Genomic DNA, 57,671 nt, shown 5'->3' with positions numbered 1-57,671 from the left:
AGTTAAATACAAACGTTCTGTTTCTGAAAGAATAACCGCTGTAGTTGTAATGAGCATCTCTAGCAAAAGCTGCTCTTGAAGGTACGATAATTACACCTTGTAAATTGTAAGGAGCCCCATTAGCCAAATCAAAAGCCTGAAACTTTCTTACAGCTTCCTGAAAACCTTCTATTTCATAATAATTTCTTTGCTTTGCAGCATCAGTAGTTGCTGCGCTCAAAACAGTTTCTTTTACATAATAATACATAGGATCAGTCAACGGAGAACCAGTTTCTTCAAGAGAATTATATCCCGTCATGTTTGTTCCTGAAATAAATGCAATATTCCCATCTGTATTTGCCGCAAGATATGTTTTAGCTCTTGCTAAAATGGTGATCTTGTCATCATTTCCAATTGTTTTACCCGTAACTGGCGGTGTAGAATCATCTGGTTGCGCGCCTTTTCTTACAATATACACAACACCTGAAGATAATTTTACCGGAGCCGGAACCATCGCACTTAATTTTGTCTGATGATCATCAGCAGTATCTGTTGCACTAAATGCTTTTATATTCCCTTGAGCGTCTAAATAGTTTTCATCTAAAAACTTGGTAATAGACTGATCATCATAATCATTTTGTGTTGCAATATCGCTTGGTTCTACGTATGTAGCCGTATCATCATCATCTTTTTTACAAGCAGTGAAGCACAATGATCCTGCAAGGATATATAAAAATATTTTTTTCATTTCAAAAAACTTTAATTACTTTACAAATAATATAACGGCAAAAGTATAAAAAATTATGAGAATAGATAAATTTTTGTGGAGCATTCGCTTTTATAAAACGCGAACCATCGCTGCAGAGGAGATTAAGAAGAACAGGGTTTCTATTGGAGAATCTGCCGTGAAGTCATCTAAAGAGGTAAAAGAAGGGGATACAATCAAGATTCGTAAAAATCAAATTGATTACAAAATAAAAGTTATTCAGATCCCAAAAAGTAGGATAGGAGCCAAGCTGGTTCCGCTTCATATAAAAGATGTGACGGATAGTGAGCAATACGAACTGCTGAAAATGCGAAAAGCTTCGCAAAATTATTACAGAGCGAAAGGAGAGGGTAGACCAACGAAAAGAGATCGCCGTGAGATGGACGATTATATTGGAAATGATGTAGAGTCTGATTTTACAGACTGGGACGATTTTTTCGGTGAAGCAGACGGTGATTCCGAAAGTGAAGACTAATAAACAAAATGAAAAGCTCTAGAGATAGAGCTTTTCTATTATTTCTGTAACGATATCTTCAGGTGTTCGGTTATCTGTGTTAATATTAAACTGAGATTTTCCGTAGAACTGATTTCTTTCAAACAAATGTTTAGCAATAAACTCAGGAAGATCTTCCTCAGAAATCTTTGCAATTAAAGGTCTTTTTTCCTTTTGTTTTGAAAGTCTGTCGGCCAAAGTCATTACCGATGCTTTTAAAAATACACTTTTTGATCCCGTATTAATAATTTCCATATTATTATAGTAAACAGGAGTTCCTCCGCCAAGGCTCAAAATCAGGTTTTCCTCGGTAGCCAGAATTTCTTCCAGCGTTTCTCTTTCCAGCTTTCTAAAGTAGATTTCACCCTTTTTCTCGAAGATTTCAGGAATGGTTAATTTATTTCTTCTGGAAATCTCTTTATCTAGGTCAATTAATTTAAAATTTATTTTTTCGCTTAATATTTTGGAAATGTGAGTTTTGCCACTCCCCATGTATCCGACCAGTGAAATTATCATGAATTTATTTTAAACAAATTTGCGAAAAAGTTTTGAGATAACGAAAAAACTCCTATCTTTGCACCACTAAAAATGAGAGACATTATCACAGTGTTAATCGTTGATTAAGTGGCCGACTCGGTAGCTCAGCTGGTAGAGCAATACACTTTTAATGTATGGGTCCTGGGTTCGAATCCCAGCCGGGTCACTAAAGATAAAATTACTAGATTTTTGTAATTTGTCGCCTGTGTGGTGAAATTGGTAGACACGCCATCTTGAGGGGGTGGTTTCCTAAGGATGTGCTGGTTCGAGTCCAGTCGCAGGCACACAGCAGAAAAAAATAAAATAATTGAATTGATAATTAAAATTTAATTTTATATTTATCATTACAATTGTGGCCGACTCGGTAGCTCAGCTGGTAGAGCAATACACTTTTAATGTATGGGTCCTGGGTTCGAATCCCAGCCGGGTCACAATTATTGAAAAGTAAGTTTTTATTTTATTTTGAATGTTTCTAAATGAAGCTTTTGTTTAAAATAAGTTTTGAAAGTGCAAATTTATTTGTATCTTTGCAGTCTTAAAAACGGAAACGATAAGTTTTCGTGAGTAAAGTGACCGACTCGGTAGCTCAGCTGGTAGAGCAATACACTTTTAATGTATGGGTCCTGGGTTCGAATCCCAGCCGGGTCACAAGTTTACTGAAAAGTAAATTTTTTTCATATTAATATTTTGTGATTTGGTGTTTCAAAGGCTTCCTCAAGAGGCCTTTGATTTTTTTTTATATACATCCTGTATTTCTCCCTTTGTTAAATCTATTCTAAATTTTTTCGGAGCAGTTACAAAACTTGCGGAGTAAATAAAAAGTTTGTATCCATAATGTTTGTCATCCCCGTAGGGATCTAATTATAGTATTAGAAAAAAAGATTAAAACAATTCTTTATTTTTTTGTTTAACGCTATCGATCGCTAAGGCTTTGTATCTCATTACGCCTATTTTCGTTCGCGATGGCGTTCTACTCAGCAAATGATAGCCGTATTTAATTTGCTTAGCTATGAAAATTCAACGCCTTAAACTTTGAGCACAAAGTCCACAAAGTTTTACGATTATGATAACTTTTAAGTTTCACAAAGCCGTTCCACTTATAAAAGGCAAACAAGTATCTATTTTCTCCTCAAGTTTTGAGACTGAACCGATAGACGCTATAAATTTATTGTTGAAAATACTTTAATGTAGTATAAATAGATCATATTAGAGATGTCATCCTGAGCGAAGTCGTAGGATCTCTGCATCATAAATGTAAAATGCTTTAGGTTTAAATTAAAAACAAAAAAAGCATTACTCAAAAAAGTAACGCTTATTTTTTTATTAATTGTAAAAGAATATTTTCAAATCTCAGTCTTAACCTTAGCCTCAACCTTAATCCAAATGCATATTGTCAATCAATCGTACTCCATCTACAATAACTACTATAAAAGCTCTGTAATTTTTACCTTTATAGAAAAAATCAGTCTCTTTTAAAGTTTCTTCATCGGCGATTAGGAAATATTCCAATTGCATTCCTTTTTGATTGTCGAAAACATCCTGAACTTTTTCTTTAATTTCTGAAACAGGATTGATTTTAAACAATTCGTTTACCTTTTTCAATGTTTTGTAAATAACCTTGGAAGCATCTCTTCTGTCTTCATGCAGTCTTTGGTTTCTTGAACTTAATGCTAAACCACTTTCTGCTCTGTAAATAGGAACTCCAATTATTTTTATGGGAAGTTTTTTCTTTTCAACCATTTTTTTGATGATAGCCAACTGCTGGAAATCTTTTTCGCCAAAATAAGCATTGTCTGGCTTTACCTGTCGGAAAAGCTCTTCTACAACGGTTCCTACGCCATCAAAATGCCCTGGTCGCGATTTTCCTTCCATTTCATTTTCTAATCCATCGAAATCATAATGCTGGCTTTCTGCTTTTTCAGGATAAATATCCACCACTTCAGGAATATAAACTGCATCTACCAAACCAGAGTTTTCCAGAATCAAAATATCTCTGTTGATGTCTCTCGGATACTTTTCCAGGTCTTCCGGATTGTTAAATTGAGTTGGATTAACAAAAATTGATGATATCACCAGATCATTGTCTGCCCGTGCTGCTTCATATAGTGATAAATGACCATTATGCAATGCTCCCATGGTGGGTGCAAAGCCTATTCTTTTACCCATTTCTTTCTGTCTTTCAATGAAATCCTGAAGAGTTTTCTTATTTTTTAAAACTTCCATAGTTTATTTTAATAGTATTTCAAAAATACTAAAAATATCATATAATAAGGTGTGGTTTTAATAATTTGAATCAGGGAATTTTCGTAAAAAAATGTTAATTAAAATAATGTTGGATGTTTTTTTGTAATTTTGCACATTAAAGCAATTTTACAAAAATTTAGATAGAAGTTTATGCCGAATCAAAAAATACTGTATATTACTACAGAGATGTATCCATATCAAGAGGACACGAACATGGCTACAGTGGTAAACAAAATGGCACTTAAGATGCACCAAGAAGGCAATGATGTAAGAGTTTTTATGCCAAGATTTGGACAAATAAGTGAAAGAAAATTCCAGCTTCACGAGGTTATCCGTCTTTCTGGGATGAATATTATTATTAATGATCTAGATCAGCCTTTAATTATTAAAGTAGCGTCGCTTCCGGGGGAAAGACTTCAGGTTTATTTTATTGATAACGAAGAATATTTCAAAAGAAAACAGCAGTATTTCGAAGATGACGGGACTGCCTTTGATGATAACGACGAGAGAGCAATCTTCTTCGCAAGAGGCGTTATCGAAACCATCAAAAAACTAAATTGGGTTCCGGATATCATTCACCTAAATGGTTGGATGGCTTCTTTCATGCCTATTTATCTTAAAACGTATTACGAATCTGATACATATTTCAAAGATGCTAAAATCGTTCTTTCTTTATACAATGAGAAAGATGCTGCTTTGAGTGCAAATGTGGAGGAAAAATTGAAATTTGATAATATTTCTGGCCTTAAAGCGTTAGATAAACCAAGCTTTCAAAGTTTTGTAATTGAAAGTATGAACTATGTAGACGCTGTAGTGAAGGGTGATGAGTTCCTGAATGAAGAACTAGACAAGGCTTTTAATGAAACTGCAACTGAGAAATCTGAATACTTGGATGTAGATTCTATAAATAAACTATATTAAAAAAACACATTTTTAATGACTTATACTATTAAAAGAACTTTCGCCATCCTTTTCTTGGCGATTTTTGGAAGTGCGTTGCTTTATAATTGCGAACCGGATGCGGATTCTTTAGGAGAACAGTTGTTTTTAGGTGATGCCGCACAAGGAAAAGAGATCCCTTTTGACCTTATAGGATATAATATAGATAATCTTGATAGTATTCAGAGTGATGCTTCAAAATTAACTTCTGCGGTACTTGGAGCTTTTGACGAAACTCAATTTGGTATGCAGAAAGCTTCTTATCTTACGCAGGTAAGACTTCCTTCTTATGCTCCGGATTTCGGAACAAATGCTAAAGTAGACTCTGTGGTTTTGGTCATTAAACCAACTTACGCTTCAGATTCTGTTACCACTACAACCAACGAAGATTTTGTATATAAAGATGCAACAGGCGATATTGCTGCTAAAAAAGTGGTAAACACTTATCCTATTAATAAATATGGTAAGGCTAAAAAAACAATGACGCTTAAAGTACATGAAGTTACACAATTCCTTGACGGATATTCGGATAAAGTAAGTTCTAAAAAAGAATATGATTATGATTCTAGCAATGAACTTGGTTCAAAAGTTCTTGACGGAAATGTAAATTTAGTTACCATTACTAAAGATTCAGATGCTTCTTCAATTTATACTTCGTCTGCGGCGGGAATCAGAGTGAAATTAGACTCAGCTTTCTTCCAGAATAAAATTATTGCTAAAAAAGGACAGACTGAGCTAAGTGATGTTTCCAATTTTATCAGATATTTTAAAGGATTAAGAATTTCTGTGGCAGAAAATGACGGTTATTTAATGAACTTCGGTCCTAACGATCTTGAATTGGTAATGTACTACAAGAATGATAAAACTGAAAACGGTACCACTACAAGACCTCAGACAACCTATACATTTGCTGTAGGATCTGGAAATACACATATCGGAAGCTATAAATATGACAGAACAGGAACTCCTTATGATGCTGCAATGAAAATTATTAATGAAGGAACGGGAGATAGAAGATTATATACTCAAGGTATGGGAGGTGCTTCTATTGGAGTTAAATTCTCACAAAGTTCAATAGATTCATTAAAACAAATGTATAAAACAAATAAAGCAGCGATTATCAGTGCTAAAATTAGAATTTATACAGATAAACAAGATTGGACTAACAAATATTATAAGCCAACTTCATTTACTATCTTACAGAAAGTAAAAGATGGAACTACAACAACTTCTACATTTACTACAGACTTAACAGCTATTGCAGGATCTAATAATTTCTCTCTTTACAGAGGGTATGATTTAGATAAAAATCCGTCATACTATGACTTTACTGTAACTAGGTCTCTTAAAGATATTGTAGAAGATGATGCAGTAACTTATGATGTTTATTCTAAAAAATATTATAGAATTGATTTAGGTACTTTCTTACAAACCTCTACAGGAACACTTGCCGGTCAGCAGTATAGCTCAAGAGCGTATGACAGAAGCAGAGCTGTTTTCATAGGATCAGATGCAAGTGATAAAGTCAACAGAATTAAGGTGAGAGTTACCTACGGGACAAAATAATTTAAAAAAACTAAAAAACACGAGATAAAATATGTGCGGAATAGTAGGATATACAGGTTTTCAAGATGCTTACGATATCGTAATCAACGGTCTTAGAAGATTGGAATACAGAGGGTATGACAGTGCCGGAATCGTTCTTGAAAATGGAAATAATAAACTTGAAGTTGAAAAGACCAAAGGGAAAGTAGATGATCTTGTAAATATTTCGAGCCAGCTAAAAGGGGTTGCGAAAATAGGTATGGGACACACTCGTTGGGCTACTCACGGAGTTCCTAGTGATAGAAATTCTCACCCGCATTTGTCTAACAACGGAAAAATTGCATTGGTGCATAATGGTATTATTGAAAATTATGATACCATTAAAACCATGCTTAAGGATAAAGGTTTTACTTTTAAATCTGAAACAGATACGGAAGTTTTGGTAAATCTTGTACAGTATTTTATGGATTTAAATGCTGAAACAGACTTTCCGACAGCTGTAAGATATGCCTTGAATGAAGTATATGGTGCGTATGCGATTACTGTAATGCACGAAGATTTCCCTGGCGAATTAGTTGTTGCTAGATTGGGATCTCCTTTAGCAATTGGTCTTGGCGATAAAGAATATTTCATCGCTTCAGATGCTTCTCCGTTTGTAGAATTTACGAAAGAAGCGATCTATTTAGAAGAAGGTCACATGGCAACAATCTCTTTAGAAAAAGGGGTTGACATTCGTACCATTAACGATAACTCTAAAATTGAGCCAGAAATTCAAGAGCTTAAGTTGAGTTTGGAGCAGATTGAAAAAGGAGGTTATGAACATTTCATGCTAAAAGAAATTTTCGAACAGCCAAAATCTGTACACGATACCATGAGAGGTAGACTTATTGTAGATGAGGGTGTTATTAAAATGGCAGGGATTTGGGATCATATCGAGAAATTCAAAAACGCCAACAGAATCATTATCATTGCTTGCGGAACTTCTTGGCATGCAGGTCTTATCGGAGAATATCTGATTGAGGAATATGCAAGAATTCCGGTTGAAGTAGAGTATGCTTCTGAATTCAGATATAGAAATCCTATTATTACAGATAAAGATGTTGTAATCGCGATCTCTCAATCTGGAGAAACTGCTGATACAATGGCTGCTTTAAAACTGGCTAAAGAAAAAGGAGCATTTATCTACGGTATTTGTAACGTGGTAGATTCATCTATCGCAAGAATTACAGATGCTGGTTCTTATACTCACGCAGGTCCTGAGATCGGGGTGGCTTCTACCAAAGCTTTCACTGCTCAGCTTACCATTCTTACGCTAATTGCATTTAAATTAGGTAAACACAATGGTAACTTAGGAAATGCAGAATTCATGAGCTTAATTTCTGAATTGGATGCTATTCCAAGAAGAATTGAGGAAGTTTTAAGCACCACTCATGAATTAACTCAAAATATTGCAAAAGACTTCGTAAATGCTACCAATTTCCTTTATTTAGGAAGAGGATACAACTATCCGGCGGCATTAGAAGGTGCATTAAAGCTTAAAGAAATCTCTTATATTCATGCTGAAGGATATCCGGCTGCAGAAATGAAGCACGGTCCTATCGCTTTAATTGATGAAAACATGCCAATCGTTATCATTGCTCCAAAGAAAGGGCATTATGATAAGATTGTAAGCAACGTTCAGGAAATTAAAGCCAGAAAAGGAAAAATAATTGCTGTTGTAAATAAAGGAGACACGCAGGTAAGTGAAATGGCAGACTACGTAATCGAGATTCCTGAGACATCAGAATGCTTCTCACCAATCGTAGCATCAGTGCCTTTACAGTTGTTGGCATACTACATCGCTGTTTACAGAGGTGCAAATGTTGATCAACCAAGAAACCTTGCGAAATCTGTAACTGTGGAATAAAAGTTTATTTGAAATAAAATAAATTTAGATTTCTCACGTTATTTCAAAAAAAATCTTAAAAGTTTCTTAAAAAAATTATATATTTACGGCTTAATTATAAAAATTAACATGAAAAGGATATTTCTTTTATTATTGTCTGCGTCGGTAGCGTCGGTATCTTGTTCAGGTGGTGGTAGCTCTTCTGTGGGAAAACCAGGAACAAAAGGAGAATTGATACCAAGAGAAAAAACAAAATCATTTGTTGCAGAAAGACCTTTCGGTATGGTTGCAATCCCTGCAGGATCCTTTATTGCAGGTTTAGCTGATCAGGATCCTACAAATACTCCTGAAAAGGCGGGATTGAAAACAGTTACTGTTTCTGCTTTCTTTATGGATGAAGCTGAGACTACTAATGCTGAGTACAGAGTATTCATTAATTACGTAAGAGATTCTATTGCTAGAACTCTACTTGCTGAAGCTGCCGGAGAAGGTGGTGAAGGTGGTGGAAGAGGTACCGGAATCGGTGATTATGCATACCTTGCGAAAAAAGAAGATAATTTAACACCATATCAAGAATATTTAGAGGGACAAGGAGGTAGAGAAGACGGAGAGTACGATGCTAGCAAAAAACTAGATTGGAAAATCCCTTTGCACTGGAGTACTTCAAAATATCCTGATGTAGAATATGCAGAAATATTAGAATCTATGTATTTACCTGCATCTTCTAGAATTGGTAATGAAAGAATCCTTGATGTTAGTAAGTTGAAATATACTTACAGATGGGGAGATATGGGAGCTGCAATTGCTGATAACGAAAGAGGTGCAAACTACCTTAAGAGTGAAAGCATTGCTATCTATCCAGATACAACTGTTTGGGTAAAAGATTTCCACTTCGCTTATAATGAGCCATTATTTGAACAATATTTTTGGCACAAAGCTTACAAAGATTATCCTGTAGTAGGGGTAACTTGGGACCAAGCAAGAGCTTATTGTAACTTCAGAACAAAATTAAAATCTGATTACAACGAAAGCTTAAAAAGAAAAAAACAAAGACCTTTAATTTTCAGACTTCCTACAGAATTTGAATGGGAATACGCTGCAAGAGGTGGTATGCAGAATGCAACTTACCCTTGGGGTGGTCCTTATTTAATGGATGACAGAGGTTGTTACTTAGCGAACTTCAAACCGAAGAGAGGTAACTACATGGAAGACGAGAAAAAAGGGACTTATACATATACAGCTCCAGTAAAGAAATTTAAGAAAAATGGATATGGGTTATTTGATATGGCTGGAAACGTTTCTGAATGGACTGAATCTGCGTATAACAACTCTTCATACGGGTTCTCTTCTACATTAAATCCTTCTACTAAAGACAGAATTGATAACAAAAAATCTGTAAGAGGTGGATCTTGGAAAGACGTAGGCTATATGCTTATGACAGGTGCAAGAGACTGGGAAAGAAAAGATTCTGCTAGAAGTTATATCGGATTTAGAACGGTACAGGATATTCCTGAGGCTGCTGTAAAACCTAGAACTATCAAAAGATAACACATTATTTTTCGGCTAATTATTTTTATTAAAATTTAACATTAAAAAAAACTAACGTATATGTTTAAGACTAAAGATGCGTGGATGAATTTCTTCTATTCATTCGGTGCTGCAATTGTAATTCTTGGAGCTTGGCTTAAAATTACTCACATTACTCTGGGACCAATTAATGGTAACATTGCCCTTACTGTAGGACTTATTACAGAAGCTATCATCTTCATCATTTTCGCATTCGACCCTCCGAAAACAGAAGAGTCTTATGCATGGGAAAATGTTTATCCAGAATTATTAGATAAGCATGCAAACCCAAACCCTTTACACTCAAACGTTACTTCTCCAAAAGGAGCTAACCTTACGAATCAATTTGCAGAATTAGAAAACTCTCTTTCTACTAAATTGGATAAAATGTTGGAAGATGCTAAACTTGATGTTCAGTTATTTGAAAGATTAAGAACTGGTATCGACAAGTTTTCTAGCTCTGTAGATCAAATTAATCAAACTGTAGATGTTTCTGCTTCTACTCATAAGTATAACGATCAGTTGAACAAAGCTGCTACTCACATGGAAAGCATGAATGCTCTTTATGCTATGCAATTAGAAAGTGGTAAGAAACAATCTGAGTTTGCTAATAAATATGTTGCAGATATGCAAAAATCTGCAGAACAATCTGAAAAATTCAATCAAGAGTTACAAGGTTTAACATCTAACTTAAACAACTTAAACAGAGTTTATGGTGGTATGTTAACTGCTATGAAGTCTTAATCCCCAAACCATTCATAATTTAACTACTTAATCAAAAAAACAAAAAGAAAGAATGGCAGCAGGAAAACAGACACCTCGTCAGAAGATGATCAACCTAATGTATTTGGTGTTCATCGCGATGATGGCCCTAAATATTGATGCAGAAATCATCAGATCATACTATGACTCAACAAAGGCGCTTAATGAGACAAGAACTTTAACGGAGAGAAAAAACGAAAAAATCTTCGAAAGAACTCTTGAGGCTAAAGCTCAGCAAGTTCCGGATACTTATGCTCAACCTTGGGAAAAGTATAAGCAATTAAAAGGAAAAATTGATGTTTTAGTGAAGTCTGCTGATGATATTAAAACTACGCTTAAAAAGCAATCAGAATTTCATGATAAAGATCCTAAAACAGGAAAAGATCTTGATGTAAGTGAAAACTTTGCTGCTCTTAACAACAATGAGGCAACAATGGCTTACTTCTTCAAAGAAGGAGATGAAAATGCACCATCAAAAGGAGCTTTAGATTTAAAAGCAAAAATTGATGATGTTAGAAATTTTATTAACTCTGCATTTGGAAATAACCCTCAATTGCAGGATCTTGTAGATAGAGCAAACAAATCTATCATTGCTGAATATCCTAAAGGAAAATCTCCTAACGGTAAGACATGGTTTCAGAATAAATTCTATCACCAACCACTTATCGCTGCGATTTCAAACTTAGAAATTATTCAGAATGATGCAAGAAACGTACAATCTGATGCCTTAGCATTGTTACTACAAGAGAAAGTAGATGCAAGTATCAAATTTACAAGCTACGAGCCAATTGTTTCTGGTCCTACAGATATTCAGGCTGGTAAGCAGGCTGAAGTAAAAGTAATGTTAGGTACTTACTCTAATAGCAATAAGATCAGCATTTCTGGAGTTAGCAAGCAAGAAAATGGTAAAGGTATCATTCCTATTTCTGGAGCTGGTATCGGAGAACATAAATTGAGTGGAACTATTACGTTAACGGACGCTACTGGTAAACCTCAATCTTTCCCTTGGACGCATACTTATAATGTAATTGCAGGACCAAGAGAAGTAAAACTTGAAAAAGGATTATTACTTTCTGCTGATAAGATGAACGTAATGTATAGAGGTCTTGAGAACCCTGTATCTGGTTCAATCTTAGGTGCTGATAATTCTAAATTATCACTATCTGCTCCTGGTGCTACTGTAAGAAATACTGGAGCTGGAAAATGGATTGTAAAACCATCTACCGGAAATACTGTTAAGTTAACATTATCAGGTGTAGATCCTTACGGAAAATCTGTATCTCAAGTATTTGAATATAGAATTAAGAATGTACCACCTCCACAAGGTCAGATGAGAGGACAGAATGTATTGTCTATGCCGGCAACTTCTATTCCTAACCAATCTGTTCAGGCAGCTATTCCTGATTTCGACTTCCCGGTATCTTTCACTGTAACTCAGTTTATGGTTAGAGTTCCTGGTAAAGCAGCATTATTAATTAAAGGTAGTTCTTTAGATGATGCAGCTGGATTAGTGAGAGGTTTAAGAACTGGAGATGTGGTTTCTATCTTTGATATTAAAGCTACAGCTCAAGGTTTAGACGGACAAGTAATCAAAAACATTACTCCTATATTAATTAACGTTCAATAGGACTAAAATTGTAAATTTATTATGAAAAAATATATTAGCAGCCTTTTAGTATTAGTTTCGGGATTTGCTTTTTCCCAAACTATTCTGAACGCTTCTTCTCCGGAAGAATTCAGAAAGATGAGAGAGGAAAACAAGCAGAAAGTAGGAGATACTGTTGTTGATAAAACAGTGAAGCCTTTAGAATATGGCTTCGTTGATGATAAAGATATCTTAAAAAGTATGTTTGTTTGGGAAATTATCGATATGAATGATAAGATTAACCAACCTTTCTATTATGATAATCCGGATGGTTTATTGTCTACTCAGACAAGATCATTATATCAGCTTTTATTGGATGCTGCTTTAAGCGGAAAAATTGAGCAGGTTTATAACGATGAAAACTTTGTAGATAGATTATCTGCAGAAGGTATTCAGAAAAGATTGGAGAAAGTAGTTATCAATGATGCTGCGATTGATATTCTTAACTCTGGAAGACAATTAACCGATGCAGAGAAAAAACAATATACCGACGTTTATAAGACAACAACTGATAAAGTAAAAGTTCTTAAAATCATGGGTATGTGGTTTATCGATAAGAGAGACGGACAAATGAAATACAGACCTCTTGGTATTGCTGCTATGGGTCCAGATCCTGCTGTACAAGGGGTAATCGGGCCAGATGGTAAGCCAATTGCAAGTAATGACGAGCTTATTGATTTGTTCTGGATCTATTATCCGAATGCAAGAGATATTCTAGCGAACAACTATGTTTTCAACAGAAAAAACTCTTCAGCTGACCTTTCTTTTGATGATTTAATTAATGCAAGAAGATTTTCTTCTATCATTTACAAATCTTCAAGCGGGCTAGGAGATGGAATTATTAAAGATTATATTCCTAAAAATGCTGATGAGCAATTAGAAGAAAGCGATAGAATTAAAGAGCAGATTCTAGAAATGGAAAATGATATGTGGAATTACTAAGATTTCACTTGATATTTATAGAAAACCTGAGTATTTTTACTCAGGTTTTTTTATTATGAGAAATGTAGATTATATAATCGTAGGAGACGGATATGCAGGGCTTTTTTTTGCACATCAACTGATTAAAAATAACAAATCGTTTGTTCTGTTTTCAGAAGGTAAAAAGAGTGCTTCTCAGGTATCGGCGGGAATTATCAATCCGGTAGTTTTAAAGAAATTTACTACTTTTTGGTTAGCTCAGGAACAGATTAATTTCTTAAAAGAAACATTGAAAGAAATTGAAGCGTATACAGGACAAAATTATTTAATAGATACTCCTATTCACAGAATTTTTCATGATGAAAATGAAAAGAATTTATGGCTTAAAAAATCAGAAAAAGAAGAGTTAATTAATTTTCTTGATCAAAAATTTGATCGTTTAAATATAGTAAAAAATGATTTTCTCTCCGGAAAGGTAAATCAGTCTGCCAGACTTGATGTTAATGGATTTTTTAATGGTTTATTTAAGTTTTTAGAAAACAAAGGCAATTTAATTAAAGAAAAATTCAATTATTCCGAAATTAATGTTGTTGAATCATCTTATCAGGATTTAAAGTTTAAAAATATTATTTTCTGTGAAGGAATGGGAGTGAAAGATAATCCTTATTTTTCTGAAATTCCGGTGAATCCAAATAAAGGACATCATATTAAAGTTGAACTTTCACAACCTCTTTCAGAAAATATTACAATCAAAAAGAAACATTTCCTTTTTCCAACCTATAATGGTCTGTATTTTTATGGCGGAACGTATGATAGAGAACAATTACATGAAAATATTGATGAAACGGCCGTAGAACAGCTTAAAAATGGGTTGTCTGAGTTTTATCCTTATGATTTTAAGATAAGTGAAATTAATTTTGGTTTCAGACCTACAGTGAAAGACAGACGACCAATTGTAGGAAGACATTCAGAGTTTAATAATTTGTACGTTTTCAATGGTTTAGGGGCTAGAGGTATTTTGAATGGCTGTTATTTCACCAAAAGTCTATATGATTGTATTGAAAATAACATTCCGCTTCATCAGGAGATTTCTTTAGAAAGATTTAAATAAAAAAATAGGATGCAAACAGCCAAAAAACAAATTGGGATGAGTATCTGATTCTGGCGTGTTTGCATTCCCTACTTCCACTTAATAATTATATTGTATGATTGTTCATTGGTTTATTTCATATATCTATCGTTTTTAATGGTTAATACTATTTAAAAAACATTTGCACTCACTTTAATATTTTTAAATTTATGTTGATTGTGTTTTTTTAGCTGAGTAGAATTAAATATTAAGCGAATGCAAATGCTTCTGTTTGAAGTGTTTTTTCCATTTTGCCACTGTGTTTCTACTTAATTTAAAATGATTTGCTAATTCTGTGTTATTCAATTCATTTTTTTCTTGATATTCTAAAATTTCCAGTATTGTATTTTTATCGTAAGATCTATGTTTTTGGTTAAATTCTACCGTTTTTTTATCCTGTATTCCAAAAATGATATTATTGAGTTTTATTACGTCAAGCATTGATATTTCTTCCTTACTAAGGATATTGTTGCACTCTTGTTTTTTATTAGGATGGTCTCTGTTAATGATATCATTATAGATCACCCTGTAATTTGGGCATGTTCGCTGCATGATATTCGTATTTCTTAGTTAATTTTTTGTGTATGTTTATCATTTTCCATATCTCGGTATTTCACCGTCCATCGGTGTAATGTCGTTTTCGGAATTCCGTAGCGCTCAATCACTTCATTCATGTTTTTTTCGCCGGAATTAATGAGCTCTACAATAAAATCGATCACCTCTTTTGTGTAAATATTTTTCCTGAATTGAGGTAATGATGTAGATTTTTCTTTCTGACATGTATAAAAATTACTTTGGGGAGAAAATAAAATTAAATGCTGAGAATAAATTCTAAAGAAATCGTATTCCAATAATTTACTCCACTTTAAAAGTAATTCAGTTTCAATGGTTTTAGAATCATACATGTTTTTTATATCCTCTTCGGTGCAAGAAAAAAAATTGCATATTCTGGATATATCTATTTCATATTCTGTGACTCTTTGTTCAATCAAAGCGCCTATATTTATGTTCTTAAACGATTTCATAATAAGTTTTTTGATTTTATGGTAATAATGATTTGGTGTTTTGTTTTTAAAAACGATTTGCTTTTACATTAATGTTGAAACAAATCTATTTAGTAGGAATTAAAAAAGATTAATTTAAGCTGTTAATTGGCGTTAATTAATCAACCACTATTGTACTATATGTGTTAATTGTAAATTTGTAATTTGTTGATTTGTTGGTTTTTATATTTTGTTAAGTGTTAATTCACTCATTGCTTAATATTTTAGCAGTATTAACAAAAAACTGAGCTTATTCTATGGTATTTTAATTCTTTTAAGCTTAGAATTTTCTATCATTTCTAAAATTGTATTTTTTTAATTTCAGCGTCAAAATGATCTCTTGGTAACCTTTTTTACATCTTATTTCTCAGCAATATCATTTTTGTGAGGTTTATACTTGTATGTTTTTATCTGTTAAATATTGAAAATTTTAACTGAAATTTTTCTTTTGATGTGTCTTGTTTTCTTTTTTGTATAATTTTCTTAAATCTTATGTATAGTGCATTTAGAGACGTTTTTTTTATAATTTAGAGTATGCATTACTACCGGATAATATTGCTTTTTGTGCTCTTTTTTATAATGACCTCGTGTCACGCTGAAAAAGATAATAGCTATTTTTATGATATTAATAAAGAACTTTCAGAGGTTAGTGATAATCAAGAAGTAATTTCTAATATATATAAGCGAGAATTAGAAAAATATAAACATACTCATGAGTTAAAATATCTTTTAAGCAGCAAATTTGTACTCACTTTTAAGGAGCCTGATGAAAAGTCTAAAAAAGTATCTCTCATCTATGAATTGTTAAGAATAAATGATGACGACTATGAGTTTATTACAGCATTTTGTAAACTTTCTTTAGCGCTGGAATTTGAAAATACTTCTCCCAAATTAAGTTTACAGTTTCTTAATGAGGCGATTAAAATGGAAGAAGGAACTTCTGAAAAAGTTTTACTTCCACATTTATATCATGCGAAAGGCAGATGGTATTTTCAACATGAAAATTATTCTCTTGCAAAAATTTATTTTTATAAAGCACTTAAAACTTTTAGAAAAGAAGATAAAATTTATTTAGCTTCTATGTATAATAATTTTTCTTTGTGTGATAATAAGCTTGGGAACATAGATTTAGCGATTCAACAAACTTGGTATGCAATTCGGATTTTGGAATCTAAGAAAGATTTGAATGCTGAAGAAATACTGCAAATCTATATGATGATTGGAAATGTAGGAGTCTATTATCTGGAAAAAAAAGACTATAAAAATGCAGAGAAGTATATGGGTAAAAAGCTTGATTTTTATAAATACAAAAAAAAATTTGAAGATAATGCTATTAAAAATGCGGGTCAACTATTAAGCGTATATGCAATTACTCAGCAAAAAAATAAAGAAGAAGAATTAATAAAGTATTTGATTTCAATAGAACCTGAAGTAAAAAAGACATATATGAAAATATATGTTTATGAAGTACTGCAAAAGTATTATTCTGACAAGAATGATTTGCAGAAATTAAAGTTTGTCTCCCGAAAACTTCTAGAGCTGAATAATGAAAGTAATAAAGAAACGATGAAAGATATGGATAATGTATCTGATATTTTGAACGGATATATTATTAAAAATATTAACCAAGAATATGACTATAAAATTGAAAATCAAAAAAGGAAAAATATTTTATTGATCGTTTTGGTTATCATTATAATAGGAATTTTTATAAAGGCTATTTTAGATATAAGAAGAAAAAATAAGGAAGAAAGAGAACTTTTAGAAGGTTTGAAAAACGAATTGGAAACCAATAATGTAACTCTTGAAAAAAATATACAGGAAAAACAGGATAAGATTAAAAATCTTCGTCTTAATCTCAATCTGAAAATTGAAAATGAAAAGGCTTTTCTGGAGAATCTTAAAAAAATCCGAAGATCAAAAAATTTAGACGCTGGTGAAACTGTGCGTAATTTATTTTTTCAGATGAATAATCTCGTTCAGATGGATGAAAAAAATCATGAGTTGATGTATGAAAGTTCTTTGGAAAACAGGGAATTTATCAAAATTATATCAGATAAATTTCCTCAATTGTCTGAACAGGAATTAAAATTATGTGTCTATTTCAGACTCAATTTATCATCGAAAGAAGTTTCATTATTAGAGAATATCACTCCGGGAAGCGTAAGGGTGTATAAAACAAAAATTAAAGCCAAAATGCAGCTTACAAAAGAACAGGATTTATATACATTTTTAAATTCAATAAAATAATTCTTATAATTTAATCTTGGAACGAAATTTATTGTATCTAATAGTAAAATTAGATAATGAATGAAAATGTTTTAGGAATTATTGCCGGAATTTTTACTTCCGTAGCAATGTTGCCGCAGCTTATTAAAGTGATAAAAGAAAAAAATGCAGAAGATTTATCTTCAATAATGTTGATTGTTCTTATTACAGGGCTTTCTTTATGGGTTTGGTATGGCTTTATTAAAGATGAGCTTCCGATTATTTTATCCAATGCGTTTGCTGTGATTTTGAATATTACTTTGCTTACCTGTTGCTTTATTTTTAAGAAAAAATAAATTGTTGAACACGAAAAAAGTGCTTATAGAAATAAGCACTCGATTTATAATATTTCAATTGTTTTTATTGAAGAACAAATTTCGCTAAAGGAGCCATTCTTGCTTTATTTAAAGTCAATGTATTGCCGTTTACCGAATAATTATCAGCAGATAATAATGCTTTTACGAAAAATTGTTCTGTTTCCAGATCTTCACAAGCAATCATTGTAGACATTCCCTGATTAAATTTTATTCTCATTATTTCAGGCTTTATTTCGAAAGTTCCACCAACACCGTTGCAGCTTCCGTTTCCCTCGTATCTCATATCAGCCATATTTAGCTTAAAATGAGGATTCGATTTTGGATCTTTCAAAGCAATCGGTTTCCCGTTAATCTCAGTAAGTTTCCATACTTTTCCGGTAATATCATTGTTTCCCTGAGTGGGCGGAGTAGGAGTGCTGGGTTTGCTCACACAAGATGCAGTGAAAAATAAGATTAGAATGAAGGAACCTAAATAATAACGTAAACTTTTCATATTTGTTTAATTTTAATTGTTAAAATCAGTAGGAAGCCATTTTTGTGCCAGATTGTCCTTTGCCGTTTTCCTTGGTTCGGAAAAGTACCATGTCATAATTTTTCTTTGTGAAAGTGATGTTTCCTCTGATATTTGAATATTGATATTCGGCATTAGATGCAGTATATTCAGGCAATTCATCGCTTTTTTTCAATTCGTATGTTTTGCCGTCAAGATGTACAATAGCTGTATTTTGAGTAGTGTTGATTGTTACTTCAATTTTTTCTCCCACATTATCTGTGTAGATATTTTTTATGATGTCGTCATTAGTGACGGCGGGTGCGTTAACCGTTAGCATTTCTGCTTCTTTGGGTGAGTTTTTACACGCTGCCACGGAGAAGGCGACGAGTCCCAAAGCGACGGATAGTAATACTTTTTTCATAGTGATAAGTGATTAAGTGATTCATAAAATATTTGATGTTAATGAGTTATAAAAATACAACTTTTTTTATTAATAAATGTTAATTTTATATAAAATGGCTGAATGTCAGTATTTTGTAAATCACTATTTTCCGTGATAACATTTAGTTGTTAAATCCAAAAAAAGAGCACTTTTGCACTCTTTAATTTTTTATTTTGTCATATAAGTTTTCAGGATATTTACGGAGCCGTAACCTGATCGATGGTGAAAAATGCCTTCGTTGTACTACATGTTCCTCCCGGACAAGTGGTTGCATTTCCTGCGCTTGCTGGTGAAGAAGATCCCATCATATAATACAGTTTATAGAAAGTTTTGTCGGTTTGGCTATTGGTAGTCCATGAGTAAAGACGTTGCTCCGGCATTCCTCCTGCATACGTTTCAGGATCGCCCCAATAGGGATTGGTAGAGCCTGTTTGAATTCTTGCGCCGGTGGTAGCATCAATTAAACTTGCAGATGATGTTGCATTATCGCCCGCCCAAGCATTTGGTGGTAATCTCAACTGGTTTTGCTGGTAACCTCCTGCACCGCCCCAAAGATAGTGCCCGTTGGAAATAATTTCTACATTTCCTGTGCTATTATTCCTGATTTGTAGATTAACCTGTGAAAATGCAGAACTTTCAGGAATGAAAGTTCGTACAGAAAATTTTCCGTCGGGAGTTGTAATTTGTAGTGCATACCCGGCTCTTCCGTTGTCTGTGGTTGCTACCAAAGGTCCCATTACGGCAATACTTTCAACATGAGCGAGATTTGTATTTCCTCCGCCACCGCTTCCCGAAGAGGTATTAAAAACTCTCCATTCGGTTCCATTCCAAAAATAATATCCGGGATTTAGAACAGGCCCGGTGTTATAAACTAAAAGTCCTGTAGCATTTGGATTTCCGCTGAGCTGCATGGTTGCAGACGTAAGGCTTATCCTTGGCCCAAGTATTCCTTTGTTAGTAGATGAAATGTCTAAAATGGCAGACGGATTAGGATTTGATGTGTTGATTCCCACTTGTGCGTAGAAAAAAGCTGACGACAGAAGTAGGCCAGCCATGAGTAATTCGTTTTTCATAGTTATTATAATATTTCATTATCGGTTAGTTTTTAGTTTTTAAGTTTTTTGGCTGATAACAAAATTAATATTTAATTTAATAAATCATGTAAATTTTTCATTACAGTTTGAAATATGATTGTAAATGTTAATTAATTTTTAAAATTTAATATGATAAATTCATTATTAATATGTCTTTTATTAACTTAATGTAATGAACTTGTATGCTTTGAAATATTGATATTTTTGAGGTTGTTTTATTGAAAGGATTATTAAAATTCATTTCAGCTAATTTAAAGAAGAGTTAAATTTTGTTAATCCATTATGATTGTATGTAAATCAAAATGTACATTTGTCCCTTCAAAATGAGAACGTATATCACATATTTTTTGACAGCACTTTTTCTGCTTTTCGTAGTGGAAAGTAAGATCAATGTCAAAACATTGCGAAATGACTATACCAGTCATACGTCTCACATGCCTAAGAGAACCAATCGTTTAAATCAAACGTGCGAAAAATTGTCTATTCAGCAAGTTCAGGATGATGCAGGAAGTGCTTATTCGTTAGAGCTTAACGAAGATGATTTTCAGCTTTCAGATACCTTGCAGACCATTATTGTTTTTGCAAGCGTTTTCAGTTTGGTTTATATTTTCGGTTTAGAAGCAAAAAAACAGTTGAAACCTGCCATACATGGCTTTCTATCTCAATTTTCCACTGTTAAAAGATTCATTCTGATCCGTTCTATCAGAATTTAAAAACTCATTTTTCCGATTAATTTTCTGCTATTATCTGGCAGAGAACGTTATGCGTTGTGTTTGCTGGTAATCATCACATCGTAAGACTCATTATTACCATTTTTTCCTTTAAAAAAATAACGATTTAAATATAAAACTCTAGAAATTATGATGAAAAGAGTTGTCTCAAGCATTATGCTAAGTGCCCTCTTATTGGTTGTTAGCTGTAACAACAAGAAAGAAGAAAAAGAAGAAGCTACAATTTATCCGGTTACTACACCCGTGAAGATGGATACGGTAATTGATAAAGAATTCGTAGCTCAGATCCGGTCTGTAAAGAACATCGAAGTTCGTGCACAGGAAAAAGGTTTTCTTGAAAAAATCTATGTAGATGAAGGTCAGTATGTTCATCAAGGTCAGACCTTATTTAGAATTATGCCTCAGTTGTATCAGGCAGAATTATTAAAAGCCAAAGCTGAAGTAGAGCAGGCTACGATTGAATTAAGAAACGCAAGTACATTGGCCAACAACAATATTGTCTCTAAAAACGAAAGAGCAATGGCAAAGGCTAAATTAGATGCAGCCAACGCAGAAGCAAAACTGGCTCAGATTCATTTGTCTTTTACAGATATTAAAGCTCCGTTTTCGGGAATTATTAACAGATTACCTTTAAGATTAGGTAGTTTGGTAGATGAAGGAGATTTGCTGACTTCCCTTTCTGATAACACCAATATGTATACTTATTTCAATGTTTCAGAGCCGGAATACATTAATTATCAGACGAATGTTGCTACAAGAGGTAGCCAGAACGTTAATTTGATTATGGCAAACGGAGATACTTTCCCTCAAAGTGGCGAAATTCAAACCATTACAGGAGAATTCGATAATGAAACAGGAAATATCGCCTTCAGAGCTAAATTTCCAAATCCAGATAAACTCTTGAGAAATGGACAAACCGGAAAGGTAAGAATGACGTTGCCATTGAAAAATGCTTTAATCATTCCTCAAAAAGCAACCTACGAAATTCAGGATCAGAAATATGTTTTTGTAGTGGATAATAAAGGTGTTGTGAAGTCCAGAAATATTAAAGTGGCTTATGAACTTCCTGACGTTTATGTTGTGGGATACGGCTTGTCTACAGGCGATAAGATCTTGTTAGAAGGAGTTCAGAAAGTGAAAGACGATCAAAAGGTTCAGGTGAAAGCACAAGATCCTAAGAAAGTTCTTCAGTCACTAAAATTAAAAGCAGAGTAAAGAATATACGATAATTGATAAAGGATGATTGTGCATTAAACTGTTCAAATCAGCCATTTATCATTCATCATTAATAATTGATATTATTTTTATGTTTAAGAAATTCATTCGCAGACCTGTTCTGTCTATCGTAATCTCTTTGATTATCGTATTTATGGGAGTTTTATCTTTGGTAAAACTTCCTGTGACGCAGTTCCCGTCTATCTCACCGCCCAAAGTAAACATTACCGCAGAATATCCCGGTGCCAACAACGAATTGTTGATTAAATCCGTGGTTATTCCGTTGGAAAGAGGGTTAAACGGTGTGCCGGGAATGAAATATATGACTTCCGATGCCGGAAATGACGGGGAGGCTTCTATTCAGGTGGTTTTCGACTTGGGAACCGATCCAAATGTAGCAGCTGTAAACGTACAAAACCGTGTTTCTTCGGTGGTTAATAAACTTCCGCCGTTGGTAGTTCGTGAAGGGGTAAAAATTACCCGTGAAGAACCTAATATGTTGATGTACATTAACTTGTATAGTGATGATCCGAAAGCTGACCAGAAATTTCTTTTCAACTACGCAGATATCAACGTAATGTCTGAATTGAGAAGGGTAAGCGGAGTTGGTTTTGCAGATATCCTGGGAACAAGAGAATATGCTATGCGTATTTGGCTAAAACCTGACAGATTAACAGCTTACAGTATTTCAGCAGATGAAGTAATGGAAGCGCTTAATGAGCAGAGTTTGGAAGCATCGCCGGGTAAAACAGGGGAAAGTTCCGGAAAGCGTTCGCAGTCATTTGAATATATTTTGAAATATCCGGGTCGTTTTAATAATGAAAAGGATTACGGGAATATTATTCTTAAAGCTAAACCAGATGGAGAATTTATCAGACTAAAAGACGTTGCCGATGTAGAATTTGGTTCATCCATGTATGATATTTATTCTACTTTGAATGGTAAACCTTCCGCAGCGATCACGGTGAAACAATCGTATGGTTCGAATGCAAGCGACGTTATCAAAAATGTAAAATCTTTGATGGCCGAATTGCAGAAAACTACCTTCCCGAAAGGAATGCATTATGACATCAGTTATGACGTTTCAAGATTCTTGGATGCTTCGATTGAAAAAGTAATTCACACTTTGTTTGAAGCCTTTATTTTGGTGGCGATTGTGGTATTCTTATTCTTGGGCGATTGGCGTTCAACCTTAATTCCAGCCATTGCAGTTCCGGTATCGTTGATTGGTACTTTTGCCGTCATGTCCGCCTTTGGAATTACCTTAAATATGATCTCACTCTTTGCCCTCGTAATGGCAATTGGGGTCGTCGTGGATGATGCGATTGTGGTCATAGAAGCCGTTCACGCCAAGATGGAAGAAAAAGGATTATCTCCATTAAAGGCAACAGAAGAGGCAATGCATGAGATTAGTGGCGCAATTATAGCAATTACATTGGTAATGGCATCCGTATTCATTCCGATTGCATTTATGTCTGGTCCGGTTGGGGTGTTCTATCGTCAGTTCTCGATTACGATGGCTTCGGCGATTATCCTTTCAGGGGTTGTAGCTTTAACGTTAACACCAGCTTTATGTGCTTTAATTTTAAAAAATAACCACGGAAAAGCTAAAAAGAGAACTCCGATTACTATTTTCTTAGATAAATTCAACAATTTATTTACGAAAGGAGCCGGGAAATATGAAAGAATGCTGAACAAAACGGTGAAGAAAAAAACAATTACTTTACCATTATTATTAGCTTTCTGTGCTTGTACGTTCTTTTTAAGCAATTCACTTCCTTCAGGGTTTATTCCCGCGGAAGATCAGGGGATGATTTATGCAATTATTCAGACTCCACCTGGTTCTACATTAGAAAGAACCAACCAGATTGCGAAGGAACTATTGAAAGAATCTGAAGGTATTGATGGGGTACAATCTGTTTCTTCATTGGCAGGTTATGAAATCTTAACGGAAGGTACAGGTTCTAACTCAGGTACTTGTTTGATTAATCTTAAAAGTTGGGATGAACGTAAAGAATCAGCTTCAGAAATCATTGAAAAGCTTGAAGAAAAAGCGAAGAATATTCCCGGAGCAAACATTGAATTTTTCCAACCGCCATCCGTTCCTGGTTATGGAGCAGCGGGAGGTTTTGAGCTTCGTTTGCTGGATAAAGCGGGAAGTGGTGATTATCATAAAATGGAGCAGGTGAGCAATGATTTTGTGAAAGAATTAAATAAAAGGCCGGAATTAGGTTCTGCATTTACTTTCTATTCTGCGAGTTTCCCTCAATATATGTTGAGAATTGATAACGATCTCGCTGAGCAAAAAGGTGTGACCATTGAAAATGCAATGGATAATCTTTCCACATTAATTGGTTCCAACTACGAGACAAGTTTCATCCGCTTCGACAGACCATATAAAGTAATTGTTCAGGCGGGGCCACAATATCGTGCATTGCCAACAGATCTTTTAAAATTATATGTGAAAAATGATAAAGGAGAAATGGTTCCTTATTCAGATTTTATGAGGATGGAAAAAGTATATGGTTTATCAGAAATGACGAGACATAATATGTATAACTCTGCACAGGTGAGTGGTACTCCAGCACCGGGTTATAGCTCCGGACAAGCGATTAAAGCCATTCAGGAAGTAGCGGATAAAACACTTCCGAGAGGCTTCGGTATTGACTGGGCGGGTATCTCTAAAGACGAAGTAAACCGTGGAAATGAAGCCATCTTTATTTTCTTGGTGTGTTTAGGATTTGTTTATCTGATTCTTTCGGCTCAATATGAAAGTTTCATTCTTCCATTACCGGTAATTTTATCGTTGCCGACGGGTATTTTCGGAGCTTTCTTATGTTTAAAATTATTAGGATTAGAAAACAACATTTATGCTCAGGTAGCCATGGTCATGTTGATCGGTCTTTTAGGTAAAAACGCTGTATTGATTGTGGAATTTGCCGTCCAGAAGAAAGCAGAAGAAGGCATTCCGGTGGCTCAGGCAGCGATTGAAGGAGCAGCAATCCGTTTCCGTCCGATTTTGATGACATCATTTGCATTTATCGCAGGTTTGATTCCGTTAGTGATGGCAACCGGACCGGGAGCAATCGGTAACCGAACGATCGGTACAGCAGCAGCAGGGGGGATGTTGATCGGAACTATTTTCGGATTAATGATTATCCCAGGATTGTATTACATCTTCGGAACTATTGCTGAAAAATCGAGATTGGCAAGATATGAAGAGGAAAATCCTTTAACTGAACAAACAGAACCTTATCAACACGATGACAAACATGAAGATTTATAATAAATATATAGCAGCCATCGCCTTATCGCTTGTTTTAGCAAGTTGTAAGGCGCCAATGGCGACCGTAATAAAAGATGAGGTGAAAGAAAATATCCCTCAGAATTTTAACCAGGAAGAGCAACAGGCTGATGCCAATGCCAACAGCGGAATGACACCTTGGAGAGAGTTTTTTACCGATCCGAATTTGGTAGCATTAATTGAAACTGCCCTAAAGAATAATCAGGATTTGATGATTACTTTGCAGGAAATTGAGATTGCCAAAAGTGGAGTAGTAGCTAAAAAAGGAAAGCTAAGTCCTACAGTTTCTGCAGGTGTAGGAGCCGGATTAAGAAAAGCCGGACGATACACAAGCGAAGGTGCAGGTGATGCTTCTACCGAAATGGAACCGGGAAAACCTGTTCCCGATAATTTAGGGAATTTCGAAGGCGGTTTAATGACCAACTGGGAAATTGACATCTGGAAAAAACTGAGAAATGAGAAAGATGCAGCAGTGGCTCATTATCTTTCAACGGTTGAAGGAAAGAATTTTGTTCTTTCAAGCTTAATTGCTGAGGTAGCCGATAATTATTATGAATTATTATCTCTTGATAACCAATTGGATATTATTCAGAAATATATTGAACTTCAGAAAAAAGCTTTAGAAATATCTAAAATTCAGAAAGAAGCGGCTGCTGCTACAGAATTGGCGGTGAAAAAGTTTGAGGCAGAATTGGCAAAATCAAAAGCTTCAGAATATACCATCCGTCAGCAGATCACAGAAAAGGAAAATGAGATTAATGCTTTATTGGGAAGATATCCGCAGCCGATTGTAAGACCAAAAGAAACATTTATGTCTACGATTCCGCAAACGGTGTACACAGGAATTCCTTCTCAATTATTATCAAATCGACCTGATATTAAACAAGCTGAATTAGAATTAAAGGCCGCTAAACTTGATGTGGAAGCAGCTAGAAAAGAATTTTATCCAACATTGGAAATTTCTGCCACATTAGGCTTGGAAGCATTTAAACCTTCTTATTTAGTAAAAATGCCGGAATCTATTGCTTATAATTTGGTAGGAGAATTGGCAGGTCCGCTGATTAATAAAAGTTCCATTAAAGCGAATTTTCAAACGGCAGATGCAAAGCAGATCGAAGCATTGTATGAATATGATAAAACCATTCTTAATGCTTATCTGGATGTAGCGAATTTAATGTCGAAAGTAAAAAACATCGATCAGTATTATCAGTTAAAATCTGATGAAAATAAAGCATTAGACCAATCGATCGATATTGCCAACCAATTGTTCCGGAATTCAAGAGCAGATTATCTGGAAGTTTTAATGAACCAAAGAGATGCTTTGGATGCTAAGATGGAATTGGTGGAAGCAAAAGAAAAACAACTAAGTACAGTTGTTGATATTTATAAAAGTTTAGGAGGAGGCTGGAAGTAGAGGAACTTTTAAATCGTTATTTTTTTTAAAGCGGGGTTCAGATCGTAATGGTCTGAACCCTTTTTTAAAAAAATTAATGTTTAAGAATAAATCTTGATGGTTATTAGTTTTTTATATTGAGAAGTAAAGTGTCTTCTTATCATTCATGTTAACAAAGGTTCAGATGGCTTAAGTCCGAACCCTTGTCCTGACATGAAAATGCTAAATGAGTTTAGCGGTTATTAGTTACTTTATTGAGAAGTGATTGGGTGTTATAAGCAGTTTGTTGTTAATTCAATAGGAGTTTCAAAATTTTTAAGAATTTCCCATTCTTTTTTATTATAAGATTCTTTTACCTCTTTACTATTCACGTCTTTTCCGTTGATAACATATGTTGTTTGTGCGGTATTTAAATTTTCAAAAATTACAGAAGGTTGTTTAATGTACTTTTTCCAGAATACATCCCATTGTTTAGGCGAAATATTCACTGGTTGATCATAAGAAAAATTTCTTTTTTCAATATCATTAACCTCTTTTACCACTCCTTTTATTTCAAAATTATATGTGTTTTCAGAATCTGTTATTTTTAAAATAAGCCCTGGCAGACCGTAAAATTTGTAAGGCCCATCACTAATTGGGATTTCTGTTGTATACCATGCCATCCATTTTCTTCCTCCGAATTCTGTGGTGGCTGCATTTGCCTTATAACCTAAAATTGTTGTTGCTTTGTCTTTTATAAGTTTCCAGTTTTGCTTGCAGGAAGTGTAGTTTGTAGAAAAAATACTTGTAAAAAATTTTTCTTCTACTGTAATATCATTTTGTGAAATATTCTTAATAATTAAAGAACGAAATTTTGCATTTGTATTTCCGTCTCCCAATCTTAATCCCTTTGCTTTGTTGGCGAAATAATCATTCACTGTTTTTGTATGAACCGAATCTCTTCTAAAGTTTTCATACGACTGGAAATATGATTTGCCATTTTCATTAGTAAGTAAAGTGCAAAGCTCTTCGTGATGAGAGCCATCGCCTTTATTATTCCATTTCATCTCATAAAATACCTTGTAAGACTGAGAGAATATAAAATTACTGATGAGAAATGTTAGCAGGAAGTAAAGTTTGGTCATAAGATTTATCCTTTTCATAATAGTTAAAGTAGTAAGATGTTAAATTCCATATAATCATTATCGCTGAAAAAAAGAAGAGATTAAAGCTGATAATGATGCCTATATGCATTAATATTGTTAAAGTAAGCCACAATTTTCTCGTTTTATTGATATTGATGAAAACAGGATATAGAATTTCTATAATAATGATCATCCATCCTCCTGCAATATAAAAATATTTAAAGTTTTCATTAAAAATAGAAGGTAAGTGTATGAAATGTGTGAAATTTGGTAGATTTAATGATTTCCATACAGATTCGCCATTCCACCAATTAAAGCCCAAAATTTTATCAAATCCTGAAAAAAAATAAGCAATTGAAATATGTAGCTGGATAATTCTTTTGCTAATATTTAAAGATTGTATAGGAAAATTAACAATTGTGTTGGGAAAATATTTTTTCTGAATAGAAAAATAACTGCTGGTAGGAAATAATAAAATATAGAATAAAGACATGCTGGAAAAGAAGTCAGCGCCATAAAAAAATAATGCTGCGGTTTTTACAAAAGATATTTGTAGAAGCAACAAGATAAGCGCTGAAATCCTACTGAAGATACCTAAAATTATAAATATTGTAAATGTGATATAAGTGCATTTGAAAATAATACCTGGATTGTTTGAATAATTTAAAAGAAAAGATTCTATCCTACTGTATGATAGTACATCATAGCTGTAGAAAACGCGGTGTATTTCCACAGGTATAATGCTGTTTCTTCCATACAATAAGTCAAAATCATTCCACATAGAAAGAAAATGAATCAATAAAATAGAGCCAATGCTTATCCTGAAAAAAACAAGAAAACTTGGGGTAAAAGTTTTATTAAAATATGTATTTAAAAAGTTTTTCATTTTACACTATCAATTTTTATTAATCTTGTTCCTTTCTTACTTTCATCCAACGTTGGTTGATCATATAAATAAGCGTAAGTAACTATATTTTCACCATGTTTTTTTTTGATATTCTTATGCACCTGCTTTAATAAAATATGATTTACTTTTAATTCAGGCATATTTTTATCTTTAGCAGTAATATTCTTCATATAAACATCATTAATATTGGCAAACCTTAATTTTCCTTCTTTTGTGGTTAATAATTCTGTTGAAATGTAAGAGTTACCACTGTTTTTGTCTTCAGAAATAATAATAAAGTTACTTGCTACATTAGGTGCAAAAAAACCATATCCGGTATCAAAACCTGCATAAGAAGAAATAAATTTCTCATATTTTAATCCGTTTGTCGTTATCGGTTTTTCGTATTTATAAAAATCACAAAAAGAGTCGGTAGTGGTTGTTATTCCGGTAATAATAACTTTTATGATAATTACGGAAAGGATGATATATTCAATATATGTATTTTTCATAAGACCGTTATTGGGGGAATAACAGGATGCTCATTTGAGCATCCTGTATAAGTATTTTATTGGTACTTGTTAATGATTTTGTTGATGTCTGTAAGCACCGGTGTAGTTGGCTCATCAGGGAAAGTTCTGTTTTTAGTTGTACAAGTACTTTGCTCTGATTGGTAATCGCAATAGCTCCATCCTACTAAAGTTTTACTTAAAAACTCTAAATCTGCTTTAGAAATTTTTTCAGTATTTTTTACTGTAACAACATTACCATTTACTTCAATGATATCTGTGTTTTTTGTGTCAGCGAAAGACATTAGGGTAAGTCCGATTACACCTGCGGCTAGTAAAACTGTTTTTTTCATGTTAATTAAATTTTGAAATTGATTATTATTTTCACGATTATTTATATGTCATTTTCTTTGCATTGCGCACTACAAAATAAATGACGGATAAATTATTTTTTTATCCTCCAGTGTGTTCCGTTTTTTACAGGAGGGTCTTCTACTTCATCTTTATCCTCGGCCTTATTTATAGAATCTTTCATATAAGATTCACTATTTTCTTTTTTAAGCTCAGAATTTTTATTAATATCAGAGGTTCTGTTAATAATTGTCTCTTCTGATGGTGTTAGTTCAGTTTCGTCATCCTGTCTGCATGATAATACGGTAGCAGATAAAATGATTATGGATAATAAAGAGATAATCTTTTTCATATTATTTTTCTGAATTAAAGGTTACCCCTGGCCAGGTTTTGTTTTTGATTTCTGATTCCGAATTTATAGGCTAAATGTCATAAAAAAAAGAACTTATGGTCTGTATTCAGAAATTAAGACGTCTTAATTCCAGAATTAAGACATGTTTAAGGTGTTGATAATTAGTTGATTATGTTTTTTATCAAACAATAATTAAATATCATTAATAATTCTATCTTGTTTGATTAATATTCCTGAATTTTACGTACTTTTGAGTTAAATGTTTCCCTAATTTTGTATAAACAGGTGATTAAAAAACTATTTTTAATAATATTTATAATAATTTTTAAACTTTCTTTTGGTCAGAAAGAAGTCTATAGCGAATATTATAAACTCAGAAAAAATTATGAAAAGATTGAAGAGGGAAACTCTAAAGCATTACCTTATATAAAAAATTATATAAATAAGGCAAAAGCAGAAAAAAACTACGAAAAATTAGTTCAGGGCTACAAAGACGGTATATTTTATTCTAATACGAAAGAAGAAAAGTTAAAATATGCAGATAGTATGATTACTGCTGCCAAATTATCTCAGAATAGAGACCTTATAAGTGCTGCCTACATAGATAAAGGCGTTATTTTTTACTATAATTATAAAAAATTTCAGCCTGCGCTTAATGAATATCTAAAAGCTTTTGAATACTCTAAAAACAGCGACAATAATTTCCTGAAATATCAAAACTTATATCACATCGGTGTTGTAAAAAGCTATCTTGGTTATTACGATGAAGCCTCTAAAATCTTCAAAAACTGTATAGATTATTACAATTTGCAGATACAGTCGCCGTTACATCCTAATGAAATTTACAACAACAAAAAAGGATATCTCAATAGCCTGCATCAGTTAATTATTTGCTATCGTAATTTAAATAACCTTCCCAAGGCAGATCCATTAATAGAGAAGGGGCTTACAGAAGTTTCCAACAATCCAGATTATGCACAGGAAAAAGGATATTTTCTTCTCAACAAAGGTATTTTAGAGTATAAAAAAGATCTTTATCAGGATGCTATTTATAATTTAAATCAATCCTTACTTCCAATTCAGAAAAGCGGAGATTTTGCGTGGCTCTCAGTCGATTATTTTTATATTGGCAAAACATTAATGGGCTTAAAAAATAATAATGAAGCCATTTCTAATTTTAAAAGAGTAGATTCCATTTTCCAAAAAAATCACTTCATTCTTCCGGAACTTAGGGAAAATTATGAATTTCTGATAAACCATTATAAAAAAGAAAAAGACCCTGCAAAACAGCTCTACTACACAAGTCAGCTTTTAAAGGCAGACAGCATTATTTCTAAAGATTTTATTTATCTTTCGCCAAAAATCCATAAAGAATATGACACAAAAACACTTTTAGACGAGAAAAATAAACTTCAGAAAAAAAACTCTTGGGGAACATTCATCATTGTTACTCTAATTTTCTTTGTTATTGCTCTTACATTGCTTTTGGTTTTACGTTACAGAAAAGAAAAAAATATTCAACAGAGGTACAATGCTTTAGAAGAAAAGCTACGTGATCATCAAACAGAAATCAGACAAATAAAAGTTTCCGAAAAAAATACCACAGAAGAAAAGAAAACTTCTTTAGATGAAGCTATTGTCGAAGATTTGCTTAAAAAACTCAAAACATTTGAGGATAAAAACGGATTTACCCAAAAAGGACTTACAATTAATAAATTAGCCAGTCAATTAGGCACCAATTCCAAATATCTGTCACAGGTAATTAATGATTGTAAAGGTTCTAATTTCAATAAATACCTCAGTGAATTAAGAATCAATTATATCACAAAACTTCTTTTTGAAAACAAAGAATATCTGAAATACAATATAGAAACATTAGCAAAAGAATGCGGTATTGCTTCAAGACAAAACTTTTCAGATCTTTTCACAGAGATTAATAATATTCGCCCTACAGATTTTATTAGAAAAAGAAAACAGGAATTAGAAAATAAAGGAGATTTTACAAAGCTGAATCCAATATAATTTTAATAAATCGATTAATAATTTACTTTCAATTGTTTAAAAGTTGTAATTAGATTATAACTATTTGATAATTAAATTATTAAAATTCGTTTTCCTGAAATTATTAAAACAAAAAATTATATTTGTGTTATAATAAACAACATAAATATGAAAAGCACTAAAAACTCCGTTAGCGAAACGGGTCATGCAAAAAACATTGCAAACTTTCAGGATATTATTTCGTTTTGTAGAGGATATGGCGATAAATACAATCCCATAAAAGAAGAATTAAAAATTGTAAACCTCGAAATTCTTTATCAAAATGCTATCCAAAAATATGCAGATACGCAAAACAAAAAAACTACCTTTTCTAATGCCACAAGCCAAAGAGCAAACGAATTTAAAAACTTGGGAATTTTAGCTACAAAAATCATCAATTCATTAGCTGTTTCAGAAACCAATCCTTTAATGTTGAAAGATGCAAAATCCTACAACAAAAAACTTCAGGGTATTACCAAATCAAAAACAGAAATATCAGAATCTAAAGAGGAAGAAGAACTACCTACAAAAACTATTTCTACTTCTCAATTGAGTTATGATAGTAAGATAAATCATTTCTCAAATCTTTTACAAGTACTGAAAGAAAGTGTAGCTTATAGTCCTAATGAAGAAGATTTAAAAGTGATTACTTTACAAAACAAACTGTTTAGCTTACAGCAGAAAAACACATTTCTTATTCATTCCTACACAGATTATTCTAATGCGAGAATAGAAAGAGATAAAGTGCTTTATGATCCACTTTTAGGGCTCTGTCAGATATCCAAAGAAATAAAGCAATATATTAAATCCGTATTTGGTGCCACAAGCCCTCAGTATAAACAAATTTCAAAAATATTATTCACAAAAAGAAAATAGAGATTTATTATTATCATTCATTTATAAAAAACTCTTGTCATGATTTAATATGATCAAAGAAGAGTTTTTTATTTTATAATTCATTTAAATAAACTCATTTTAAATGATAGCCCACAATATTTGTCATTCAGTAAGAATCTAAATAGAATATTAAAAAATAGAATGATAAAATATATAATTGTTATCAATAAAAAATTATTTATCTATTTTAAAATTAAATGTTTAGACCAGTAATTTCTCAAAATTTTATCATGTTATAAAATTTCAAAAACTAAATATAAATCTACCACAGTAAAAATTAAAATACTTATCGTAGCGTATAAAACAATCAATGTAAATTATAAAATGAATACCGAATAAAGTAAAATAGAAAAAGTAAAAAATAAACTAGTAAACCTACAACATATAATTACCAATGTAAAAGTTAAAACTATCATCGTTATTTATAAACTAAGCATTGTAAAAATTAAAATAGTCTATGTAAAAGTTAAACTAAACGATGTTACTGATAAACTTACTACCGTAAAAACTAAACTAAGTCTTCTAAAGATTAGTACACGAAACCCAAATTTCTTCTATATATTTGTCATAAACCCAATCAGTATCACAAATACTATTATTATGAAAAAGATTTTATTTATTCTCGCAGGTATAATTATTCTTCTCATCATATTTTTACTGATAAGAACCTTCACTTATCCATTTAAAAAAGTAAATACTGAAAATTCAGGAGGATATAAATTTATCAGAAACGATGATGCTATTCAAAGATTAGCAGAAGGTATAAAAATTCCCACTGTTTCTACAGGTGAACTGGGAGAGTTTGATTATTCTACTTTCGATCAATTTAAAGATTATCTTAAAACAACATATCCTCTTGTTTATCAAAATACGGAAGTCGTAGAAATTAATACCTATGGATTAATTTTTAAACTAAAAGGAAGTGAGCCTGCACTACAACCTATTTTATTTTTATCTCATATGGATGTTGTTCCTTCGGGAGACGCAGATGTTATAAATAATGACCAAAATGTTTTTAGACCAGACGATAAAGCATTACCTGCTGTAACAAAAGTTGCTGAAAATTGGGATTTTTCTCCATTTTCAGGCGCGGTTGCTAATGGAAGAATCTACGGTCGCGGAACGATAGACATGAAAGGCATGTTTTTCTCGCTATTAGAGTCTTTTAACAATCTTATTCAATCTAAACATGTCCCCAAAGGAGATATTTATCTCGCATTCGGATTTGATGAAGAGGTAGGCGGACAAAAAGGAGCCCTGCAAATTGCAAAACATTTCAAAGAAAAAGGATTGATTTTCGACGCTGTTTATGACGAAGGCGGTTTAGTATTAGAAAAAGGTAGCGTAAAAGGAATAGATTCTGATGTTGCCGTTATAGGTTGCGCCGAAAAAGGATTTCTTTCCGCAAGAATAAAAGTAAAAGGTCTGGGTGGGCATTCTTCGATGCCCCCAATGGAAAGTGCTATTGGCAAAGCAGCAATCATTATGCAAAGACTTGAAGATCATCAGATGAAACCCGTAATTACTCCGCTTATTCATGACTTTTTTGATAACATTGGTGCATCTATGCCGTTTGCAAACAGATTAGCAATCGCCAATCAATGGTTGCTTAAGCCTGTCTTATTATCACAACTCACCAAAAACAATTCTACAAACGCATTAGTAAGAACAACAACGGCACTTACTATGATGAAAGGCAGCGATGGTCCAAATGTACTCTCTCCCGAAGTAGAATTCTTGGTCAATTTCAGATTAATTCCCGGCAATAGCATAAAAGAAGTCAAAGACCATATAGCAAAAGCGTGCGAAGGTTTTGATGTTGAGGTTGAAGAAATAGACAACACCCGCGAAGCCTCTTTAGTTTCTCCTTCCGATACAAATTCTTTCCATATTATGGAAAAGGCCATCAAAGAGATTTATCCTTCGGCCATCGTTACTCCATATCTCACCATTGCAGCTACAGATGCCTACAAATATCAAATTGTGAGTAAGAATATTTATAGATTTATGCCGATTAAAATCAATGATGCAGAGAAACAAAGTATTCACAGCACTAACGAATATATTAGCATTGAAAACTATATGAAAATGATTCACTATTTTGAATATATCATGAAAAATTATGATAAATAGTAAGAGAAGATTTTGAAATTTCTTAATTCCGACTTCGGAGTTAAAAGCGTAAAGAAAATAAACTTTGTGAGCGTAAAAAAAATTCTAGTGTTTGAAGCGCGAGAAAAAACTTGAATCGAAGAACTAATCATCAATTCGCGCAAGTTTTAGAATTTTTAGAGAACAAGATTTATTTTTAGCTTTTAAATCCAGGTCTTGAATTTTTGTTTCTTTTGTTTCGAGACAAAAGAAAATAATTTAAACACGTCAAGTTTTGTCGCATCTCCCAATTAGCTTTGTCATATTAAAACATCAAAGCTATGGAATTACCATTTTATATTAGTTTCAGGAAATTTGAAAAAGACTATTATGATAATCTTGAAAAGTGGTTTGAACATTACGATAACGCCAGTGAAATCGACTTCCTGAAAAATCAGGCAGAGATGTACCGACGTTATCTTTGCTATAACTTTTCAGAAAATAAGCTGCAGACCGATGCGGTGATCAAGGTTAAAAATTGTTTTTTTCCTTACTTCGATAATTTTGGAATCTCCTTTTGTGTAGATTATGAAAACGGAAAGCAAACCAAAGCGCTAAAGCCAGGTATCAATAATATTTCAGAATTGAAAACCATCACTATGATGGAATATGCACAGCATGTTTTAGATAAGATTAACGCCTATTTTCAGAAAAAAGGTTTAGATAAATCAAAAGAAAATGTGCAGGATTATATCAATCACTATGAAATTATTACGACAAAAGAACAAACAGGATATTGTTTAAACTATGACGAACATCAAAAGACAATTCCTTTCCTGAAAGCCTTTTTACCTTGTTATGGCTGTACGGTAGATATATCTTTATATAGAAACTTTCATTTTTCTGTGGTAAAGATTGCAGATTTCATCGATCAAAAGTTGAAAGCTGTTCATGCCTTTGAAAACAGCACATTCAGTACTTTAAAATCTGAAGCAAAAATTAAATTACACATGAAAAATCATAGCTTTTTAACCATTTGTAACTAAACTAATACACCATACATTCATATAGCTATATTATATTGTTTGAAAATTTTGTTAGCTTATCTTTCAAACAATAATCCCAGCCTTTGTGGCTGGGATTTTTTACCTAAAATTAATTGACATTATTGCTTCGTCCAGACTAATTCATCATCTTTCAGATCAACAAAAATTTTATCTCCTTCATTAAAGTCTCCCGAAACAATTTTTTTAGCAAGAGGTCTTCTTAATCTGCCTCTTATAACGCCTTTCAGTGGTCTGGCGCCGTATTTTATATCATATCCTTCTACGGATAAAAATTCTTTAGCTTTTTGGCTGATTTCAAGATCAATGTTTACATTTTTAACTAAATCAAGCAATTCTTTTTTCAAGTGAATTTCAAATATTTTTAGCGCATTATCTTTACTTATTGGTGCAAATGGTATGGTTTCCGTTAATCTTCCTAAAAATTCAGGTCTGAAAAATCGGCTCATCATTTCCAATAGTTTCGATGATTGCGGAATTTCACCATTGCCAAAAGATTCAACAATAAATTCCGAACCAATATTGGAAGTGAAAAGAATGATAGCGTTTGAAAAATCGCCTTCTTTTCCTAATCTGTCGTGCAATTTTCCTTCATCCATAATCTGAAGAAAGACATCAAAAACGGAAGCATGAGCTTTTTCAATTTCATCAAATAAAACAATAGAGTAGGGCTTTTGCCTGATTTTATTTACCAACAATCCACCTTCTTCATACCCCACATATCCCGGAGGAGCACCATACAAAAGCGCCGCAGAATGTTCTTCTTTAAACTCAGACATATCAAATCTGATAATGGCATTTTCGTCCTGAAATAAAAACTCAGCCAATGATTTTGCCAGCTCTGTTTTTCCGGTTCCGGTGGGACCTAAAAAGAAAAATGAACCAATGGGTTGTCCGGCTTTACTCAACCCGGATCGCGTTTCTAAAACGGCTTCAGACACAATTTTTATCGCATGATCTTGCCCTACAACACGACGGCTCAAAATATCTTCCATTTCATTAAGTCGTTGTTTTTCCTCTTCTTTCAACTTTCCAATAGGGATATTTGTTTTTTGGGAAATAATTAAGGCTAAATCAAGATCTGTGATATGTGTTCTTTTATCCTGAGCTATTTTTTCTGTTTTTTCAATTAAATTTCTCGAAAAAGTTAAAAGTTTTTCGGTATTTTCAAAGTCAGAAATTTCTTTTTCTTCAGCTTCTTCGGAAGTACTGATAAGATATTTTGTTTTTTCAACTAAATCTTTCAGTAACCATTCTGCCTGCATTTTTCTATTTTCTGGAGAAAGATTATTGACATTATCTTCTAGGTGAATAATTTTCGTTAAAAGATGATTTTTCTCCTTAATGAAAGATTCACCTGCAGTTTTTACGACAGCCATTGTATGATCTATCAAATCGATAGCAGAAGCAGGCAAACTTTTCTCCTTCATATAACGCTGAGAAAGGCGAATAGCCTCTTTTATAGCCTGATCATGAATGTTTATTTTATGATGATTTTGATAGTCAACCAGAGTTTGTTTAAGCATTCTAAAATGAATTTCATCTGTAGATTCTTCCATTTTTATCAATTCAAACATACTTGCAAAACCTTGTTCTTTCTCAATTTTTTTGCTGTATTCTTCGATCGTTGTTGTTGAAATGACGGTTAAGCCGTTTGCGAGTTCACTTTTCAAAAGATTGGTAACTCCAGAATCTGAATTTTGACTTCCTAAAAGAGATGAAATTTCTTCTATAATTAATAAAGATTTGGGAATAGATTTCAGTTCCTGAGCAATATTTTTTATTCGGTCTTCAATTTCGCCTTTATAAGAAGCACCTGCGATTAAAGCTCCCATATTTAGTTCAAAAATTTCTAATCCTAAAAGCTCATCCGGAATTTGTTTTAATAGTATTTTTTGAACAAAACCTTCTATTAAAGCTGTTTTACCAATACCGTGTTCACCAATGATTAAAACATTTTGCTTACTGTATCGAGACAATATTTCGGTTATTTTATTAATTTCAACATCGCGTCCTACTAATAGTTCTTTTTTGTTTTTCTTTTTTACTTCTTCGTTTTTATTAATACAATATTTTTGAATAAATCCCTTGTTAGTCTTCGGTTGAAACGTTGTATTTGCTGAACTAATATTATTTGAAGGATTAGAAACATCTTTTAATAGATCATTTCTTGTCACGGGAAAAGTTTTCATCTGATCAAACGAAAATGCGACTCCGGGAGAGCTTATCGCCACCATTAATGTGAAAAGTGTAATATTTTCCAACCCTAAAATTTCTCGCACAGAATCTGCTTCTGCGAAAATTTCATCAATGATTTCATCTGGTTCGCAAGAGAAAGTATTGGGAGATTTTGGTGAGTCATCAATTCGAACTTCAGCCCATTCTTCGAGATAAAAAACATCGATTCCTAAGTTTTCCAATTGTTTTAAAAGAGACAGATCTCTATTGAGCATTGCTTTTAAAAGATGGGCTCCCGTAAAAGTGGAGTTAAGATTTTGCCTGCCCAGTTTTTGGGCAATTTCAAGAGCTTTTGTGACTTCTTGATTATAAATAATTTCCTGTTGATTCATCATTTTGGTGTGTTTTATTCTTTAACCCAGATCATTAGTTTTTTTACTTTGTATTGAACGTTGATATTCTGTATACAGTTTTTCTTATCCTTATTAATTCTAATAGCCGTAATTTTTATCTTTTTGCCTGCAATAGATTGGCAGAACTGATCAAACGGAATTAGTTTTTTATCATTGGCAACCACCGGAATATCAAATTTTCCGCATACATAATCTTTAAAATCATCTTTTGTTTTTGCTTCTGCAGCCACCTGATTCAGAAGTAATTTAAACTGTTCGTTCGAAATTTCAGGTGCTTTTTTCTCGGCAATCACAGAATCTGTTTTCGAAACCGATTTAGGAGAAACCGGAATATATTGCATCATATCTACCAACGGGTCTTTCTGTGCACTGCCCATTGGGAGCGAGAAAGCGGTATGCGGTTTTTCAAATTCGTAAGATTTAATATCAATTTTTTGTTTAGCAGTAATGGTTTTCGGGGCTACATAAATGGTTTTTACAGCCGTATGTTCTACATCACCATTCACGATAAGGGTAATTTTTTTATCACCAACAGATTTAAAAACATATGAAGGGCTTTTTCCTAAAGCATCGGTTCTTGTAGTTTCGCCAAAGCTCCATTCCCAAGATTCGCCGCCTTCTTTTTCTGCATTAAAAGAAATGGTTTCTCCTACGGTAACAACATTCGGGCTGATAATCGTCGGAAGATAACCAACTTGCTGACTTATACTGGAAATCGTGATCATTTTTTCATGAACACAGTTTCCGTTGATTTTAAGTTTTACTAAATATTCGCCAGGCTTTTTATACGTGTGCATCGTTCTCTGACGTACATCTATAGCTGTGCTGTCGCCAAAATCCCATTGCCAAGATTTAGCACCCGGAGTATTATCATAATATTCCACCACATTATTGATCATGTAATCGTCGGAATGAACTACAAAATTGGCGTTCTCGCAATCGACATGGCGGGTAAATTGGTATAAAAGGAAAAGTAAACTGATTAATAAAATGACTCCTAAGCTTACTAAAACTTTGTTGTCCACTAGGTTTGAGGTAGTTTTTTTCATTGTGCTTTTTGTGAATTTACAAATATAAATAAAAATATTTCAACAAAAAGTGATTGAAATTAAATTTTTTTTATAAATTTGTCCCATACACACCGATGATGAAATATTTAACTAATAACACTACTTTACCTGTAGTTTTTTTACTACTCACTTTTACAGTTTCATGTAACAGCAAGAAATACATTTTAGATATTCCATACAACTATCCGTCTGATCAATTAGATGATAATTCGTATGCTCAGAAAGGGATTGGTGAAAATTATTCTATTGTTGATGATAATAAGGAAAATTTAAGTGACGAACAATTAAGAATTAAAGAAAAATATTCTATAATTCTGAAAGTTATGCCTAAAGAAATTAATAATTATCAATTTTACGGATATATCGATCAATGGTTGGGAACACCTTATAAGTCTCAAAAATTAGAAGAAAAAGTAGGCGTAGACTGTTCATATTTTGTGCAGGCATTATACAGTGATGTATTTAAAGTTACCTTTCCGAAAACGCCGGATGGTATTTTTAGATCAAAATCTATTCAGCTTTTTACGGGAAGAACGTTTTTACGCGAAGGAGATATACTTTTTTTTAGGTATGATAAGTATCGTCCGATTTCAGATGTCGGAATTTATCTGCACAACGACCGTATTTTGGCGTGTACTGCAGATGGTTTGAATATTTACAATTTCAATGATGAATATTTTCAGTTGAGATATGTGGCAGCAGGAAGATTGAAATCTACAAATAATTAATTATGGAAAGGCTTACAGATCTGGCGCGTCATATCACTTCTTTAAAACATGATATTCGTGCAGAGGTTATTATCAATGATTTGCTGAAAAATAAAGATATTTCTGAGGCGGAATATGTGGTTTCCAAAGACGGACAGTTTTCCAGAGCGTATCGATTTGACATTCTGGATGCGGAGATTACAGATTATGATTTTGATGCGACACAGGTTTTAGAAATTGCACTTTCGAGAGATAGCCTTTATGATATGCTACCGGAAGGTTTGGTACATAATGTAAGAAATGATACTCCTCAGAAAGATGTGGATGTTATGATTCGCGAGCATCGAAACCAGAAGAAGCAACAGAAAGGAGCGCGAACTTTTTTTCAGCCTTTTGAAAATGAAATTTTCACGTACGGCGTTGCGATTGAAGGTTTTGAAAGACAGTTTCTATCAGATTTAAATGGCGCTTTGGCAGCCGATATGTTTTATGATTTTTGGGGAATAAGCAAAGATTTTCCTAAAATGTTGATCTCTAAATTTATACGGGTATTGCCTTTCGCTTATAAAATTGTGGGAGACATACCGTTGGCTTGTGAAATTTTGGCTAACCTTTTGGATGAAGAGGTGGTTGTAAATAATAAAACCCATCAAAAATATACAGACAAAAATGAAAGCATAATATTGGGAGACAGCAGGCTGGGGCTGGATTTTATTACTGGAAACAGCTATGATGATTATTCCAATCATTTTAATATACAAATAGGACCATTGAAAAACTCAAATTTTGTTGATTATATCCATGACGGTAAAAAGAAAAAGTTCCTGGATCTGTTTTACGAATACTTTTTCCCCATAGAAGTAGAAATAGATACAGTGATTCTTTTACCCGAAGAAAAACAAAAATTTGAATTTACCAATGAAGAAAGTTCAGTTTTAGGATATAACACAAGAATATGATGCAATTGAAAAAATATTTTATCAACCTTTTAGAACCGCAGGTTTTAGCTGCGAGTGTAATTCTTTTGGCGATTATCATCATCCTTACCATGATTTTCTCTCAAAAGACCTCCGAGTTTAAGCAAAAGTATAAAGCGAAATTTTATATCTATTGTTTCTCTATGGCATTTGTTTATTCCGTGATTGCCTTTTTAGGATACAATAAATTGTTCCTTGATAATAATTTGTATGAATTTATTTTTTATCAGATAAGTTCATTGTTGATGGGCATTATCCATTGCATAATGTACCGTTCTTATTTCAACAAATTCGGAGATAATAATTCAGGAAAAGAATATTTGTTTGCCTTATTGACGATAACATATTCTGTGATTCCGTTTATGTTAATTTATACATTTTTAAACGGAGTCGATTTTATGTTTCTGATGTTGGGGCATTACATCATATTCTTTATTCCGACGTTTTTGAACGATACATTTACTAAAGCGATGGCTATTCCGCCGAAAATTTATAAAACATGGAAGTTTCCTGATGATTACGAACAGGATTCAGGGCTGGAAGAACATGAATGGAGAAATACGGTATTGCTTACCTATATGATGGATAAAGATAAAAATGCGACTAAATATGGGGTTTATCGGGCTAAAGGGCCTACCCGAATAGATTTTGGCCGACTCTTTTACAACTTCATTATGGATTATAACGATAAGCATCCGGATGATGAAATTCAGATTAAAGACGAAAATGGTTTGTTCAACTGGGTCTTTTTCCTTCAGCCTAAATGGTATGAAAGTACAAAATATATCGATCCGGAACTTACTCTTTATATGAATGGAATTGAGGAAAATAGTGTGATTTTCTGTATGCGTACCGAGCAGGTGATGGGGCAGGATAAAAGCAGAGATAAAAAGGATGCAGATTATGAATATACAAAGGAAAAAGATGGGGCAAATACTCAAAAATCTAAGGAAAAGGCAAAGGATGAAAAAGAGGTGATAACAGAAGATGTTCATTATGAGCCTTAATTATAAAACATGCAGGATACCCATGGGGAAAGTCACCTTAGGTAAACTTGCAGAACATTTCAAGCTGGATCCTGCAGAATTGAGATGGTTTCATAATAAATATTGCCCGGTGGGAGATCTTATAGATCCTGATATACAGCCGCATGTAGAGATTATTTACATTCCGGTTCCGGGTACAGAAACGGGGTATTATAGAAATAAGAAACAAAATAAACCGTATTACAGAACGCCAAATGTGCTGGACAATAGTAAAAAATTTGAAAGAATATATGGCATTGTACAAACGGTACAAAATAATGGAGGTGAAAAGCAGCAGATGCATTATATCATGAAGGTGAAAAAAAGTGAGCGTTCTAAATTAATGCTGATGAGAAGGTCGGTGTATCTTAATCAAAAAAGACCCGATTTGACAATGGAAAGAATAGCAGATGAGGTGGGAAGTATTTTTTATCCGATGCACTTGGAACTCTATGAAAGCGGAAGATTGAAGCATCTAGATAACTTTTCTGAGATACAGAACAGATGGAAAATAAAAAAGAAAAAGCTTACCTCTTATTATAAAGGTGAAATAGTAGAAAAACTGATTGAAAACCTAGACCAGCAATTAGAATTCCGAGGGAAAACGCAGCGCGGAATTTTAGACAGTCTGTTCTTTGTATTGTATTTTTTTCCTCTGTATGAAAAGTTTGAAGAAGATCATACCTATTCGTTTAAAACAGCAATTCCTGTTTTTCCGAAAGAGCAACAGATAGGGTATGATATTAAAATGACCATCTATGAAGAGGTAACAGAAGAAGGGAAATTTAAGATTTCCGTAAAAGGAAAGCACATAGATGCTGAAAATGAAGAGAAAACAGAATATGAAAAAATATCAGGCAATCTGGATTTTACCTATATGCTGAATGCTATGGATAATAGTATTTCAAGCATTTGGGGAACGATAGATCTTAATAAGGCAGGAAACTATAAAAGTATCTCTTTTGAATGTTATGAAACGGAGGAATAAAATTGATTAATGACGTACAATAATTGAAACGAAAAGTATGAGCGAAAAACATCTTGTTTGCCAAGGCGCAACCTGCAAATGTAATTTTGGGACTACACCGGATACCCTGAAGGTGAAGACCCAAAGCAAACGCTACATCAATGATAAAGATGGAAAGAAAAAGCTGACCGCCACCCATAAAGATATCGGAAAAACATTTGAGAAAAATACCTTCGGGAATTGTTCTAAAATGAATAACAATCCCTGTCAGGCAGTGGTAACAGAATGGAGTGGTTATTATGAAAAAATAACAATTGAAGACAATAAAGGACATGTATTGCTGGAAGACAGCAAAGCTACCTGCCCCGTTGGAGCCAAAGATTGTATCGAAATTATAGATCATGGACAGGTATGCGAGGTGACCGCTCAGAATCTGAAAAATGCAGACCCAAATGTGCTGGCGGAATTGTGTCCTTTCTTTGATTTTATAGAAGTTCTAAATGAAATGGAAATGCAGCCGGATGAATATGATTATATATAATCTATACAAAGTATAAACAGATGAGTAAAAGAGGAATATCTCAAATTAAAGGACCTACTGAAGTCCGTTTGGGGGAAAAGGTTTTTTATGAAGTTAGCAGGATTTATGATCTTGCCGACAAATCTAAAGTGGAGACAACACGATGGAAGCTGTATGTACTTGATGAGCATACTACTAGCTGGCGCGAGCTAAAACCTAAGTATAACGATTCTGCCAAGTTAGGATATCGTGTTCCGCTTCAGATTACTAACCAAATGTTGGTGGGAAAAATACTGATGATGGAAGCTTATATATATGAGCCTGAGCGCAGAAGCCCTCCAGGATTGATGATAAAATTATTGCCGGGAACCGACAAAAAAATTACCAGAGTAGATCTTTTCAAAATAGATAATACGCCTATAAAAGAAGATACTATTCTGAAATATAATCAAAGTATAAAAGTAAAAGTTTATACACAGAATATGCTTGGTGAAAAGATGAAGCTAAGTTTATATGAAGATGATGTAAATGGTGGAGGTCATAACAAGAGAAATGAACAGAATAAAGTAGCTGAAATAACAAAGAAGTTGAACGAAAAGGGTTTTCTATGGCATGAATTTAAGTTGAATCCCAATTTTGCTAAAATAGCCAATGCCATGATGGATGGCAGTCAGGATAAGCTTCATGAATATTATGTTGTTGTAGAAGCTGCTGAGCATACATCTGTAAGTAAAAATGTAGAAGTTGAAAATCCTGATTATGTAAAAATACAGACCGTAAGTAGTAGTGGAGTTGACACTAACAAAACGTATGGAGAGACTTTAATAGAGGAGGTTGTCATTATTGGTAAAATGAAAAAACAAATCGGGACGAATCCTCCGATAGATCTAGGAAATAAAGTAGTGACGGTAAGTTCTGAACCTATTGAGAAGAAGGAGGAAAAGTGTTTGTGTAAGCAATATGATTTGATTTGGGGAAATAAGGTAAGTTGTGGATTTAGGAAGAGGGTTGTGGAAATTTGTATGGATTTATGGCCTCAAAATTATCTTGAAATGGCTAATAATTTAATGGCTGTATTTAGATGGGAAAGTGGTGGAACGTTTAAAAGTGATGCCCCGAATCAAGCAAACTCTGGAGGCACAGGTTTAATCCAATTTATGCCCAGTACAGCTTCTAGTTTATTAGGAAAGGAGGTAACTATTGAGATTGTTAAAAATTATTATGGTAAGAAATATAACAAAAAGACTAAACAAAAGGAAGATTGGCAATTAAAAAGAGTAAAAGAATTTGCTGACATGACTGATATTAAACAGCTGGATTATGTGAAAAAATATTTTGAGCCCCTAAAAGGCAAAAAAGTCGAGTTTATAGACTTTTATCTGCAAGTATTATTTCCTGCTTCATCAATGCAAGAGGAGCATATAGTATTTGCTTCATCAATAGAAAAACTTACAACAAGAACTTTAGAACCACAAAAAGTTAAAAATTTAAGAGTTAATGCATACAACTCAAATAGTGGAATGGATATCAACAAAGATGGTAAAATTTGGAAGTCAGAAATAAAGACTAAAGTTCAAATTTATATCACAGAAGGAATGGCCAATAAAGTGACAAAATTTGAATGTAATAGTAAAAATGAATCTACAGAAAATAAAGAAATAACTTTAGACTGTAAAGCAGATTGTATTTGTAATTTAGATAAGATTTTAATTGTCAATGGATTTATTGATAATTCTCAAATAAAAAAACATAGAGTAGATGTTTTAGAACAATCTAAATTTATTAATTCTAAAAAACTGTCTGGAATTATTTTGCATAGGACTGTTACAAAAACAACTCAGGCAACGATCAATGCGTTTAGTAATAAAAGATTAGGAGTATATTATGGAACACACTTTATAGTAGGAAAAGATGGAGATATAACTCAAACTGCCCATTTAGATTATAAAACTAATCATGCAAAAGGCTGGAACTCTAAATCAATTGGGATAGAAGTTGTAGGTATGCCAATAGACAAGGATGGAAATCCTACAGTTAATGATAAAAAAATTGTGGGATGGGAGGATTTAACAGAAAAACAAGCTATGTCAGTAGCCTGTCTTACAAAAGCTCTTTTAAAATATTATTCTCTAAAATTCGAAGATCTCCATTGCCATGAAGATGTTTCAAGTAAAACAAAAGGTGAAGGAGAATATGTACTAAAAGCTATTCAATCATATTTTAAATAAAAAAATGAAACATATAATTTTTCTTTTAATACTTATAAGTTTACAAAACTGTAAAGGGCAAAATGACAAACAAAAGCAAGAAATATCTAGCTCAAAAAATTTTGAGATATTGAATGTTAATAATATAATATGTGGTAAAAATTCATCTTCACAAGAAGATATTTCACAAATTAAACATTGGAAGTTATCTAAAAAAGATGTTTTAGAAATAATAAATCATTCAGAAAAAATCAATCCTACAGATTTACATTATGCTTATAGTAATCTTCCATGTGAAATTGAAGCAACTATAAAATCCAATGGAAAAATGAATAAAATAACGATAAATGCTGGGGGCTACTATTATTTAGATAATGACATATATGGTTGTAAAACATCTAAGTGCTATGAGTTTTTCCCTGAAATATCTAGTCAAGGAGATGATAATGAGGGTGTTAAAAATGAATCTATTTCAAATTTATCAAAGATAGATAAGATATGGCAAGGTAATTATTCAGTTAATGTAGATTATGGAAAATTAGACGAATTTTCAGAAATGTCTATTGGCTATGATATTGGAGTATATGATAATAAATGTACATTTTCAGGAATGGGTTACAAAACATACTTTACGGATGAATGTAAAGCTGAAGAAAAAAATGGTGTATTGATAATAAGATATATAAAATCCATTGAAGGTGACGGTTTTTCTGATCACTCTAAAATAGATACACTTGCTTACTTGATTAAAAAAGATAATAAATATTATATTAAAAGTTCTGTTGTTGCAAATAAGAATTGGAAATATAATACTCCTGTTTTAATTGATAAAAAGTAAGTCTATTAGTTTGTAAAGTATCCTATAAAATAAAAAGATGAAAAAAAAATATTTGCTGTTAATTGTTCTATTCTCATTTTTATATGGTTGTAGAAATAAGGATAATACAAAAAATGCAGATTTTAGTTATTCAAACACACTTACAACCAATATAAATAAAGATTGTGGAATTATAGTTTCAATGGAAGCAAAACCATGACTTTTAAAAATGAGGAAGATAATGAAGAAATTAGAAAACTTAGATACCATTATCTTCATTGGAACTCTACCTATGGGGATCGAAGGGAAGCATTTGGGACATGGGTATCCGGAAAAAATCATCCCAAATATAATAAACGGTAAAAGAAAACGGAATGTACACTAAATTGTTAAATATACTTTGTATAATTCTTATTCTAGGATTACAGGGTTGTGAAAAAAATATAATGGATAGAACCAATTTTAGCTATAGTGTAACGGTAACCGCACCAAAAGAATATCCTGTTGAAGTACATGAGGGTTGGCTTGCAGATAATAAAAAAGAATTTATATGTGCTGTGTCGAGAGTGGGAAGAACTTATACAGATTGGGTTACTGATGGTGCTGATGGTGCACAGGGGGGAGATGTAATGCCTGCACACCTTAATTTTACCTATATAGCATACGCAGAAAAGAAATTTTACAATGTTGATGCAGACCTTCCCACTGCTAAAATATTGGAAGAGTTTAGGAAGGGGTTTATGGTAAAAGGCTATCCTGATAATAACGGAGTAGAGCATATAGTTCCTGGAACGTATGATACATTTACGGTTGCTGCGGCTCCTGGCGGTGTTATTGTTGTTTTTCTATCTGCAGGTCATCATCGAGTGGAAATCTGCCGACTTCAAGCTAAAGAAGTATATGTAGATAAGAATGATTTTACAGGATTAGTTGAGAAGGCAGAAACTCAACAAGAGTTTTTAGATGATCTTTATAGAATAACAGTTCCTGATAGTATTAAAACGATCATTAAAGAAAAAGGAATTCCTTATGGTTTATGGGATAAATATCGCGAAAAATTTAAGTACCGTTTCGTATTAAAACCTTATGATGGAAAAGATAAATTTACGTTTGAATCTCACGAATATTTTAATGGCGAAGCTAATATTTTATATCCACAGGATTTAGAGAAAAATGAATATATGACGGCGGCTATTCCGTATCATGTCAATCTTTCCTTTACCGTTTATAATACCGAGATCACTTTCAACGATCAGGAAATGTTAAAGGTTTTTGAAGATTTTAAAAAGAGTGATCCCGGAAAGCCAATGGATATTATTATAAAACCCACCTTTCAGTATAATGATATGAAAGTCTCGGTAAAATGTGGTGATAAAGAAATTCCTTTAGAGAAATATAAAGTAGAAGGAGTTTGGAGTAATGATTAATAATTAAAAAACATAATAAAAATGAAAAAAGTAACATTCATAGCCGTAATCAGTATTATTATAAAGATCGTATTTTTTATAATTTCTATTATCATTTTATCTTTTAGTTCTGATTCAGAAATAAGCCTTCTTTTTCAAGGTTTTTCCCTCGTTGATGTTTTATCCTTCGCTGGTTTACTTCCATTTTTTATTAAACTTTATAAAAAGCAAAGCAATGAAATTTAATGAAATGTTTGATATCAAAGAGTCTGAAAAAGAATTGACTCAAAAAAAGGAAGAGATGGATGTCGGAAAAAATATAATGATACGCTTAGGAGTTTTGATAGGAGCAATTATATTATTTTTTGTGGTATTGTCAATAATGGATAAACATTCCGGTGCATTAGGTGCACTTTATCTGAGTATGTATTTTTATGGAATATGGCTTATTTATATGGTTTTAGAAACCATCGTATGGTATGTTTTGAAGAAAAATGAACAGGGCACTGCTAATTTAATTGTGATAATAATATTGGTTCTACTGTCTGCATTAACCTTATATAATTTTGCTTGATTTTTAGAAATAAAACAAAAATAACCCTCAATAAAAAAATAAAACAAAACAATCCAATGATAGAAAAGTTAAACCATTTCCCAGTCAACTGGATAGACGGGATGAAAATAAATAAAAACCACTTTATCGATGTTCAGAATTTTGTAAACGATGCGGTGAGAGATTCTGTGGGTGTGCATACCTCAATGATTAATTACGGGCTGTTGCCCGTGGAAGATTCCATTAAAATGAGTCTTATTATTGATAATCATAAATTGTTGAGAATAAGGGTAGATGAATGTCATGCCATCACGCCCAGCGGATCACGAATTGATATTGGACAAGGAACTTCTGAGTCTATTAATTTATCGATTCCTTATCCGGAAGCGACGTATGAAATTAAAGACAATGAAACCATGACGCTGTTGGCTTGTCTTTCGGTCAATCACTTTAAAAGAACACCTTTTGGAGAGCCTGATCCGGAAGAAAACCCGCCGCGTTATCCGTTTACCCAGCCGGAATATTCTCTGAATCTTGTTCCTGAAAAGGAGTTGAAAAATATGTTAGGCTTCGGAATTAACTATTTAACCATAGGTAAAATCTTGGTGAATGCCGGAGAATCAAGGATTGATGACAATTATATTCCGCCATGTGTTACGGTTTCTGCGCATCAAAAGTTGAGAGATCTGTACGGTCAAATCGATAATTTTTTTGGTCAGATTGAATTGTATGCGGTTCAGATTGAGCAAAAAATTCATCTGAAAAAGCAATCCAATGCTTTAGCCTTGATGATGCAGTCTCTCGCAGACAAAACGTTGAATTATCTGGGGTTGGAAATCAACAAATTCCGCTGGATGTCACCTCATGTTTCGCCTGCGCAGATGCTGCTTTCCGTGGTGGCGATGGCGAGAGTGTTGAAGAATTTTATTGATTCAAGATCCGGAGCGGGAAAAGAGGAGTTATTGAATTATTTTGCTGAATGGTGCAACGTAAGTCAAGGGCATTTTGAAACGATTTTTTCGGAGGTCATTAATGCAGAATACAATCATAATCAAATTGATATGGCTGTTGCTAAGATCACAAGATTTATGAAAACGCTTGAAGAATTGTTCTCGGTGCTTAACCGTCTTGATTATATTGGTAAAAAACGTGACGGAAGTATTTTCGTATCAGAAAATACAGACGATAGAGATTCTGTAATTCATGCAAAACGAAGCAGAACTTTTCTTGCAGATTAATAACTTATAAAACACAAATCTAAATATGGAAGTTCTTAATAAAAGAGAAAGAGCAAGAGCCTTTTCATTTTTCATTTTATTCTTTTTAATCACGGTTATCGTGTTGGTAACGGCAGTTTTCTTTAATGCCTATTTCCCTTTTAAAGAAAATAGTTTGCTGAAAACCGAGAATGCCAAAATGAAAAAAGAAATGGAAACCCAGGATAAATTTTCCTTTCAGTTAGAAAAGGTAAAATCTGCGGTAGATTCTATTGGTGTTCCTGGTCAGAACGATTTTTTCAATGAAAAATTGGGATTGTCGATTTTGGCAGATATGTATAAGCAATTGCCAAAAGATACTTTGAAAAATAAAGTGATGTATAATAATACGATCATGACTTTTAAAGATCTTATCGATGCAAAGAAAGAAATTAAGCATCTTTCTGGAAATCAGGCAACAATGGATAGTTTAAGCAAAATAAACGTCGCATTGAAGGCAGAGTATGATAAGATGAAGACCGATCTTGAAGTATGTAGACAATTGTATCAGGCTCAATAATTATGATGAGGTTAAGATTATTTTTCACCATTTTTTTCGTAGGCTTCTCTTTACTGATGGAGGCTCAGGAACAGATGGCTGGAAATACCGATGAAAATTCGGCGAATTTTGACTGCGGAATTGTTCAGACTAAGCAAAAGCTACATAATCAATATTTTGCAAGCACACCTGCGATATCGCTTCGGGTAGACAATGTAGAATATGTGTATGTCAATTTGCAGTTCGGAAAAAGAAAAGATAAAATCTTTATGTATATACAAATTGCTGATAAAAATGTTTGTATTGAAAAAGATAAAGTGCTTGATATTTTCTTTAAATCGGGTGAAGTAGTGACTTTTAAGAATGATTTTGCCTTAAACTGCGAAGGATATTTTGCCAAACAATTGAGTAAGAAAGATTATTTAAAATTAAAGGAAAACGAAATTTCCTCGATTAAAATATATGCTTACGAGAAAAATTATGAACTGTATGTAAGTGAAGCTCAAAACTATGATATTGATAATCAATTGAATTGTTTAGCAGCTTACAAAGTGAAAAAAACAGATGAAGTAAAAATTAAAAAACACAAAAAAGAAGAAAAAAATGAGCCCGCTTCCGGAACTTAATCTTGGTCTTGGAATTACAAAAGATCCTCATGCACCCGCTGCGAAAGGTTATGGAGAAATTATTGTGAGAACCAATTCGGGATTAAGCAAGCATACCATTTCAATTGTAATTTCGGATCAGGAAACAGGAAAAATTAATTTGAAAATCGGAGACAAAGAAATTGAAATTCCGACGTATAAATTAACGGTTACGGATGATAAAACCAATGAAACAGAATCTTATCAGGTAACCCGCGACACTTTAAGTTTTACAAAAACTAAGACCAAGAGAAGTATTCTTTCTTTTTTGGGATTTAAAAAATTCGACAAGACATCGTATCTGTACGAAAATATACCTTACGAGCCAACTTTGGAACGTATTGAAAAGTTTGATATTTCAAGACATCGAAAATTATCACATGATGAATTGATTTATTATTTGAAAAGTGAAGATAAAAACATTATGCTGTATGCCGGAGATATTAATGAATTTAAAAAACCGGAAGATGTTTTCCAATATTTTATCGTAGTAGATAAAGATGGTGGCAAAAGCTTTATTGGAGATATTTTGTACAGAGAAAAATTTTTGAAACTCACACCAAAAGTAGAATTACAGATTATTCGTCGTAAGGAAGTTCCAAAGAATTTTGAATACGATGATAAGGGAAATATTAAAAGAACAATTTATTTATAATCAATCAGATGAAAGGAATTTATTATAAGGTCCCGATGGATTTTGAAGGGATTATTCATAAAAAAGATGCCGATAAAATCTCTATCGACAATTCTATCAGTCAGCAGATTTTTCTCGTGGCTACTACCGCTTTGGGAGAATGCAAGTTTGATGAAACTTTCGGTACAGAAATATGGGAGCTGGATTTTGATTTGCTGAAAAGTGATAATCAACTGAAAGAATATATTGTAAGCGCATTGAAAAAAGGTGTTATAATGCATGAGAAGAGACTTTTTATGGAAGACGTAGAAGTTTCGGTAAGTGATTATAATTTAGGAACTATCGGAAAAAGAAGAATGAAAAAAAAGGTTATAATCTCTGTAAAAGGACAAGTGTTGGAAACCAACAGACCCTTTTTGTTCAAGAATTCATTTTTTGTAGGACCTCTTTCATATTAAAAGCATGAATCAAGAAAGAATAAAAGACAGAATACTTCGCAGAGCAGCCCGAATGTGGGGATACAACGAGCTTGAGGCCGAGACATCTTTCGATCCCATTGTAAGTTTACTGCTTTCTGCAACAGCTTCGGAGCTTGAAAAATTAGGTTTTGAGCTGGAAAGTTCGCGTTCCAGAATTATTGAGCGGATTCTTGAAATCATGTTTCCGGAAGAAGTTTCAGGAGTAGTTCCGGCAAGATCGTTGATTCAGATTTTTCCATTGGAAAATGGAGGAAAAACATCGGTGTATAATCAATTCAAGACGAGTAAAAGAATTCACAATGTTTTCAATCCAACAGAAGCGACAAATAAAGATATTCTTTTCAGCCCGACGATTGAAGCAGAACTAACGACGGCTAAGATAGAATATATCGCGTATGGAAATATGATGAACAGGGTTGAAAGCTTCTTTTTCAGTGATACAATTGCAAGGAGTGAAAATCATATTCCGTCAGGAGAATTATGGATTGGAATTAAATGTCCGCAAAATACCGAGCTTAAAAATTTGATGCTTTATATTGACATCAATAATAATTATCAGCGAGAATTATTTTTCTATTATCTGAAGCAGGCGAAAATATTTCTTGGGGATAAAGAGCTTTCGCTTCATGAAGGTTATAATGTGAATCAGGAAGATATTAATCTGGATAATATTATCACGAAAAATTATTCAGATTTACAGCATATTTATAATGATGTGAATCAGTATTATTTCGGAAATTTTTTCACGATAAAAGATAAAATCAGCCATCAGGAAAAACCTCAGAATGAGGAACTTTTTACAAAATATTTTGTTGAAAACGAACTGTCGAAAGAGGAAGAGATTATTTGGCTAAAATTTAAATTTTCCGAAGCTGTTGTGGGTGAAGTTCTTGAAAATGTAAGTGTGACGCTGAATTGTATTCCGGTAATCAATACTTATAATGTAAAATCTCATAAAAGAGTCTTTGGAAGGCTAAATATTATTCCGATTCAGTCTGATGATTATTTTCTTGATCTCGATTATGTACGTGATGATTTAGGAAAACGATTTGATATCAAAAATTATTCGCAGGAGAAAACAGGAACGACCGCTTTTTTAAGAAAAGGAGGCGTTTCGAGATTCGATCAGCGAAGTGCTTCTGAACTGTTGCAGTATCTTTTAGAGTTAATTAAAGATGAAACGGCTGCTTTTTCAGGCATTGGAGGAGATTCGGCGACAAAAACGCTAAGGCAGATCAATCAAAATGTGGCGGCTCTGCATCAATTAGCCAAAGAAAAGAAATTTTCTCAAACCAATAATCCTTATCTGATTATTGATGCAGATGCTCAGGAAACGGAAACTTCCTGCAACATCTCTTATTGGCTGACTCTCGCGGAAGAAGGAAATGACGTAAAGCCAGCAACGGTGCTTACCGTGGAAGATTCTGAGAAATCTACCTTGGATAAAACTGCTGTGATGATTAAAGGTTCTGTGGGAGGAAGAACAAGTCTTTCGGCACAGGAAAAAATCCTGGAATACAGAAATTCTTTGCTAACGAGAGGGCGAATTGTGACGGTGGCAGATATCAAAGCATTTGGAATGAGCCATTTTAAAAGCACGATTAAAGATATTCAAGTTCAGAAGGGAACGAAGAAAGAAGTTTCATTAAAAGGAGGATTCAGTAGAACGATTGACGTTTTTCTTATTCGAAATTCTGAAAAAGATTTAAAAGAATCTGAATGGGAATTTTTGAGAGAAAGTTTCCTTTTAAAATTACAAAAAGCATCAGCCAATATATATCCATACAGGATTTTTGAAAAGTGATAAATCACTAAATAATATTAATACAATTTTTAAACAAAAACACTATGTTAACAAACAAAGGAATTGGTGGAAATGAAGTTCCATTAGACGCAAGTGAGGCGATATTCGAGATCCCTCAAAACAGAACGCTTTTAGCACAGAAATTAACGGCAAACGATCCTGTAAAACCTGAATTGGTGGAAGGATTGAATACCATCGACAGGGTTTTCGAACACTTTAAGCCAGAAGTGAAAGTAGATTTTGAAGATGCCAACGGATCTGTGAAAATGGAAAACCTGAGATTCAAAAACTTAGGTGATTTCGGAACGAAAGGTATTACAGGACAAAGTAAATTTTTGCTGGGTCTTGAGACGGAGAAAGATCAATATCAAAAAATTGTAAAGCAATTGAAAACAAACAAAATTTTGAAAGCCGCGTTGGAAGATCCGGATGCGAAAAAAGCACTTTACGATACATTGCAAAATTTGATTAAAGAACTGGAAGAAAATAAATAATTAAAACACAAAATAATATGAATAATAATAACAAACAGCCACAAGCGGCTCCGCAAACTACTGAAACTCCTGTGCTAGAGCAGAAAAAACAAGTTCAGCTAGGCATTGATGATTTAATTGAAAAACTTGCTCGTTATGGAGGTTTTGACCTGCTTGAAACTTCTATCGAGAATGTTCAAAATATTAACCCAGATAGGAAAGCTAGACGAAAAATTTTCTTAACTGAAAAAAGTAAGGAAAAGGAGAGACAAACCTTGAAAAAGACACTGGAACTTTGGGCAGATGTAATCAATAAGAGCAGTTCTTTAACAGACATGGTGGCAGACTGTGAAACGCAGAGAAAATCTGCTGAAGATCTTTTGGCTAAAAACCTTTCCAGAGCAGTTGAGGTAACGAAAGAATTGGAGGGAAATTACAGAACGGCAGCACTTTTCTATAAAAATACAGAAATAGAAAAAGTAAAAAATATTACGGTGGTAAATTCAACTTTAGATCAGCTGAAAGATCTTGATAACACACGTTTTATTGATACGATTCATGCTGAACTGGCTGATAACTATGATAGATTAGATTTGAAAAGCAATTACGGAATTTTGGTAATTCCGGGGTATTTGGGATCTAATAAAGTGGTTGAAAAATGGGCTAAAATGGCTCATGAAAATAAGGTAATGTTGATTACAGATTTCGAACATCTTGATGAACCGGATGATGTGATGGAAATGTTTGATCAGGCGTACCTTACCGGAGGTGATATTTACAGATCGAATGTTTTGATGACCTGTAACTGGCTCGTGGGCAGAGGAAGGTTCGAAGATATTGATGAGCTTGAAGATCTGTTTATTCCACCTTCTGCGGCATTGGCAGGTAAAATCTATAAAACATTGATGTCTCAGGTAACGGCAGGTAAAAAATTCGGAGGACTCAACGAAGTAGAAGGCGTGAGATTCGACCTTAAGAAAAGTGAAATTGCGAATCTTGAAAACCTTGGACTGATCCCAATGGTAAATGAATATGGTAAAGTTACGGCGTTCTCCGGAAAAACGTTGTTCAACGGAGATAATTTGGGACTTCAGACCTATTCTGTAGTAAGAGTTTTCGATTATGTAACGAAAGTTTTGATGGATTTCTTAAACAGGAGAGCTTTCGAAAACTTCACAGCCGTTACGAGAAAAGAGATCATGAACCAAATCGTTCGTTTTCTAGACAGTATTACAGGGCCTGGAAAACTGATTGAAAACTTCGAGATCAGAAGATTTGAACAAGATCCTATTCAGAAAGATAAAATTCATTTAGATATTCACATGAAGCCTTATTTCCCTGCGAAAAACTTCCTGATTAAAATGGATGGTCATAAAGGAACAGACGGTAACGAATGGGAAACTGAATACGAACAGAAATAATCTGTAAAATTTGATATAAACAACACTTATGTAAGTGTTTACGGCATATTCCATTATTGGTAATATTATTTTTTTTAAACCTTAAAACATTTAATTATGTCATTTAAAGCAAAATTCAAAGTTGCGGGCAAAGAGCGCAACATCATCGCTGTAGATTTCGGAATGCTACAGGAAACAGATCCAACAGGAAGACCTTCTTCTGTCGTAAGAGGAGGGAAAATTCACTTAACTGTTGAAGGAACGGGAGAGACCGATCTTTTTGAATGGATGACGAACTCATTCGAGAGAAAAGACGGAAGTGTTGTATTTTTAAAAAGAGACAGTGAGGCAACGCTGAAAGAGTTGAAATTCAAAGAAGCTTATATTGTAAAGTATAAGGAAGATTTCGATGCATCCAGCCAAAATCCTCTTACAGAAACCTTTGTACTTTCTGCAAAAGAAATCGAGTTGGGAAGTGCAAAACATATTAATGAGTGGGTGTAACTCATGTTTGTGAGTCCAAGAGCCTTTCAATACAATTCATAACCTTTAATCTTAGAAAGGCTTGCGGACCTTTTTTTAAAAAAACATAGAAAGAAAATTAACTAAATTAAAAAGTAACAATTATGTCATTTAAAGCAAAATTAAAAGTAGCAGGAAAAGAATATAACGTTTTGAATATCAGCTACGGTTTGTTTCAGGAAACAGACGCAACAGGAAGACCATCTACCGTAACAAGAGGCGGAAAAATAGATGTGGTGGTAGAAGGAACGGGTGCCACAGACCTTTTCGAGTGGATGACCAACTCTTTTGAAAGAAAAGACGGAAGTGTAGTTTTCGTAAAAAGAGATAACGATGCTACCTTGAAAGAATTGAAATTTACGGAGGCTTACTTAGTAAAGCATAAAGAAAATTTCGATGCTACGGGAGAAAATCCTTTAACAGAAGCTTTCACTATTTCAGCAAGAAAAATTGAATTAGGATCGGGAGCTTACGAAAACGAATGGGTATAAAGTTTTCATAAACCGGAAATAGGTTACGGGTAAATGCCTGTTTCCACTTTCAATGAGTGATAGGCAATCTTCGGTGTAAAGCCGCAATATTGCTTATTGCTCATTACCTATTAATTATTAACTCCAAAAAACACAAACTATGTCATTTTTATCAAAATTAGAATTAGACGGTAAAATATATAACATTATTGAATGTAAATATAATTTCAAACAATCTATTGACGGTACAGGAAAACCACAGGGTATGCCTCAAGGGGGCGAAATTTTCCTGAGAATAGAAAGCACCGGAAATCCCGAATTATTAGGCTGGATGCTTGATCATAGCCAGACGAAAGACGGCAAAATTACTTTTTTCCGACGCGATGCCATGAGTAAACTTCAGGAACTTAGTTTTGAAAAAGCCTATTGCATTGACTTTACTGAAACTTTCCACGCATATAATGAAGATCCCTTACAAATCGAAATGCACCTTATTGCAAGAAAATTCGATGTTAATGGAGCTATTCATGAAAAATCGTGGAAATAAGTCTATTTACTTTTTATCAATTATTAAAATTTTATAACCAAAAAAGCACAATTATTATGGAAGAAAACAACAACAACT

Annotated in this window: 54 protein-coding genes and 4 tRNA genes (1 of these 58 running past the window's edge); 43 read left to right on the top strand and 15 right to left on the bottom strand. The window is 33.2% G+C overall.

Features of this window, described 5'->3' with window-relative positions:
- Positions 1 to 727, bottom strand: partial view of a hypothetical protein gene (locus OXQ85_RS09610; RefSeq protein ID WP_267403982.1) — the 5' portion only. 44 nt of this gene lie to the left of the window's left edge; only the first 727 of its 771 coding nucleotides appear in the window; its start codon is at positions 725 to 727; the stop codon falls past the left edge of the window.
- A gap of 55 nt (positions 728 to 782) precedes the next feature.
- On the opposite strand from OXQ85_RS09610, the gene OXQ85_RS09605 reads away from it, so the two are divergent.
- Entirely contained in the window at positions 783 to 1,220 is a 438-nt protein-coding gene (locus OXQ85_RS09605; RefSeq protein ID WP_267403980.1) for an RNA-binding S4 domain-containing protein, read from the top strand.
- An 18-nt stretch (positions 1,221 to 1,238) separates the two neighbouring features.
- Here the strand turns inward: OXQ85_RS09605 and OXQ85_RS09600 are convergent, their stop codons facing one another.
- On the bottom strand, positions 1,239 to 1,754 hold the full coding sequence (locus OXQ85_RS09600; protein ID WP_267403978.1) for a shikimate kinase: 516 nt from the start codon (positions 1,752 to 1,754) through the stop codon (positions 1,239 to 1,241).
- A gap of 114 nt (positions 1,755 to 1,868) precedes the next feature.
- Between OXQ85_RS09600 and OXQ85_RS09595 the strand changes: the two genes are divergently transcribed.
- From OXQ85_RS09595 to OXQ85_RS09580, 4 genes are all read left to right on the top strand, one after another.
- Positions 1,869 to 1,941: transfer RNA gene (locus OXQ85_RS09595), tRNA-Lys, on the top strand.
- Between the two features lie 35 nt (positions 1,942 to 1,976).
- Positions 1,977 to 2,059, top strand: a tRNA-Leu gene (locus OXQ85_RS09590).
- Between the two features lie 74 nt (positions 2,060 to 2,133).
- Positions 2,134 to 2,206, top strand: a tRNA-Lys gene (locus tag OXQ85_RS09585).
- 144 nt (positions 2,207 to 2,350) lie between these two features.
- Positions 2,351 to 2,423: transfer RNA gene (locus tag OXQ85_RS09580), tRNA-Lys, on the top strand.
- A 726-nt stretch (positions 2,424 to 3,149) separates the two neighbouring features.
- On the opposite strand, the gene panC is transcribed toward OXQ85_RS09580, so the two are convergent.
- Positions 3,150 to 3,998, bottom strand: coding sequence for a pantoate--beta-alanine ligase (panC, locus tag OXQ85_RS09575; protein ID WP_267403976.1), 849 nt, complete (start codon positions 3,996 to 3,998; stop codon positions 3,150 to 3,152).
- 171 nt (positions 3,999 to 4,169) lie between these two features.
- Here panC and OXQ85_RS09570 point away from each other — a divergent pair, with 171 nt between their 5' ends.
- The 8 genes from OXQ85_RS09570 to OXQ85_RS09535 all read left to right on the top strand — a co-directional run bounded on the left by OXQ85_RS09570 (position 4,170) and on the right by OXQ85_RS09535 (position 14,393).
- A complete protein-coding gene (locus OXQ85_RS09570) occupies positions 4,170 to 4,940 on the top strand; it encodes a glycogen/starch synthase (RefSeq protein ID WP_267403974.1) in 771 nt (256 codons plus the stop codon).
- 15 nt (positions 4,941 to 4,955) lie between these two features.
- A complete protein-coding gene (locus OXQ85_RS09565) occupies positions 4,956 to 6,524 on the top strand; it encodes a DUF4270 family protein (RefSeq protein WP_267403972.1) in 1,569 nt (522 codons plus the stop codon).
- Positions 6,525 to 6,555: 31 nt separating this feature from the next.
- Entirely contained in the window at positions 6,556 to 8,409 is a 1,854-nt protein-coding gene (gene glmS / locus OXQ85_RS09560; RefSeq protein ID WP_267403970.1) for a glutamine--fructose-6-phosphate transaminase (isomerizing), read from the top strand.
- 108 nt (positions 8,410 to 8,517) lie between these two features.
- On the top strand, positions 8,518 to 9,936 hold the full coding sequence (gene gldK / locus OXQ85_RS09555; RefSeq protein WP_267403968.1) for a gliding motility lipoprotein GldK: 1,419 nt from the start codon (positions 8,518 to 8,520) through the stop codon (positions 9,934 to 9,936).
- A gap of 60 nt (positions 9,937 to 9,996) precedes the next feature.
- Positions 9,997 to 10,698, top strand: a complete 702-nt coding sequence (gene gldL / locus OXQ85_RS09550) for a gliding motility protein GldL (RefSeq protein WP_267403966.1) — start codon at positions 9,997 to 9,999, stop codon at positions 10,696 to 10,698.
- A gap of 52 nt (positions 10,699 to 10,750) precedes the next feature.
- A complete protein-coding gene (locus OXQ85_RS09545; RefSeq protein WP_267403964.1) occupies positions 10,751 to 12,343 on the top strand; it encodes a GldM family protein in 1,593 nt (530 codons plus the stop codon).
- Positions 12,344 to 12,364: 21 nt separating this feature from the next.
- A complete protein-coding gene (gene gldN / locus OXQ85_RS09540) occupies positions 12,365 to 13,303 on the top strand; it encodes a gliding motility protein GldN (RefSeq protein ID WP_267403962.1) in 939 nt (312 codons plus the stop codon).
- Between the two features lie 55 nt (positions 13,304 to 13,358).
- Positions 13,359 to 14,393, top strand: a complete 1,035-nt coding sequence (locus tag OXQ85_RS09535; protein WP_267403960.1) for an FAD-dependent oxidoreductase — start codon at positions 13,359 to 13,361, stop codon at positions 14,391 to 14,393.
- A gap of 219 nt (positions 14,394 to 14,612) precedes the next feature.
- Here OXQ85_RS09535 and OXQ85_RS09530 read toward each other — a convergent pair whose 3' ends face one another.
- Together OXQ85_RS09530 and OXQ85_RS09525 are read right to left on the bottom strand one after the other, a co-directional pair.
- Complete coding sequence (locus OXQ85_RS09530) at positions 14,613 to 14,963, bottom strand: helix-turn-helix domain-containing protein (RefSeq protein WP_267403958.1); 351 nt, start codon at positions 14,961 to 14,963, stop codon at positions 14,613 to 14,615.
- A gap of 14 nt (positions 14,964 to 14,977) precedes the next feature.
- Entirely contained in the window at positions 14,978 to 15,316 is a 339-nt protein-coding gene (locus OXQ85_RS09525) for a hypothetical protein (protein ID WP_312398434.1), read from the bottom strand.
- A gap of 702 nt (positions 15,317 to 16,018) precedes the next feature.
- Between OXQ85_RS09525 and OXQ85_RS09520 the strand changes: the two genes are divergently transcribed.
- Both OXQ85_RS09520 and OXQ85_RS09515 read left to right on the top strand, forming a co-directional pair.
- The gene (locus OXQ85_RS09520) at positions 16,019 to 17,704 is read left to right on the top strand and encodes a hypothetical protein (RefSeq protein WP_267403955.1); all 1,686 of its coding nucleotides are present in this window, start codon (positions 16,019 to 16,021) and stop codon (positions 17,702 to 17,704) included.
- 56 nt (positions 17,705 to 17,760) lie between these two features.
- Positions 17,761 to 18,018, top strand: coding sequence for a SemiSWEET transporter (locus OXQ85_RS09515; RefSeq protein ID WP_267403954.1), 258 nt, complete (start codon positions 17,761 to 17,763; stop codon positions 18,016 to 18,018).
- A gap of 64 nt (positions 18,019 to 18,082) precedes the next feature.
- Here the strand turns inward: OXQ85_RS09515 and OXQ85_RS09510 are convergent, their stop codons facing one another.
- The 3 genes from OXQ85_RS09510 to OXQ85_RS09500 all read right to left on the bottom strand — a co-directional run bounded on the left by OXQ85_RS09510 (position 18,083) and on the right by OXQ85_RS09500 (position 20,047).
- Positions 18,083 to 18,532, bottom strand: coding sequence for an META domain-containing protein (locus tag OXQ85_RS09510; RefSeq protein ID WP_267403952.1), 450 nt, complete (start codon positions 18,530 to 18,532; stop codon positions 18,083 to 18,085).
- A 25-nt stretch (positions 18,533 to 18,557) separates the two neighbouring features.
- Complete coding sequence (locus OXQ85_RS09505) at positions 18,558 to 18,869, bottom strand: hypothetical protein (RefSeq protein WP_267403950.1); 312 nt, start codon at positions 18,867 to 18,869, stop codon at positions 18,558 to 18,560.
- Positions 18,870 to 19,171: 302 nt separating this feature from the next.
- Positions 19,172 to 20,047 (bottom strand): hypothetical protein, encoded by an 876-nt coding sequence (locus OXQ85_RS09500; RefSeq protein ID WP_267403948.1) that lies wholly within the window; start codon positions 20,045 to 20,047, stop codon positions 19,172 to 19,174.
- 344 nt (positions 20,048 to 20,391) lie between these two features.
- Between OXQ85_RS09500 and OXQ85_RS09495 the strand changes: the two genes are divergently transcribed.
- The 4 genes from OXQ85_RS09495 (at position 20,392) to OXQ85_RS09480 (ending at position 26,732) form a co-directional block, all read left to right on the top strand.
- A complete protein-coding gene (locus OXQ85_RS09495; RefSeq protein ID WP_267403946.1) occupies positions 20,392 to 20,781 on the top strand; it encodes a hypothetical protein in 390 nt (129 codons plus the stop codon).
- Between the two features lie 150 nt (positions 20,782 to 20,931).
- Positions 20,932 to 22,014 (top strand): efflux RND transporter periplasmic adaptor subunit, encoded by a 1,083-nt coding sequence (locus OXQ85_RS09490; RefSeq protein ID WP_267404387.1) that lies wholly within the window; start codon positions 20,932 to 20,934, stop codon positions 22,012 to 22,014.
- Between the two features lie 91 nt (positions 22,015 to 22,105).
- A complete protein-coding gene (locus OXQ85_RS09485; RefSeq protein WP_267403944.1) occupies positions 22,106 to 25,300 on the top strand; it encodes an efflux RND transporter permease subunit in 3,195 nt (1,064 codons plus the stop codon).
- Positions 25,287 to 26,732, top strand: a complete 1,446-nt coding sequence (locus OXQ85_RS09480; RefSeq protein WP_267403943.1) for a TolC family protein — start codon at positions 25,287 to 25,289, stop codon at positions 26,730 to 26,732. The genes OXQ85_RS09485 and OXQ85_RS09480 overlap by 14 nt, the downstream gene beginning before the upstream one ends.
- A gap of 251 nt (positions 26,733 to 26,983) precedes the next feature.
- On the opposite strand, the gene OXQ85_RS09475 is transcribed toward OXQ85_RS09480, so the two are convergent.
- The 5 genes from OXQ85_RS09475 to OXQ85_RS09455 all read right to left on the bottom strand — a co-directional run bounded on the left by OXQ85_RS09475 (position 26,984) and on the right by OXQ85_RS09455 (position 29,933).
- The gene (locus tag OXQ85_RS09475; protein WP_267403942.1) at positions 26,984 to 27,835 is read right to left on the bottom strand and encodes a GLPGLI family protein; all 852 of its coding nucleotides are present in this window, start codon (positions 27,833 to 27,835) and stop codon (positions 26,984 to 26,986) included.
- Complete coding sequence (locus tag OXQ85_RS09470) at positions 27,795 to 28,721, bottom strand: hypothetical protein (protein ID WP_267403940.1); 927 nt, start codon at positions 28,719 to 28,721, stop codon at positions 27,795 to 27,797. The genes OXQ85_RS09475 and OXQ85_RS09470 overlap by 41 nt, the downstream gene beginning before the upstream one ends.
- The gene (locus tag OXQ85_RS09465; protein ID WP_267403938.1) at positions 28,718 to 29,233 is read right to left on the bottom strand and encodes a hypothetical protein; all 516 of its coding nucleotides are present in this window, start codon (positions 29,231 to 29,233) and stop codon (positions 28,718 to 28,720) included. Before OXQ85_RS09465 ends, OXQ85_RS09470 begins: the two co-directional genes overlap by 4 nt.
- A gap of 56 nt (positions 29,234 to 29,289) precedes the next feature.
- The gene (locus OXQ85_RS09460; RefSeq protein ID WP_267403936.1) at positions 29,290 to 29,583 is read right to left on the bottom strand and encodes a hypothetical protein; all 294 of its coding nucleotides are present in this window, start codon (positions 29,581 to 29,583) and stop codon (positions 29,290 to 29,292) included.
- A gap of 92 nt (positions 29,584 to 29,675) precedes the next feature.
- Positions 29,676 to 29,933 (bottom strand): hypothetical protein, encoded by a 258-nt coding sequence (locus OXQ85_RS09455; protein WP_267403934.1) that lies wholly within the window; start codon positions 29,931 to 29,933, stop codon positions 29,676 to 29,678.
- Between the two features lie 285 nt (positions 29,934 to 30,218).
- On the opposite strand from OXQ85_RS09455, the gene OXQ85_RS20705 reads away from it, so the two are divergent.
- The 4 genes from OXQ85_RS20705 to OXQ85_RS09435 all read left to right on the top strand — a co-directional run bounded on the left by OXQ85_RS20705 (position 30,219) and on the right by OXQ85_RS09435 (position 36,007).
- The gene (locus OXQ85_RS20705) at positions 30,219 to 31,955 is read left to right on the top strand and encodes a helix-turn-helix domain-containing protein (RefSeq protein ID WP_267403933.1); all 1,737 of its coding nucleotides are present in this window, start codon (positions 30,219 to 30,221) and stop codon (positions 31,953 to 31,955) included.
- Between the two features lie 147 nt (positions 31,956 to 32,102).
- Complete coding sequence (locus tag OXQ85_RS09445) at positions 32,103 to 32,849, top strand: hypothetical protein (protein WP_267403932.1); 747 nt, start codon at positions 32,103 to 32,105, stop codon at positions 32,847 to 32,849.
- 621 nt (positions 32,850 to 33,470) lie between these two features.
- Complete coding sequence (locus tag OXQ85_RS09440) at positions 33,471 to 35,003, top strand: M20/M25/M40 family metallo-hydrolase (RefSeq protein WP_267403930.1); 1,533 nt, start codon at positions 33,471 to 33,473, stop codon at positions 35,001 to 35,003.
- Between the two features lie 299 nt (positions 35,004 to 35,302).
- Entirely contained in the window at positions 35,303 to 36,007 is a 705-nt protein-coding gene (locus OXQ85_RS09435) for a hypothetical protein (RefSeq protein WP_267403928.1), read from the top strand.
- 119 nt (positions 36,008 to 36,126) lie between these two features.
- Here the strand turns inward: OXQ85_RS09435 and OXQ85_RS09430 are convergent, their stop codons facing one another.
- Positions 36,127 to 38,595: an ATP-dependent Clp protease ATP-binding subunit gene (locus OXQ85_RS09430; protein WP_267404385.1), complete on the bottom strand. Its 2,469-nt coding sequence runs from the start codon at positions 38,593 to 38,595 to the stop codon at positions 36,127 to 36,129.
- Between the two features lie 14 nt (positions 38,596 to 38,609).
- The gene (locus OXQ85_RS09425; protein WP_267403926.1) at positions 38,610 to 39,665 is read right to left on the bottom strand and encodes a PKD domain-containing protein; all 1,056 of its coding nucleotides are present in this window, start codon (positions 39,663 to 39,665) and stop codon (positions 38,610 to 38,612) included.
- Positions 39,666 to 39,763: 98 nt separating this feature from the next.
- On the opposite strand from OXQ85_RS09425, the gene OXQ85_RS09420 reads away from it, so the two are divergent.
- The 20 genes from OXQ85_RS09420 (at position 39,764) to tssD (OXQ85_RS09325) (ending at position 57,593) form a co-directional block, all read left to right on the top strand.
- Positions 39,764 to 40,414: an NlpC/P60 family protein gene (locus OXQ85_RS09420; protein ID WP_267403924.1), complete on the top strand. Its 651-nt coding sequence runs from the start codon at positions 39,764 to 39,766 to the stop codon at positions 40,412 to 40,414.
- A gap of 2 nt (positions 40,415 to 40,416) precedes the next feature.
- Positions 40,417 to 41,352 carry a type VI secretion system baseplate subunit TssG gene (locus OXQ85_RS09415; RefSeq protein WP_267403922.1) on the top strand — a complete coding sequence of 312 codons (936 nt, stop codon included), beginning with the start codon at positions 40,417 to 40,419 and terminating at the stop codon, positions 41,350 to 41,352.
- On the top strand, positions 41,349 to 42,377 hold the full coding sequence (locus OXQ85_RS09410) for a TssN family type VI secretion system protein (RefSeq protein WP_267403920.1): 1,029 nt from the start codon (positions 41,349 to 41,351) through the stop codon (positions 42,375 to 42,377). Before OXQ85_RS09415 ends, OXQ85_RS09410 begins: the two co-directional genes overlap by 4 nt.
- Before the next feature lie 22 nt (positions 42,378 to 42,399).
- Positions 42,400 to 43,383 carry a hypothetical protein gene (locus OXQ85_RS09405; protein ID WP_267403918.1) on the top strand — a complete coding sequence of 328 codons (984 nt, stop codon included), beginning with the start codon at positions 42,400 to 42,402 and terminating at the stop codon, positions 43,381 to 43,383.
- A 37-nt stretch (positions 43,384 to 43,420) separates the two neighbouring features.
- Entirely contained in the window at positions 43,421 to 43,903 is a 483-nt protein-coding gene (locus OXQ85_RS09400; RefSeq protein ID WP_267403916.1) for a DUF4280 domain-containing protein, read from the top strand.
- A gap of 20 nt (positions 43,904 to 43,923) precedes the next feature.
- The gene (locus OXQ85_RS09395) at positions 43,924 to 46,110 is read left to right on the top strand and encodes an N-acetylmuramoyl-L-alanine amidase (protein ID WP_267403914.1); all 2,187 of its coding nucleotides are present in this window, start codon (positions 43,924 to 43,926) and stop codon (positions 46,108 to 46,110) included.
- Between the two features lie 4 nt (positions 46,111 to 46,114).
- Complete coding sequence (locus OXQ85_RS09390; protein WP_267403912.1) at positions 46,115 to 46,927, top strand: DUF5991 domain-containing protein; 813 nt, start codon at positions 46,115 to 46,117, stop codon at positions 46,925 to 46,927.
- 425 nt (positions 46,928 to 47,352) lie between these two features.
- On the top strand, positions 47,353 to 48,333 hold the full coding sequence (locus tag OXQ85_RS09385; protein WP_267403911.1) for a DUF2931 family protein: 981 nt from the start codon (positions 47,353 to 47,355) through the stop codon (positions 48,331 to 48,333).
- 214 nt (positions 48,334 to 48,547) lie between these two features.
- Positions 48,548 to 48,886 carry a hypothetical protein gene (locus tag OXQ85_RS09380; RefSeq protein WP_267403909.1) on the top strand — a complete coding sequence of 113 codons (339 nt, stop codon included), beginning with the start codon at positions 48,548 to 48,550 and terminating at the stop codon, positions 48,884 to 48,886.
- A 56-nt stretch (positions 48,887 to 48,942) separates the two neighbouring features.
- Positions 48,943 to 50,103: a type VI secretion system baseplate subunit TssK gene (gene tssK / locus OXQ85_RS09375; protein ID WP_267403907.1), complete on the top strand. Its 1,161-nt coding sequence runs from the start codon at positions 48,943 to 48,945 to the stop codon at positions 50,101 to 50,103.
- A 25-nt stretch (positions 50,104 to 50,128) separates the two neighbouring features.
- Positions 50,129 to 50,641, top strand: a complete 513-nt coding sequence (gene tssO, locus OXQ85_RS09370; protein WP_267403905.1) for a type VI secretion system TssO — start codon at positions 50,129 to 50,131, stop codon at positions 50,639 to 50,641.
- A 5-nt stretch (positions 50,642 to 50,646) separates the two neighbouring features.
- Positions 50,647 to 51,246: a hypothetical protein gene (locus OXQ85_RS09365; RefSeq protein ID WP_267403903.1), complete on the top strand. Its 600-nt coding sequence runs from the start codon at positions 50,647 to 50,649 to the stop codon at positions 51,244 to 51,246.
- Positions 51,224 to 51,919 carry a hypothetical protein gene (locus OXQ85_RS09360; RefSeq protein ID WP_267403901.1) on the top strand — a complete coding sequence of 232 codons (696 nt, stop codon included), beginning with the start codon at positions 51,224 to 51,226 and terminating at the stop codon, positions 51,917 to 51,919. The genes OXQ85_RS09365 and OXQ85_RS09360 overlap by 23 nt, the downstream gene beginning before the upstream one ends.
- 8 nt (positions 51,920 to 51,927) lie before the next feature.
- Positions 51,928 to 52,356, top strand: a complete 429-nt coding sequence (locus tag OXQ85_RS09355; protein ID WP_267403899.1) for a GPW/gp25 family protein — start codon at positions 51,928 to 51,930, stop codon at positions 52,354 to 52,356.
- Between the two features lie 4 nt (positions 52,357 to 52,360).
- Complete coding sequence (locus OXQ85_RS09350) at positions 52,361 to 54,181, top strand: type VI secretion system baseplate subunit TssF (protein WP_267403897.1); 1,821 nt, start codon at positions 52,361 to 52,363, stop codon at positions 54,179 to 54,181.
- Positions 54,182 to 54,225: 44 nt separating this feature from the next.
- Positions 54,226 to 54,675, top strand: a complete 450-nt coding sequence (locus tag OXQ85_RS09345) for a hypothetical protein (protein ID WP_267403895.1) — start codon at positions 54,226 to 54,228, stop codon at positions 54,673 to 54,675.
- A 17-nt stretch (positions 54,676 to 54,692) separates the two neighbouring features.
- Complete coding sequence (locus OXQ85_RS09340; RefSeq protein WP_267403894.1) at positions 54,693 to 56,075, top strand: DUF5458 family protein; 1,383 nt, start codon at positions 54,693 to 54,695, stop codon at positions 56,073 to 56,075.
- Positions 56,076 to 56,171: 96 nt separating this feature from the next.
- The gene (gene tssD, locus OXQ85_RS09335; RefSeq protein ID WP_267403893.1) at positions 56,172 to 56,558 is read left to right on the top strand and encodes a type VI secretion system tube protein TssD; all 387 of its coding nucleotides are present in this window, start codon (positions 56,172 to 56,174) and stop codon (positions 56,556 to 56,558) included.
- A gap of 122 nt (positions 56,559 to 56,680) precedes the next feature.
- Entirely contained in the window at positions 56,681 to 57,067 is a 387-nt protein-coding gene (gene tssD / locus OXQ85_RS09330; RefSeq protein ID WP_267403892.1) for a type VI secretion system tube protein TssD, read from the top strand.
- A gap of 139 nt (positions 57,068 to 57,206) precedes the next feature.
- A complete protein-coding gene (tssD, locus tag OXQ85_RS09325) occupies positions 57,207 to 57,593 on the top strand; it encodes a type VI secretion system tube protein TssD (protein ID WP_267403890.1) in 387 nt (128 codons plus the stop codon).
- The last annotated feature ends 78 nt before the right edge of the window (positions 57,594 to 57,671 follow it).

The sequence above is a fragment of the Chryseobacterium sp. GM_Chr_2 genome (assembly GCF_026540445.1).
Classification (GTDB): domain Bacteria; phylum Bacteroidota; class Bacteroidia; order Flavobacteriales; family Weeksellaceae; genus Chryseobacterium.
The sequence above is the reverse complement of the archived record's forward strand: the minus strand, read 5'-3'. Positions and strand labels throughout refer to the sequence as shown.

Excerpts from the sequence above, each read along its gene's own strand:
- OXQ85_RS09605 (WP_267403980.1), top strand. The coding sequence starts at position 783 with ATGAGAATAGATAAATTTTTGTGGAGCATTCGCTTTTATAAAACGCGA.
- OXQ85_RS09600 (WP_267403978.1), bottom strand. The coding sequence starts at position 1,754 with ATGATAATTTCACTGGTCGGATACATGGGGAGTGGCAAAACTCACATT.
- panC (WP_267403976.1), bottom strand. The coding sequence starts at position 3,998 with ATGGAAGTTTTAAAAAATAAGAAAACTCTTCAGGATTTCATTGAAAGA.
- OXQ85_RS09570 (WP_267403974.1), top strand. The coding sequence starts at position 4,170 with ATGCCGAATCAAAAAATACTGTATATTACTACAGAGATGTATCCATAT.
- OXQ85_RS09565 (WP_267403972.1), top strand. The coding sequence starts at position 4,956 with ATGACTTATACTATTAAAAGAACTTTCGCCATCCTTTTCTTGGCGATT.
- glmS (WP_267403970.1), top strand. The coding sequence starts at position 6,556 with ATGTGCGGAATAGTAGGATATACAGGTTTTCAAGATGCTTACGATATC.
- gldK (WP_267403968.1), top strand. The coding sequence starts at position 8,518 with ATGAAAAGGATATTTCTTTTATTATTGTCTGCGTCGGTAGCGTCGGTA.
- gldL (WP_267403966.1), top strand. The coding sequence starts at position 9,997 with ATGTTTAAGACTAAAGATGCGTGGATGAATTTCTTCTATTCATTCGGT.
- OXQ85_RS09545 (WP_267403964.1), top strand. The coding sequence starts at position 10,751 with ATGGCAGCAGGAAAACAGACACCTCGTCAGAAGATGATCAACCTAATG.
- gldN (WP_267403962.1), top strand. The coding sequence starts at position 12,365 with ATGAAAAAATATATTAGCAGCCTTTTAGTATTAGTTTCGGGATTTGCT.
- OXQ85_RS09535 (WP_267403960.1), top strand. The coding sequence starts at position 13,359 with ATGAGAAATGTAGATTATATAATCGTAGGAGACGGATATGCAGGGCTT.
- OXQ85_RS09530 (WP_267403958.1), bottom strand. The coding sequence starts at position 14,963 with ATGCAGCGAACATGCCCAAATTACAGGGTGATCTATAATGATATCATT.
- OXQ85_RS09525 (WP_312398434.1), bottom strand. The coding sequence starts at position 15,316 with ATGTATGATTCTAAAACCATTGAAACTGAATTACTTTTAAAGTGGAGT.
- OXQ85_RS09515 (WP_267403954.1), top strand. The coding sequence starts at position 17,761 with ATGAATGAAAATGTTTTAGGAATTATTGCCGGAATTTTTACTTCCGTA.
- OXQ85_RS09510 (WP_267403952.1), bottom strand. The coding sequence starts at position 18,532 with ATGAAAAGTTTACGTTATTATTTAGGTTCCTTCATTCTAATCTTATTT.
- OXQ85_RS09505 (WP_267403950.1), bottom strand. The coding sequence starts at position 18,869 with ATGCTAACGGTTAACGCACCCGCCGTCACTAATGACGACATCATAAAA.
- OXQ85_RS09500 (WP_267403948.1), bottom strand. The coding sequence starts at position 20,047 with ATGAAAAACGAATTACTCATGGCTGGCCTACTTCTGTCGTCAGCTTTT.
- OXQ85_RS09495 (WP_267403946.1), top strand. The coding sequence starts at position 20,392 with ATGAGAACGTATATCACATATTTTTTGACAGCACTTTTTCTGCTTTTC.
- OXQ85_RS09490 (WP_267404387.1), top strand. The coding sequence starts at position 20,932 with ATGAAAAGAGTTGTCTCAAGCATTATGCTAAGTGCCCTCTTATTGGTT.
- OXQ85_RS09485 (WP_267403944.1), top strand. The coding sequence starts at position 22,106 with ATGTTTAAGAAATTCATTCGCAGACCTGTTCTGTCTATCGTAATCTCT.
- OXQ85_RS09480 (WP_267403943.1), top strand. The coding sequence starts at position 25,287 with ATGAAGATTTATAATAAATATATAGCAGCCATCGCCTTATCGCTTGTT.
- OXQ85_RS09475 (WP_267403942.1), bottom strand. The coding sequence starts at position 27,835 with ATGACCAAACTTTACTTCCTGCTAACATTTCTCATCAGTAATTTTATA.
- OXQ85_RS09470 (WP_267403940.1), bottom strand. The coding sequence starts at position 28,721 with ATGAAAAACTTTTTAAATACATATTTTAATAAAACTTTTACCCCAAGT.
- OXQ85_RS09465 (WP_267403938.1), bottom strand. The coding sequence starts at position 29,233 with ATGAAAAATACATATATTGAATATATCATCCTTTCCGTAATTATCATA.
- OXQ85_RS09460 (WP_267403936.1), bottom strand. The coding sequence starts at position 29,583 with ATGAAAAAAACAGTTTTACTAGCCGCAGGTGTAATCGGACTTACCCTA.
- OXQ85_RS09455 (WP_267403934.1), bottom strand. The coding sequence starts at position 29,933 with ATGAAAAAGATTATCTCTTTATTATCCATAATCATTTTATCTGCTACC.
- OXQ85_RS09445 (WP_267403932.1), top strand. The coding sequence starts at position 32,103 with ATGAAAAGCACTAAAAACTCCGTTAGCGAAACGGGTCATGCAAAAAAC.
- OXQ85_RS09440 (WP_267403930.1), top strand. The coding sequence starts at position 33,471 with ATGAAAAAGATTTTATTTATTCTCGCAGGTATAATTATTCTTCTCATC.
- OXQ85_RS09435 (WP_267403928.1), top strand. The coding sequence starts at position 35,303 with ATGGAATTACCATTTTATATTAGTTTCAGGAAATTTGAAAAAGACTAT.
- OXQ85_RS09430 (WP_267404385.1), bottom strand. The coding sequence starts at position 38,595 with ATGAATCAACAGGAAATTATTTATAATCAAGAAGTCACAAAAGCTCTT.
- OXQ85_RS09425 (WP_267403926.1), bottom strand. The coding sequence starts at position 39,665 with ATGAAAAAAACTACCTCAAACCTAGTGGACAACAAAGTTTTAGTAAGC.
- OXQ85_RS09420 (WP_267403924.1), top strand. The coding sequence starts at position 39,764 with ATGAAATATTTAACTAATAACACTACTTTACCTGTAGTTTTTTTACTA.
- OXQ85_RS09415 (WP_267403922.1), top strand. The coding sequence starts at position 40,417 with ATGGAAAGGCTTACAGATCTGGCGCGTCATATCACTTCTTTAAAACAT.
- OXQ85_RS09410 (WP_267403920.1), top strand. The coding sequence starts at position 41,349 with ATGATGCAATTGAAAAAATATTTTATCAACCTTTTAGAACCGCAGGTT.
- OXQ85_RS09405 (WP_267403918.1), top strand. The coding sequence starts at position 42,400 with ATGGGGAAAGTCACCTTAGGTAAACTTGCAGAACATTTCAAGCTGGAT.
- OXQ85_RS09400 (WP_267403916.1), top strand. The coding sequence starts at position 43,421 with ATGAGCGAAAAACATCTTGTTTGCCAAGGCGCAACCTGCAAATGTAAT.
- OXQ85_RS09395 (WP_267403914.1), top strand. The coding sequence starts at position 43,924 with ATGAGTAAAAGAGGAATATCTCAAATTAAAGGACCTACTGAAGTCCGT.
- OXQ85_RS09390 (WP_267403912.1), top strand. The coding sequence starts at position 46,115 with ATGAAACATATAATTTTTCTTTTAATACTTATAAGTTTACAAAACTGT.
- OXQ85_RS09385 (WP_267403911.1), top strand. The coding sequence starts at position 47,353 with ATGGATAGAACCAATTTTAGCTATAGTGTAACGGTAACCGCACCAAAA.
- OXQ85_RS09380 (WP_267403909.1), top strand. The coding sequence starts at position 48,548 with ATGAAATTTAATGAAATGTTTGATATCAAAGAGTCTGAAAAAGAATTG.
- tssK (WP_267403907.1), top strand. The coding sequence starts at position 48,943 with ATGATAGAAAAGTTAAACCATTTCCCAGTCAACTGGATAGACGGGATG.
- tssO (WP_267403905.1), top strand. The coding sequence starts at position 50,129 with ATGGAAGTTCTTAATAAAAGAGAAAGAGCAAGAGCCTTTTCATTTTTC.
- OXQ85_RS09365 (WP_267403903.1), top strand. The coding sequence starts at position 50,647 with ATGAGGTTAAGATTATTTTTCACCATTTTTTTCGTAGGCTTCTCTTTA.
- OXQ85_RS09360 (WP_267403901.1), top strand. The coding sequence starts at position 51,224 with ATGAGCCCGCTTCCGGAACTTAATCTTGGTCTTGGAATTACAAAAGAT.
- OXQ85_RS09355 (WP_267403899.1), top strand. The coding sequence starts at position 51,928 with ATGAAAGGAATTTATTATAAGGTCCCGATGGATTTTGAAGGGATTATT.
- OXQ85_RS09350 (WP_267403897.1), top strand. The coding sequence starts at position 52,361 with ATGAATCAAGAAAGAATAAAAGACAGAATACTTCGCAGAGCAGCCCGA.
- OXQ85_RS09345 (WP_267403895.1), top strand. The coding sequence starts at position 54,226 with ATGTTAACAAACAAAGGAATTGGTGGAAATGAAGTTCCATTAGACGCA.
- OXQ85_RS09340 (WP_267403894.1), top strand. The coding sequence starts at position 54,693 with ATGAATAATAATAACAAACAGCCACAAGCGGCTCCGCAAACTACTGAA.
- tssD (WP_267403893.1), top strand. The coding sequence starts at position 56,172 with ATGTCATTTAAAGCAAAATTCAAAGTTGCGGGCAAAGAGCGCAACATC.
- tssD (WP_267403892.1), top strand. The coding sequence starts at position 56,681 with ATGTCATTTAAAGCAAAATTAAAAGTAGCAGGAAAAGAATATAACGTT.
- tssD (WP_267403890.1), top strand. The coding sequence starts at position 57,207 with ATGTCATTTTTATCAAAATTAGAATTAGACGGTAAAATATATAACATT.